Genomic DNA, 57,671 nt, shown 5'->3' on the forward strand with positions numbered 1-57,671 from the left:
CGAACGGAAACTCCTTGAGATTCAACGAGTTAAGTAGGTTTCGAAGGTGCAGGGCTTCAGTTCATCGAGGTCCGGAAGGAGTTGATGGGGCGGTGTTGTAAGGCTCTGTTGACGATTCGATCTTCTCGGTCGAAAGCGGTGAAAAAGAGGTGTTGACAGCAGCGAGTAACGCTGTAGAATTCGCCTCCCGCTAACGAGAGATCGGAAGCGCAAGTGGTTGAAGTTGTTGATGTTTCCCAAGCGAAACTTTAAAAACTTCTGAAAATAACCGCTTGACAGCAACACCAGGCGCTGTAGAATGCGCGCCTCGGTTGAGACGAAAGAATCAACCCGCCGCTCTTTAACAACTGAATCAAGCAATTCGTGTGGGTGCTTGTGGGGTCAGACTGCTAGTCAACAGATTATCAGCATCACAAGTTACTCCGCGAGAAATCAAAGATGTAACCAACGATTGCTGAGCCAAGTTTAGGGTTTTCTCAAAACCCAAAGATGTTTGAACTGAAGAGTTTGATCATGGCTCAGATTGAACGCTGGCGGCAGGCCTAACACATGCAAGTCGAGCGGTAGAGAGGTGCTTGCACCTCTTGAGAGCGGCGGACGGGTGAGTAATGCCTAGGAATCTGCCTGGTAGTGGGGGATAACGCTCGGAAACGGACGCTAATACCGCATACGTCCTACGGGAGAAAGCAGGGGACCTTCGGGCCTTGCGCTATCAGATGAGCCTAGGTCGGATTAGCTAGTTGGTGGGGTAATGGCTCACCAAGGCGACGATCCGTAACTGGTCTGAGAGGATGATCAGTCACACTGGAACTGAGACACGGTCCAGACTCCTACGGGAGGCAGCAGTGGGGAATATTGGACAATGGGCGAAAGCCTGATCCAGCCATGCCGCGTGTGTGAAGAAGGTCTTCGGATTGTAAAGCACTTTAAGTTGGGAGGAAGGGCATTAACCTAATACGTTAGTGTTTTGACGTTACCGACAGAATAAGCACCGGCTAACTCTGTGCCAGCAGCCGCGGTAATACAGAGGGTGCAAGCGTTAATCGGAATTACTGGGCGTAAAGCGCGCGTAGGTGGTTCGTTAAGTTGGATGTGAAATCCCCGGGCTCAACCTGGGAACTGCATTCAAAACTGTCGAGCTAGAGTATGGTAGAGGGTGGTGGAATTTCCTGTGTAGCGGTGAAATGCGTAGATATAGGAAGGAACACCAGTGGCGAAGGCGACCACCTGGACTGATACTGACACTGAGGTGCGAAAGCGTGGGGAGCAAACAGGATTAGATACCCTGGTAGTCCACGCCGTAAACGATGTCAACTAGCCGTTGGGAGCCTTGAGCTCTTAGTGGCGCAGCTAACGCATTAAGTTGACCGCCTGGGGAGTACGGCCGCAAGGTTAAAACTCAAATGAATTGACGGGGGCCCGCACAAGCGGTGGAGCATGTGGTTTAATTCGAAGCAACGCGAAGAACCTTACCAGGCCTTGACATCCAATGAACTTTCCAGAGATGGATGGGTGCCTTCGGGAACATTGAGACAGGTGCTGCATGGCTGTCGTCAGCTCGTGTCGTGAGATGTTGGGTTAAGTCCCGTAACGAGCGCAACCCTTGTCCTTAGTTACCAGCACGTTATGGTGGGCACTCTAAGGAGACTGCCGGTGACAAACCGGAGGAAGGTGGGGATGACGTCAAGTCATCATGGCCCTTACGGCCTGGGCTACACACGTGCTACAATGGTCGGTACAGAGGGTTGCCAAGCCGCGAGGTGGAGCTAATCCCACAAAACCGATCGTAGTCCGGATCGCAGTCTGCAACTCGACTGCGTGAAGTCGGAATCGCTAGTAATCGCGAATCAGAATGTCGCGGTGAATACGTTCCCGGGCCTTGTACACACCGCCCGTCACACCATGGGAGTGGGTTGCACCAGAAGTAGCTAGTCTAACCTTCGGGAGGACGGTTACCACGGTGTGATTCATGACTGGGGTGAAGTCGTAACAAGGTAGCCGTAGGGGAGCCTGCGGCTGGATCACCTCCTTAATCGACGACCGCAGCTGCTTCATGAGCTCCCACACGAATTGCTTGATTCATTGAAGAAGACGATAGAAGCAGCTTTAAGCTCCAAGCTGATAGCTCACGCTAACAGTTACAAGCTCGAAATTGGGTCTGTAGCTCAGTTGGTTAGAGCGCACCCCTGATAAGGGTGAGGTCGGCAGTTCGAATCTGCCCAGACCCACCAATTTTGTTATGGGGCCATAGCTCAGCTGGGAGAGCGCCTGCCTTGCACGCAGGAGGTCAGCGGTTCGATCCCGCTTGGCTCCACCATAAACTGCTTCTGAAAGCTTAGAAATGAGCATTCCATCACGGTGATGATGAATGTTGATTTCTAGTCTTTTGATTAGATCGTTCTTTAAAAATTTGGGTATGTGATAGAAAGATAGACTGGACGTTACTTTCACTGGTAACGGATCAGGCTAAGGTAAAATTTGTGAGTTCTCTTAGTTGAGAAATTCGAATTTTCGGCGAATGTCGTCTTCACAGTATAACCAGATTGCTTGGGGTTATATGGTCAAGTGAAGAAGCGCATACGGTGGATGCCTTGGCAGTCAGAGGCGATGAAAGACGTGGTAGCCTGCGAAAAGCTTCGGGGAGTCGGCAAACAGACTTTGATCCGGAGATGTCTGAATGGGGGAACCCAGCCATCATAAGATGGTTATCTTGTACTGAATACATAGGTGCAAGAGGCGAACCAGGGGAACTGAAACATCTAAGTACCCTGAGGAAAAGAAATCAACCGAGATTCCCTTAGTAGTGGCGAGCGAACGGGGACTAGCCCTTAAGCTTCTTTGATTTTAGCGGAACGCTCTGGAAAGTGCGGCCATAGTGGGTGATAGCCCTGTACGCGAAAGGATCTTAGAAGTGAAATCGAGTAGGACGGAGCACGAGAAACTTTGTCTGAATATGGGGGGACCATCCTCCAAGGCTAAATACTACTGACTGACCGATAGTGAACTAGTACCGTGAGGGAAAGGCGAAAAGAACCCCGGAGAGGGGAGTGAAATAGATCCTGAAACCGTATGCGTACAAGCAGTGGGAGCCCACTTTGTTGGGTGACTGCGTACCTTTTGTATAATGGGTCAGCGACTTATTTTCAGTGGCGAGCTTAACCGAATAGGGGAGGCGTAGCGAAAGCGAGTCTTAATAGGGCGTCTAGTCGCTGGGAATAGACCCGAAACCGGGCGATCTATCCATGGGCAGGTTGAAGGTTGGGTAACACTAACTGGAGGACCGAACCGACTACCGTTGAAAAGTTAGCGGATGACCTGTGGATCGGAGTGAAAGGCTAATCAAGCTCGGAGATAGCTGGTTCTCCTCGAAAGCTATTTAGGTAGCGCCTCATGTATCACTGTAGGGGGTAGAGCACTGTTTCGGCTAGGGGGTCATCCCGACTTACCAAACCGATGCAAACTCCGAATACCTACAAGTGCCGAGCATGGGAGACACACGGCGGGTGCTAACGTCCGTCGTGAAAAGGGAAACAACCCAGACCGTCAGCTAAGGTCCCAAAGTTATGGTTAAGTGGGAAACGATGTGGGAAGGCTTAGACAGCTAGGAGGTTGGCTTAGAAGCAGCCACCCTTTAAAGAAAGCGTAATAGCTCACTAGTCGAGTCGGCCTGCGCGGAAGATGTAACGGGGCTCAAACCATACACCGAAGCTACGGGTATCACTTAGGTGATGCGGTAGAGGAGCGTTCTGTAAGCCTGTGAAGGTGAGTTGAGAAGCTTGCTGGAGGTATCAGAAGTGCGAATGCTGACATGAGTAACGACAATGGGTGTGAAAAACACCCACGCCGAAAGACCAAGGTTTCCTGCGCAACGTTAATCGACGCAGGGTTAGTCGGTCCCTAAGGCGAGGCTGAAAAGCGTAGTCGATGGAAAACAGGTTAATATTCCTGTACTTCTGGTTATTGCGATGGAGGGACGGAGAAGGCTAGGCCAGCTTGGCGTTGGTTGTCCAAGTTTAAGGTGGTAGGCTGGAATCTTAGGTAAATCCGGGATTCCAAGGCCGAGAGCTGATGACGAGTTACCCTTTGGGTGACGAAGTGGTTGATGCCATGCTTCCAAGAAAAGCTTCTAAGCTTCAGGTAACCAGGAACCGTACCCCAAACCGACACAGGTGGTTGGGTAGAGAATACCAAGGCGCTTGAGAGAACTCGGGTGAAGGAACTAGGCAAAATGGCACCGTAACTTCGGGAGAAGGTGCGCCGGTGAGGGTGAAGCACTTGCTGCGTAAGCCCACGCCGGTCGAAGATACCAGGCCGCTGCGACTGTTTATTAAAAACACAGCACTCTGCAAACACGAAAGTGGACGTATAGGGTGTGACGCCTGCCCGGTGCCGGAAGGTTAATTGATGGGGTTAGCTAACGCGAAGCTCTTGATCGAAGCCCCGGTAAACGGCGGCCGTAACTATAACGGTCCTAAGGTAGCGAAATTCCTTGTCGGGTAAGTTCCGACCTGCACGAATGGCGTAACGATGGCGGCGCTGTCTCCACCCGAGACTCAGTGAAATTGAAATCGCTGTGAAGATGCAGTGTATCCGCGGCTAGACGGAAAGACCCCGTGAACCTTTACTATAGCTTTGCACTGGACTTTGAATTTGCTTGTGTAGGATAGGTGGGAGGCTTTGAAGCGTGGACGCCAGTTCGCGTGGAGCCATCCTTGAAATACCACCCTGGCAACTTTGAGGTTCTAACTCAGGTCCGTTATCCGGATCGAGGACAGTGTATGGTGGGTAGTTTGACTGGGGCGGTCTCCTCCTAAAGAGTAACGGAGGAGTACGAAGGTGCGCTCAGACCGGTCGGAAATCGGTCGTAGAGTATAAAGGCAAAAGCGCGCTTGACTGCGAGACAGACACGTCGAGCAGGTACGAAAGTAGGTCTTAGTGATCCGGTGGTTCTGTATGGAAGGGCCATCGCTCAACGGATAAAAGGTACTCCGGGGATAACAGGCTGATACCGCCCAAGAGTTCATATCGACGGCGGTGTTTGGCACCTCGATGTCGGCTCATCACATCCTGGGGCTGAAGCCGGTCCCAAGGGTATGGCTGTTCGCCATTTAAAGTGGTACGCGAGCTGGGTTTAGAACGTCGTGAGACAGTTCGGTCCCTATCTGCCGTGGACGTTTGAGATTTGAGAGGGGCTGCTCCTAGTACGAGAGGACCGGAGTGGACGAACCTCTGGTGTTCCGGTTGTCACGCCAGTGGCATGCGGGTAGCTATGTCGGGAAGATACCGCTGAAAGCATCTAGCGGGAACTGCCTCAAGATGAGATCTCACTGGGACTTGAGTCCCTGAAGGGCGTCGAAGACTACGACGTTGATAGGCAGGGTGTGTAAGCGCTGTGAGGCGTTGAGCTAACTGTACTAATTGCCCGTGAGGCTTGACCATATAACACCCAAGCAATTTGCTTGCTTCGAGCTGAAAAGCGAACGAGCACCAGATTGCGGTGTGTGAAGACGAAACGAACCGAAAGTTCGAACGTCACAAAACACCGAAACCTATCACATACCCATTCGCTGGAACGTGACCGCAAGGCACGCGCTGGCTACCGAATTTCTTGACGACCATAGAGCATTGGAACCACCTGATCCCATCCCGAACTCAGCAGTGAAACGATGCATCGCCGATGGTAGTGTGGGGTTTCCCCATGTGAGAGTAGGTCATCGTCAAGATTAAATTCCAAAACCCCTATCTGCTGACGCAGGTAGGGGTTTTGTTTTGCCCGCAGGAAAGTTCTTACGATAGGTACGGAAAGGTCCCGGCTGTCACAGCCCCCCGACAGTGCTAAGGTTCTGCCCTAGCTTTTGCATTTTCAAGGATGCCCTTCATGCCGGACGCAACGTCCCTTAGCCCAGCTTTCATGGTGGTTCACGGGAATCGCCTTGATGAATTGCGCAGCCTGGTGATCAGCTTGATGCGGCGCTATCCGCTGGCACCTCTTGAGAATGAAATCGCCCTGGTCCAGAGCAACGGTATTGCACAATGGCTCAAGCTAGCCCTTGCTGAAGATCCGGAAGAAGACGATAGCGGCGGCTGCGGTATCGCCGCAGCCATTGACGTGCAGCTACCTGGCAGCTTCATGTGGCAACTCTATCGAACCGTGCTGGGCCGCGACGAAATCCCGGCCAAATCCCTGCTGGATAAAGCCCCGCTGACTTGGCGGCTGATGCGCCTCCTGCCCCAATTGATCGAGCAGCCTCATTTCGAGCCTTTGCGGCGATTTCTCACTCATGACACAGACTTGCGCAAGCGCTATCAATTGTCCGAACGCCTTGCCGATCTGTTCGACCAATACCAAGTGTACCGGGCTGACTGGCTTGAAGACTGGGCTGAAGGTCGACATCAAACACGGAATGTCCGAGGCGAAATAAAACCGCTCGCACCGGCCAATTGCTGGCAAGCGGAACTGTGGCGCGCCTTATTGCTAGATGTGGGGGAGCAAGGCATGGCCCAAAGCCGTGCCGGCGTACACCAACGCTACATCGAACGCATCAACAACCTGGAAGTCGCGCCCAAAGGCCTGCCTGCGCGGGTGATCGTGTTCGGTATTTCTTCGCTGCCCGCCCAAGCGCTCGAGGCGCTCGCCGGTCTGTCCCGGTTCAGCCAGGTTCTGTTGTGCGTCCATAACCCGTGCCGTCACCACTGGGCGGACATCGTGGCCGACAAGGATCTGCTGCGTCACCAATACAAGCGTCAGGCGCGCAAGGCCGGGATGCCTGTCGCGCTCGATCCGCAGACTTTGCATCAGCATGCTCATCCACTTCTGGCCGCCTGGGGCAAGCAGGGGCGCGACTATATCAACCTGCTCGACAGCTACGATGACCCCAACAGCTATCGTTCGGTGTTTCGCGACGGGCGTATCGATCTCTTCAGCGACGCGACTCCCACGTCCATTCTCAGCCAGTTGCAGGATGACATCCTGGAGCTTCGTCCCCTCAACGAAACACGAACGCATTGGCCTGCGGTCGATACCGCGCGAGACGGGTCGATCCGTTTCCATGTTGCTCACAGCGCCCAGCGTGAAGTAGAGATTCTCCATGATCAGTTGCTGGCCCACTTCAGTGCGGATCCGGCGCTGCGCCCTCGGGATATCATCGTCATGGTTCCGGACATCGACAGTTATGCGCCGCATATTCGCGCGGTGTTCGGCCAGCTCGACAGGACTGATCCCCGCTTCATTCCGTTCACACTGACCGACCAGGGCCAGCGCGGACGTGATCCTCTGCTGATTGCCGTCGAGCATTTGCTCAAGCTGCCCGACAGTCGCTTTCCGGTCAGTGAAATCCTCGATCTGCTGGATGTCCCGGCGCTGCGAGAACGGTTCGGCATCGACGAAGCCGACCTGCCCACACTGCATCGTTGGATCGAAGGCGCTGGTATTCGCTGGGGAATGAACGCCGAACATCGTGCTGGTTTGGGTTTACCCGCAGAGCTTGAGCAGAACAGCTGGCGCTTTGGTCTGCGGCGCATGCTGCTGGGGTATGCCGTGGGCAGTTCGCACGCCTACGAAGGCATCGAACCCTATGATGAAATTGGCGGCCTGGATGCGGCCCTGATTGGTCCTCTGGTCGCTTTGCTGGATGCGTTGGAGATTGCCCACCAGGAGCTCACTCGGCCGGCGACACCACAGGACTGGGGCGCGCGTCTGCAGCAACTGATGCAGCTGTTTTTCCAGGCTAGCAACGAGCACGACGACTATCTGCTGGCCCAACTCGAAGATCTGCGTGAGTCCTGGCTGCAGATCTGTGAGTCGGTTGGCCTGCACGATGAACTGCCACTGACGGTGGTGCGTGAGGCCTGGTTGGCTGGGCTGGATCAAGGCCGCCTGTCCCAGCGCTTCCTGGCAGGTGCCGTCAATTTTTGTACTTTGATGCCGATGCGCGCGATCCCTTTCAAGCTGGTGTGCCTGCTGGGTATGAATGACGGAGATTACCCGCGAGCCCAGCCACCTCTGGATTTCGATCTGATGGGCAGCGACTATCGTCCGGGTGATCGGTCCCGGCGTGAAGATGACCGGTATCTGCTGTTGGAAGCGCTGCTGTCAGCCCGGGAAAAGCTTTACATCAGTTGGGTAGGTCGTAGCATTCGCGACAACAGTGACCGGCCGGCCTCGGTATTGATTGGCCAACTGCGCGATCATCTCGCCAGTGGGTGGCGAATGGAGGATGGCGGCAAGGACCTTCTCGAAGCCCTCACCCAAGAACATCCTTTGCAGCCGTTCAGCGCGCGCTATTTTCATCAGGGCGATGACTTGTTCAGCTATGCCAGCGAGTGGCGGATACTCCACGATACTCAGGACCGGCCCCCCAAGGCGCAGGTCCTGGAGCCCTACGTTCAGGAGGAGCCCTTGGGGCTCGGTCAGTTGCAGGATTTCCTGCGCAATCCGGTACGCCACTTTTTCAGCCAGCGACTCAAGATATTCTTTGAGGCAATCGAAGCACCCCTGGCTGACGATGAGCCGTTCGTTCTCGATGCGCTTGAGCGTTACAGCCTGAGCGACAGTCTTCTTGAGGCCGCCCTGGTTCGCCTTGACCAGTCGGACCTCGCCCTGGCCGCCCACGCCAAGCGACTCCAGAACAGTGGCCTGCTACCAATGGCCGGCTTCGGTGAGTGCATGCAACGTGAATTGATCGAGCCCTTGCCGGACCTGCTCCAGCGTTACCAACAGCTCCTGGCGTTATGGCCCACACCGCTGGCCAGCGCCGTGCCTGTCAATTTGCAATTACACGGTGTGAATGTCGAAGGATGGCTCAGCGGCTTACATCGACGCGCTGACGGCGCAGTCCTTGCCGTTACCGCCATCCCCAACAGCATCGGTTCCGCCAAGACCCGTAAATGGCATCGTTTGATACGGCCCTGGGTCAATCACCTGGTGGCCTGCGCCAATGGCCTGTCGATGACCACGGCGCTGGTAGCCAGTGATGACAGCTTGCTGCTGGCTCCTTTTGAACAGTCGGTCGCACAAAGGCTGCTCGGTGATTTGTTGCAAGCCTGGCAGACCGGCATGCGCCAACCGCTGCCGGTAGCGGTGAAGACTGCGTTTGCCTGGCTTGGCCAGCATGATCCGGCCAAAGCCGATGCGGCTGCTCGAAAAGCTTACGAAGGTGACGGGCAGAACACTGAAGGTGAGCGTCGGGAAAGCCCGGCCTTGGCTCGACAGTTTTCCGACTTCGATGCCCTGACGGCCGACGAGACGTTCCCCGACTGGTGCAATGCGCTTTACCGTCCGCTGCTCGAAGCCCCATGGCATTCATCTGTCGGCGAGGAGCCACGCTCATGAGTCGACAGACCCCATTGGCCCTGGCTTTTCCGCTACGTGGCAGTCAACTGATCGAGGCCAGTGCAGGCACCGGCAAGACCTTTACCATCTCGGCGTTGTACCTGCGTCTGGTCCTGGGCCATGGCGGCCCGGCGTCTGGGTTCGGTCGCGAGTTGCTTCCTCCGCAAATCCTGGTGGTGACCTTTACGGACGCTGCCACCAAAGAGTTGCGCGAACGCATTCGCACCCGTCTCGCCGAGGCGGCACGTTTCTTTCGCGATGAGATTCTCGCTCCGGATTCGTTAATTGCAGAGCTGCGCAACGAGTTCGAGGCTGAGCAATGGCCTGGCTGTGCGAACCGGTTGGATATAGCCGCGCAGTGGATGGACGAAGCTGCCGTGTCGACCATTCACAGTTGGTGCCAGCGCATGTTGCGCGAACACGCGTTCGACAGCGGTAGCCTGTTTACCCAGACCCTGGAAACCGATCACAGCGAGTTGCTCGGCGAGGTGCTGCGTGATTACTGGCGGTTGTTTTGCTACTCGATGCAGGGCGAGGCTCTGAACTGGGTACGTACCCATTGGGGAGGCCCCGCTGCGCTGTTGCCCCGGGTGAGAGGATTATTTTCCAGTGAGCGCGATGACGGTGACGGGCTTGAGCCCGCTGAACTCATCGCGGCATCCCTGCAGGAGCGCAGTGCCGCGCTGCTCGATCTCAAGGCACCGTGGCGGCAATGGGCCGTGGAGTTGCTGGAGATTTGCCAGCAAGGCGTGGCGAACAAGTCTGTCGACGGGCGCAAGATGCAGGCTCGCTACTTCGAACCGTGGTTTCAGAAAATCACCGCATGGGTGGAAGACGAAAGCCTCGAGTTGTTGGACATCGGCACCGGCTTCACTCGCCTGACTCCCGATGGCATGGCTGAAGCCTGGAAAGGCGAAGTGCCCAGCCATCCAGGCCTGGACGCCATGTCCGGTCTCAAGGCCAGCCTGGACGCGCTGCCCACGCCTGATGCCGCAGTGCTGCAACATGCCGCGCAATGGGTTGGCGCACGATTCGAGGCGGAAAAGCGTCGTCGGGCGGAAATGGGCTTCGATGACATGCTCCTGCGCCTGGACGCGGCTTTGCAGGCCGAGGGGGGAGAGCGCCTGGCGAGCCTGATCCGCGAACAGTTTCCAGTGGCGCTGATCGATGAGTTCCAGGACACCGATCCGGTTCAATACCGGATTTTCGAAAGCATCTACCGTATCGAAGAGAACAACCCGGACACCGGATTATTCCTGATCGGCGATCCGAAGCAGGCGATCTACGCGTTCCGCGGCGCCGACATCTATACCTATCTGCGCGCTCGTGAAGCCACTGAAGGCCGCTTGCACACCCTGGGCACGAACTTCCGTTCCAGCGATGCCATGGTCGGCGCGGTCAATCATATTTTCCAGAACGCCGAGTCTCGCCCGCAGGGGCGCGGGGCCTTTCTGTTCCGTGAACCGTCGGGTGAAAATCCGGTGCCGTTTTTGCCCGTTGAGTCCCAGGGACGCAAGGAGTCCTTGCAGGTTGCAGGACAGGCGGTTGCGGCATTGAACCTTTGGCACTTGTCATCCGATCAACCGCTTTCCGGTGCGGTGTATCGGCAAAACCTGGCGGCTGCCTGCGCCAGCGAGATCACGGCGTTACTCAATGGCGGCCAGTCGGGTCGCGACGGCTTCATCAGCGACGCACAGGCACTGCGCGGATTGCGCCCGGCGGACATCGCCGTCCTGGTACGCGACGGTAAAGAGGCGCAGGCCGTGCGAGACGAGATGTCCGCACGGGGAGTGCGCAGTGTCTATCTATCCGATAAAGACTCGGTCTTTGCTTCGCAGGAAGCGCGTGACTTGCTGACGTGGTTACGGGCTTGCGCGGAGCCGGATGTTGAACGGCCGCTGCGAGCCGCGCTGGCCAGCATCACGTTGAACCTGCCACTGACGGAGCTGGAGCGTCTCAATCAGGATGAGCTGGCCTGGGAAGCCCGGGTCATGCAGTTTCGTCGTTATCGCACCGTCTGGCGCACCCAGGGGGTGCTGCCCATGTTGCGGCGCCTGCTGCATGATTTCGAATTGCCCCAGGCTTTAATGGCGCGCAGCGATGGCGAGCGGGTGCTGACCAACTTGCTGCATCTTTGCGAACTGTTGCAGCAGGCTGCCGGGGAGCTGGATGGCGAACAAGCCTTGATCCGGCATTTGTCCGAGCATCTGGCCCTTTCGGGGCAAGCGGGAGAAGAGCAGATCCTGCGACTGGAAAGCGATGAACAACTGGTCAAGGTAGTCACGATCCACAAGTCCAAGGGGCTTGAATATCCGTTGGTCTTCCTGCCCTTCATCTGTTCGTCGAAGCCGGTGGATGGCAGTCGATTGCCTTTGCATTATCACGATGAAGCCGGCAGGGCACAGATTAGCCTGAAGCCCACCGCCGAGCTGATTGCCAAGGCCGACGCCGAGCGCCTGGCCGAGGACCTGCGGCTGCTCTACGTGGCGCTGACCCGTGCACAGCATGCTTGCTGGCTGGGTGTGGCTGATCTCAAGCGGGGCAGCAACAGCAGTTCGATCCTGCACCTGTCCGCGTTGGGGTATCTGTTGGGCGGCGGTGCGCCGTTGACCGAATCGACCGAGCTGAGGCGCTGGCTGGAAGACTTGCAGCAGGGCTGTGCCGCGGTGAGTTGCCAGGAAATGCCTGAAGCCACCGATGAGCGTTACCACCCTCCACGTAACGACGCGGTATTGCTCGAGCCCCGAGTGCCCGTGCGAAAGGCCAGTGAAAACTGGTGGATTGCGTCCTATAGCGCTTTGCGCATCGGGGAGAGCCTGAGCGAAGGCAGCGACGCCGCGCCAGAAAATCCGCAGGCCCAGAAACTGTTCGACGACGAGCGGCTCGATCCGGATGCGCCTAGGGAGCTCATGGCTGTCGGCGGCGACATCCATCGTTTTCCACGCGGTCCCAATCCCGGGACGTTCCTTCATGGCCTGCTGGAGTGGGCCGCCGGTGAAGGCTTCGCAGCTGCGCCGTCGGAGATTGAGGATGCCATTGCCCGACGCTGCAATCGCAGGGGATGGCAAGGTTGGATCCCTACGTTAAGCGACTGGCTGCAACACCTGGTCAAGACGCCCTTGCACATCGGCACCGACCAGGCGCCGGTGGTATTCGAGCAGTTGACTCAGTTCCAGATCGAAATGGAGTTCTGGTTCGCCAGCCACAAGGTTGATGTGCTCAAGCTCGATCAACTGGTATGCCGGTTCACCCATGGTGGTGTCGCCCGCGTCGCCGCCGAACCGGTGTTGCTCAACGGCATGTTCAAAGGGTTTATCGACTTGACGTTCGAACACGACGGCCGCTATTACGTCGCCGATTACAAATCCAACTGGTTGGGTGTCGATGACCTGGCGTACACCGCACAAGCCATGGAAAAGTCGATCCTGGACAATCGCTACGACCTGCAATACGTGTTGTACCTGCTGGCCCTGCATCGCCAGCTCAAGGCACGGCTTCCCGACTACGACTACGATCGGCATGTTGGCGGCGCGTTGTACCTGTTTCTCCGCGGTACTCGCTCAGCCAGCCAAGGCGTGTATTTCACCAAGCCGCCACGGGCGTTGATCGAACAACTGGACCGTTTGTTCCAGGGGGCGCCCGAGCCCAAGGCTGAGCCGGCGTGGGTCCAGGGAGAATTGCTATGAGCCGTTCGTTTGCCGATCTGCTGCCCAAATCTTCCGACGATGAGAGCCTGGTCGCCCTCGCGCCCTTGAGCCGTGCAGATGACCTGCTGCTGTTGCTGACGCGTTGGGTCGAGCGCGGCTGGCTGCGTGCCCTGGACAAGGCATTCGTCGCGTTCCTCCATGAGTTGGCGCCTGACGATGATCCGTTGGTCCTGCTTGCCGCTGCGCTCACCAGCCATCAGTTGGGCCATGGGCATGTCTGCCTGGACTTGTTCGAAACCCTCAAGGAACCGGACTTCGCCCTGTCGCTGCCGCCCGAAGGTGACCTGTTGCACGGTGCGATGCTGCTGCCATCGCAAATACTTCGCACGCTGGACGGTGGCCATTGGTGCAAGATCCTGGCTTCCAGCCCGCTGGTGGGCCTGGCTGTCGATGAAAGCGAAGAAGCGCAGCAGCGTCCGCTGGTGCTGTCCGGCAAGCGTCTTTACCTGCGTCGTTACTGGAGCTATGAACGGCGGATCGATGAAGCGCTGCGTCAACGGCTTGCTGAAGATGAAACCGCGCCCGGCGACCTGCGCGAGCGACTGGACGGGTTGTTCGGGCCCGCCCGTGCCGAAGGTCCTGTGGACTGGCAGAAACTGGCCTGCGCCCTGGCGACCCGGAGGGCTTTCAGCATCGTCACCGGCGGCCCGGGCACCGGCAAGACCACCACAGTGGTGCGCTTGCTGGCCTTGCTGCAGGCACCGGCCGTCGAAGCCGGCCAACCGTTGCGAATTCGCCTGGCTGCCCCCACCGGCAAGGCGGCGGCGCGCTTGACCGAGTCCATCAGCCAACAGGTCAGGAGCTTGGACGTGGACGACGCGGTGCGTGAACGCATCCCTTGCGATGTGACCACAGTCCATCGCTTGCTCGGCAGTCGACCCGGCACCCGGCATTTTCGCCACCACCGGGGCAATCGATTGCCGCTGGATGTGCTGGTGGTCGATGAAGCGTCCATGATCGATCTGGAGATGATGGCCAATCTGCTGGATGCGCTGCCGGCGCATGCGCGACTGGTGTTGCTGGGAGACAAGGATCAGTTGGCGTCGGTGGAGGCCGGTGCGGTGCTGGGGGATTTGTGCCGAGACGCAGAAGACGGCTGGTACAACGCCCAGACTCGCGCCTGGCTTGAATCGGTCAGTGGCGAAAACCTGGCGGCCAACGATCTGCAGCAAGATCTCGACGGGACCCATCCTTTGGCACAGCAAGTGGTCATGCTCAGGCATTCACGGCGTTTCGGCGAAGGCAGCGGTATTGGTCAGTTGGCCCGCTGGGTCAATCAACAACAACCGGAGCGCGCTCGCCAATTGCTGAAGGGCGGTCAACATGCCGATTTGTTTTCCCTGGCGCTAAAGGGTGAACAAGACGGGAACCTGGAGCGTTTGCTGCTGGAAGGCAAGCCAGAGGGACCACAGGGGTATCGGCACTACTTGAGTGTTCTGCGAGAGCATCGCCCGGACATTGCACGTCCGTTGCAAGACAACTGTTGGGCCGATTGGGCTCGGAAGGTCTTGTCGGCATTCGATGAATTCCAGTTGCTCTGCGCGGTGCGCAAAGGCCCGTGGGGTGTCGAAGGGCTGAACCAACGAATCACCGCCGCGCTGCTCAAGGCTCGTCTGATCGATAGCGATCACCAGTGGTACGAAGGGCGTCCGGTGCTGATGACTCGCAACGACTACGGGTTGGGGTTGATGAACGGCGATATCGGCATTGCCCTCAAGTTACCCGAGCGTGACGGGCCGGATGCCGGCAAGCAGGTCCTGCGGGTTGCCTTTCCTCGTAATGACGGCCAGGGCGGTGTGCGCTTTGTCCTGCCCAGCCGCCTGAACGATGTGGAAACCGTGTATGCCATGACGGTGCATAAATCCCAAGGTTCGGAATTCACCCACACGGCGTTGATTCTCCCGGATGCGTTGAATCCTGTATTGACCAAGGAGCTGGTCTACACCGCCATCACCCGGGGCAAGCAGTGGTTCAGCCTGATCGAGCCACGAGCGGGTGTCTTTGAAGAGGCAGTGCGGCGCAAGGTCAAACGCTTGAGCGGGCTGATGCTCGAGCTTGAGCTGGCGGACTCCATCCCTCGGGTTCGGTGATGGACGGCCCTGGTGGCAACTTTGTCTGTATCGCCCGCAAGTCTATGTAACACGCTGTCTCGCTGGCTTTTTGGCACTGTGCTATCGTTCCGGCACTTATCGCATCGACCAAGAGATTTCCATGGCAGTGGCTGTACGGGAGGCAGTGCGCAGCAAGGGCTGGGAGCAGTTTCTGCTTGCCGGCTTCCTGTGTCTCCTGTCGTCCGTCGGCATCGCCCAGGGAGAAGGCTCCACGACCCAGGCGGAGCAGCGCGCCGAAGCCGTGACCCAAGTGGTATTGGGCATCCTCAGCTACGCCCGTTGGCCTGTCGAGCCAACACAACTGCAACTGTGCATCGTTGGCCCGACCCAGTACACCGACGATCTGGTCAAGGGCACGACTCAGCCCACCGGGCGGCCGGTGAACGTGCAACGGTTGCTGGCTGACCACCCCGACCTCGCCACTGAGTGCAACGCGGTTTATATCGGCAGGCTGACCAGCGACGAACGTACCCGCCTGTTTGCGTCCCTGATCGGCAAGCCGGTGCTGAGCATCAGCGAAGGCGGTGACCAGTGCACAGTGGGTAGCTTGTTCTGCCTGCGGGTCGGCGATGAACAGGTGTCATTCGAGGTCAACCTCGACTCGGTGGCGCGCAGTGGCGTGCGCATCCACCCGAGCGTCTTGCAACTCTCCCGCCGCAGGCCGGCAGCACCATGAGCCTGGGAAAATCTCGGGTCCGTCCCACCCTGGGTTCGGTCATCGGTCGCGGTCATCTGATCGTCGCCCTGGTGGCCATCACCATGGCCAGCGTTTCCCTGACTTTGCTCGGCGTCCTGGCGCTGCGCGTCTACGCCGACCACAACCTGCACTTGATTGCCCGCTCGATCAATTACACGGTAGAGGCGGCCGTGGTGTTCGACGATTCCGCAGCGGCCACCGAAGCACTGGCCCTGATTGCCTCTACCGAAGAAGTCGCCGATGCCCAGGTGTTCAACGAGCACGGTCGGCTGCTGGCGCGCTGGCAGCGGCCGGATACCGGTTTGCTGTCGGAACTGGAAATGCACATCGCCAAGGCGTTCCTGGAAAAGCCCATCAGCCTGCCGATCGTTCACCAAGGGCAGAACATCGGCCGTATACAGTTGGCGGGGCATGGCGGCAGCTTGTTGCGCTTTTTGTTGAGCGGCCTGGCGGGCATTATTTTATGCACGGCAGTGAGCGCCTGGGTGGCGCTTTACCTGGCGCGCCGTCAGCTGCGAGCCATCACCGGGCCGCTGCGCAGCCTGGCCGAAGTGGCGCACGCGGCACGCAGCGAACGAGCCTTGGACCGGCGCGTGCCACCGGCGGCCATTGCCGAACTGGACAACCTGGCCAATGACTTCAACGCCTTGCTCGATGAGCTGGAGTCCTGGCAAACCCACCTGCAAAGCGAAAACGAAACCCTGGCGCACCAGGCCAGCCACGACAGCCTGACCGGCTTGCCGAACCGGGCGTTTTTCGAAGGGCGGTTGATCCGCGCCTTGCGCAACGCCAGCAAGCTCGATGAGCAAGTGGCGGTGTTGTACCTGGACAGCGATCGCTTCAAGGGCATCAATGATAATTTCGGCCACGCCGCCGGGGACGCGGTACTGACCGCCGTGGCGACACGGGTCCGTGCCCAGTTGCGTGAAGATGATTTAGTGGCGCGCCTGGGCGGTGATGAGTTCGCCGTACTGCTCTCGCCCCTGCATAAGGCTGAGGATGCTGAGCGGATCGCCGAAAAAATCATCGCCAGCATGGAAATGCCGATTCAATTGCCCGGCAATGCCTCGGTACTGACCTCCCTCAGTGTCGGCATTGCCATTTACCCCGAGCATGGCGCCACTCCGGGCGCCTTGCTCAATGCCGCCGATGCGGCGATGTACCAGGCCAAGCGTCTCGCCCGAGGCGGCCAGCATACGGCGGGGTCGGATGACCCTGTCGCTGATCTTCAATCAAGGAGTTGATCCGTGCGTTTATCCCCTCAACGTTCCCTGCGCTGGGTCGCGGGTTTTTTGTTTGTCGCTATCCTGGCCCTGACGGGTTGCCAGACTGCACCGCAAAAAGGACTGACCCCAGCCCAAGTAGCGGTGCTCAAGCAGCAAGGATTTCAACTGACTGACGAAGGCTGGGCCTTCGGTCTGTCGGGCAAGGTCCTGTTCGGCAGCGACGTGGAAAACCTCAACCCGCCCAGCACCGAAATTGTCGAGCGGATCGGCAAAGCGTTGCTGGGGGCGGGAATCGAGCGGGTACGCGTCGATGGTCATACTGACGCATCAGGTTCCCCGGCCTATAACGAAAAGCTGTCGATACGCCGGGCCAACAGCGTGGGCAAGGTACTGACGAGCATTGGCATGCATGAAGAGAACGTCCAACTGCGCGGCCTGGGCAGCGCCAACCCTGTCGCCTCCAACGACACCGCCAGCGGCCGCACCGAAAACCGCCGCGTCGCCATCGTGGTCATCGCCGATTAATCGGCGAACACGATTTCGCGGCTTTCCCCCATCAGCAGTGGCTGGTTCTGTTCAGTCACCTCCCTGATGTAATCCCACAACAAAGTAATCCGCTTGAGCTTCCTCAAATCCTCACGGCAGTACATCCAGAACTGCCGGGTGATGGTGATTTCCTCCGGCAACACCGGCAGCAGGCGTGGGTCTTGAGCGGCGAGGAAGCACGGCAGGATTGCCAGCGAGCGCCCTTGCTGGGCGGCGACGAACTGGGCGATGACGCTGGTGCTGCGCAAGTGGGCATGGGCGCCCGGCAGGACGTTGGCCAGGTAGAGCAACTCGGAACTGAACGCCAGGTCATCCACGTAGCTGATGAATGAGTGCTTGCTCAAGTCGGCCGACCGCTGGATAGGCGGGTGGTTGTCCAGGTATTGCTGGGTGGCGTAGAGCTGCAGTCGGTAATCACACAGTTTGCAGCACACATAGGGCCCATGTTCGGGGCGCTCGAGGGCGATGACGATGTCGGCCTCGCGCTTGGAGAGGCTGATGAAGTGCGGCAGGGGCAGGATGTCCACCGAGATGGCGGGGTAGGCTTCGACGAAGTGGCTCAGTTGGGGAGTGATGAAAAAACTGCCAAAGCCTTCGGTGCAGCCCATGCGCACGTGACCGGACAGTGCGACGCCGGAGCCGGACACCTGTTCGCAGGCCATGTGCAGGGTGCTTTCGATGGATTCGGCATAGCCCATCAGCCGCTGGCCTTCAGCCGTCAGGATAAAGCCGTTGGTCCGGGATTTTTCGAACAGCAGCGTGCCCAAGGACGTTTCCAGCGAGCTTATACGTCGCGACACCGTGGTGTAGTCGACTGCCAGGCGCTTGGCTGCCGTGCTGGCCTTGCGGGTACGGGCCACTTCGAGGAAAAACTTGAGGTCGTCCCAATTCAGCGACCCCAGGGAGGTAATGTTTTTTTGCATGATGGACCGGCTTTTATGTGCGTTCTTATTAGATGTTTGCACATCTATACTCCAAAAATCGTCCTATCACCAAGGTGTCTATTACCTTGGCCAGTGCTGAAACAGCGCTCTCTTATAAGAACAAGCCCGGAGGCCAGCATGAACATTTCCCTTACGCCCAGCGATACAGCCCTGCAAACCGTCAAACTGTTGATCAATGGCGAGTGGGTTGAATCCCAGTCCAGTGAATGGCACGACATCGTCAACCCGGCCACTCAGCAAGTATTGGCGAGGGTTCCGTTTGCCACGGCTTCTGAAGTCAATGCCGCCATTGCCGCGGCCCAGCGGGCTTTCCAGACTTGGAAGTTGACGCCCATCGGCGCGCGGATGCGCATCATGCTCAAGCTCCAGGCCTTGATTCGCGAACACTCCAAGCGTATTGCCGCGGTGCTCAGCGCCGAGCAGGGCAAAACCATCGCGGACGCCGAGGGCGATATTTTCCGCGGCCTGGAAGTGGTCGAGCACGCCTGCTCCATCGGCACCCTGCAAATGGGCGAGTTTGCCGAGAACGTTGCCGGTGGCGTGGACACCTACACCCTGCGCCAGCCGATTGGTGTGTGCGCGGGCATTACTCCGTTCAACTTCCCAGCGATGATTCCGCTGTGGATGTTCCCGATGGCGATCGCCTGCGGCAACACTTTCGTGCTCAAGCCGTCGGAACAGGATCCGCTGTCGACCATGCTGTTGGTGGAGCTGGCCGTCGAGGCGGGCGTGCCGGCGGGCGTGCTCAACGTGGTGCATGGCGGCAAGGATGTGGTGGATGCGCTCTGCACCCACAAGGACATCAAGGCAGTTTCCTTCGTCGGTTCGACGGCAGTCGGCACCCACGTGTATGACTTGGCGGGCCGTCATGGCAAGCGCGTGCAGTCAATGATGGGCGCCAAGAACCACGCGGTGGTGTTGCCCGATGCCAATCGCGAGCAGACCCTCAACGCCTTGGTCGGTGCCGGTTTCGGCGCGGCGGGCCAGCGCTGCATGGCCACCTCGGTGGTGGTGATGGTCGGCGCGGCCAAGCAGTGGTTGCCGGAACTGAAGGCCTTGGCACAAAAGCTCAAGGTCAACGCCGGCAGCGAGTCGGGCACGGACGTCGGCCCGGTGATCTCCAAGCGGGCCAAGGCGCGAATCCTGGAATTGATCGAAAGTGGCGTGAAGGAAGGCGCGAAGCTGGAGCTTGATGGCCGTGGCATCAGCGTGCCGGGTTTCGAGCAGGGCAACTTTGTCGGCCCGACTTTGTTTTCCGGTGTGACCACCGACATGCGTATCTACACCGAAGAAATCTTCGGCCCGGTGCTGGTGGTGTTGGAAGTCGACACGCTCGACCAGGCAATTGCCCTGGTCAACGCCAACCCGTTTGGCAATGGCACCGGCCTGTTCACCCAGAGCGGCGCGGCGGCGCGTAAATTCCAGAGCGAAATCGACGTCGGCCAGGTGGGCATCAACATCCCGATCCCAGTGCCGGTACCGTTCTTCAGCTTCACCGGTTCCCGCGGTTCGAAACTCGGCGACCTCGGTCCCTACGGCAAACAAGTGGTGCAGTTCTACACTCAAACCAAGACCGTTACCACGCGCTGGTTCGATGATGACAGCGTCAATGACGGTGTGAACACCACCATCAATTTGCGTTAAGGAGCCGGACATGAAGATCGCATTTATCGGCCTGGGCAACATGGGCGCTCCCATGGCGCGCAATCTGCTCAAGGCCGGCCATTCGTTGAATCTGTTCGACCTGAACCAGACGGTACTGGCCGAACTGGCAACGCTGGGCGGCACGATCAGCGCTTCGCCGCGTGATGCAGCCCAGGATGCAGCTCTGGTGATTACCATGCTGCCGGCCGCTGCTCATGTACGTAGCGTCTGGTTGGGCGAGGACGGTGTGCTGGCCGGCATTGCCGCTGGCACGCCTGCCGTGGATTGCAGCACCATCGATCCCCAGACCGCCCGTGATGTCGCCGCTGCTGCGGCCAAGCAAGGCGTGGTGATGGCGGATGCCCCGGTCTCCGGCGGCACCGGCGGTGCGGCGGCCGGCACGCTGACCTTCATGGTTGGCGCGACCGCTGAGTTGTTTGCCACCTTGCAGCCAGTGTTGGCGCAGATGGGCCGTAACATCGTGCATTGCGGTGAAGTCGGCACCGGACAGATCGCCAAGATCTGCAACAACCTGCTGCTGGGGATTTCCATGGTCGGCGTCAGCGAGGCGATGGCTTTGGGCGATGCCTTGGGGATCGACACCCAGGTGCTGGCCGGCATTATCAACAGCTCGACGGGCCGTTGCTGGAGTTCGGATACCTACAACCCATGGCCGGGCGTGATTGAAACGGCGCCAGCATCCCGCGGATATACGGGCGGCTTTGGCGCTGACTTGATGCTCAAGGACCTGGGGCTGGCAACCGAAGCCGCGCGGCAGGCCCGCCAACCGGTGGTGATGGGGGCGGTGGCGCAGCAGTTGTATCAGGCGATGAGCCAGCGGGGCGAGGGCGGCAAGGATTTCTCAGCGATTGTTAACAGCTATCGCAAGCCGCAATAGGGCTTTGTTGTTCCCAGGCCGTTGTGGTGAGGGGATTTATCCCCGAGGTCCGGCAACCTGAAAGTTGTTTTCCGAGAGACCATGTCGGGTGGTCTCTCGGTTTTTGTTTCAGGCAAAGACGAAATATTTGCGCACGGTTTCGACCACTTCCCACGTGCCCTTCATTCCCGGCTCGACGACAAAGATATCACCGGCACGCAGATGGATCGGCGCCATGCCATCCGGGGTTATGACGCAGTAGCCTTCCTGGAAATGGCAGTATTCCCACTTCACATAATCCACACGCCATTTGCCAGGCGTGCAAATCCAGGTGCCCATGATCTTGCTACCGTCTTCGCTGGTGTAGGCGTTGAGGTTGACGGTGTGCGGGTCGCCTTCGAGTTTCTCCCATTTGCAGGCGTCGAGGACAGGCAGTGGATGGGTGTCGCGCAGGACAGTGATGGGGGCGGTCATGTGAGCTCCGGAAGAGTCAAAAGAGAACCGGCACCCTAGCGCGGCGCAGCGAAGGATAGATGCCTGTGCTCGACACTGGGCTATCCAGAAGCGCGCATCACTCGGCCAGATGCCGGGCCAGGGCCTTGGCGTAGGCGGGCAAACCTTCGAAGTTGCGCGCACATAGCAGCAGTGCCCGGTGCGCCCAAGATTCTTGCAGCGGGACGTACCGATAGGAGGCCTGGGCCGGGCGACGCAGGACTGCAGCTTGCGGCACGACGGCGATGCCTGCGCCTTGGGCGACCATGCGAATGACTCCGTCGAAACTGTCGGCGCGAATACGGATCTGCATGCGCATCCCGGTATGCAGCGCCTGTTCCTCGAGATAGATGGCCAAGGCGCTGGAGGCGTTCAGGCCTACATAGTGGTGGCTCAAGGTCTCGCCGAAGCTTGGGGTTCGGCCGTCAGCCAATGGATGTCCAGAGGGTAGGATCAGTACCAGTGGGTCGTCGCGAAAGGGCCAGGTCTGAAGGCTGTCGGTGTCCACCGCGTCGGAAACGATCCCAAGGTCCGCCGCGCCCTCGCGCAGCGCATGGGTGATTCGTGAGCTGGGCAATTCCTGCTGATCGATGTCCAGGTTGGGGTGGGCCTTCAAGAAACCGGCCAGTAGTTCGGGCAGGTATTCGGTCAGGGCGCTGGTGTTGCACAACAACCTTACCCGGCCTTTGACGCCCTGGGCGTATTCGGCCAGGTCCTGTTGCATATGCTCGACATGTTGCAGCAGGACCCGGGCATGCTGCGCCAGGGCCTTGCCGGCCGGCGTCGGGATTACCCCGCGTCGGCCGCGTTCGAGCAGCGCCGTTCCCAGGGACGATTCCATGGCTCGGACTCGTGCACTGGCCGCCGCCAGGGATAAATGGCTGCGGGCGGCACCGGCGGTGATATTGCCGGTGTCGAGGATGTGCAAGTAGAGGCGCAGGTCGGTGAGGTCGAAGTGCATGGCTAAGGGATCCTGTGCCGTGTTCAGTGGTGGCTGATCTGCCGCCATCGCGAGCTGGCTCGCCTCCACAGGGGGCTGCATTTCAATGTGGGAGCGAGCCTGCTCGCGATGGCGTCGGTAGCATCAACAAAATCATCAGCCTCTCGCTGTGCAAGAGGCACCATCAGTATATGGCAGATTTTCAAGCCAAGGCCGCGGGCGCACGATAGCCCCATGAACACACTCATCGATTTTTATCAGAACCTCGGTCTGATGCTGACATTGCTGGTGATTGGTACCTTTGTGCTGGCCGGTACCATCAAGGGCGTGATAGGCCTCGGCCTGCCGACTGTCTCCATGGGCTTGCTCGGTCTGGCTATGGCGCCGGCGCAGGCTGCGGCGCTGCTGATCATTCCAGCGACCCTGACCAACCTCTGGCAGCTGGCCTTCGGCGGTCACCTGCAAGCACTGGTTCGGCGCTTGTGGGCGCTGCTGCTGGCGATTTTCCTTGGCACCGGACTCGGCACGCTGTGGATCGGCATGACGGGCGGGACCTGGGTGGTACGAGGCTTGGGTGGCGCGTTGTTGCTGTACGCGCTGAGTGGGTTGTTTCTGCCTACGTTACGGGTCAGTGCCCACGCAGAGCCTTGGCTTGCCCCGCTCTGCGGGTTGCTCACCGGCATCATCACTTCCGCCACCGGGGTGTTCGTCATTCCGGCGGTGCCCTATCTGCAGGCATTGGGCTTGAGCAAGGATGAACTGGTGCAAGCCCTGGGTCTGTCATTCACTGTTTCCACCCTGGCATTGGCCGCCGGCCTGCTGTGGCGCGGCGCCTTGGGTGGTGGCGAACTGGGTGCTTCGATGCTGGCGCTGGTCCCGGCGCTGCTGGGGATGTGGCTGGGGCAGTGGCTACGCCAGCGAATCAGCGCCGTGCTGTTCAAACGGGTATTTTTCATCGGCCTCGGTGTGCTCGGCGGCCACTTGCTGATCAGCGGCTAGCCGAGGACGGGCTGAGCATGTCGACCCGGCGGATGTCGAAATCGCGTTCCAGGTAATCCATGCGCTGCTCGAAAAACTGCTTCATGTGCGGCAGGTTCGAATGTATATCCAGGTGCGCCTGGGAGGCCCAGATTTCATAGAAGATGAACAGTGTAGGGTCTTGCTGGTCCCGTAGCATGTGATATTCGATGCAGCCGGGCTCGGCACGACTTGGCTCGACGTAGGCACGGAAAAGCGCTTCGAAGGCTTCGGATTTTTCCGGACGGGTTTTGGCGTGAAGGATAAAACCGTGCAATTGGCTCATCGGAGAATCTCGATAATTGGAAGTCCGCGAAATTCTAAGGCAACAATAAGCCGTTGATTCGTGCGTATGGGTCAAAACAGTTTTGCACTTGTGGCGCTTATTCCGCCCGAGTCTCATCGGTACTCTGCCGCCATCGTTTTCAATCCTTCCATTCGGCGCCATGTATTTGGTCCATGCCGAGGAAACCCGATGAGGCCCACATGAAAAAAGTCCTGTTGCTCAATGGTGGCAAACAATTCGCTCATTCCGACGGTCGTTATAACGCGACCCTTCACGACACGGCGGCCAGCGTGCTGGACCGCGGTGGTTTCGACATCAAGACCACCTTTATCGACGGTGGCTACGACATCAAGGAAGAAGTGGCGAAATTCCTTTGGGCCGACGTGATCATTTACCAGATGCCGGGCTGGTGGATGGGCGCGCCGTGGACCGTAAAGAAGTACATCGACGAAGTGTTCACCGAAGGCCACGGCAGCCTCTATGCCAGCGACGGCCGGACCCGCTCCGATGCCTCGCAGAAGTACGGCAGCGGTGGCCTGGTGCAGGGCAAACAGTACATGTTGTCGCTGACTTGGAACGCCCCGCAGCAAGCCTTCGACGACCCGACCGATTTCTTCGAAGCCAAGGGCGTGGACGCGGTGTACTTCCCGTTTCACAAGGCCAACCAGTTCCTGGGCATGACCGGCCTGCCGACCTTCCTCTGCGTGGACGTGATGAAGCGGCCGGACATCGCGACCGATGTGGCGCGGTATGAGCAGCATCTGATCGAGGTGTTCGGTCTTTCTCGGTAATCCGGCTACCATCGGGGCCTGCCTGAGTTGCATTTCCAGAGAGGACGCCCGTGAAAGCCAGATCCGACGAACTACAGATTTTCGTCTGCGTGATCGAGTGCGGATCCATCTCCGCCGCCGCCGAACAAGTCGGGCAGACACCGTCGGCGGTCAGTCGCACGTTGTCGCGCCTGGAGGCCAAGCTCGACACCACGCTGATCAACCGCACCACGCGGCGCATGGACCTGACCGAGGAGGGCAAGTACTTTTTCGAACAGGCCAAGGGTATCCTCGACCAGATGGATGAGCTGGAGGAGCGCCTGTCGTCCCGCCAGAAAAATCCCGCCGGACGTTTGCGCATCAACGCGGCCTCGCCGTTCATGCTGCACGCCATCGTCCCGCACATCGAAGAATTCCGCAGGCTCTACCCGGACATCCAGCTCGAGCTGAACAGCAACGATTTGATCATCGACCTGCTGGAGCAAAGTACGGACGTTGCCATCCGCATTGGAACACTCACCGACTCGACGCTCCACGCCCGCTCCCTGGGCTGCAGCCCGTTGCACATCCTGGCCAGCCCGGCCTACCTGAAGCAGCACGGCACACCGTCAAGCGTCGCCGAGCTGGCGGACCATGCGCTGCTGGGGTTCGCCCAGAATGATGGGCTCAATCAATGGCCGCTGCGTCATCTCCACGGCGATCGCTGGCCGATCCAACCCGCCATCAGCGCGTCCAGCGGCGAGACCGTGCGCCACCTGGCATTGCAAGCGCAGGGCATTGCCTGCCTGTCGGACTTCATGACCCGTGAAGACATCCGAGTCGGTCGACTCAAGGTGCTGCTGGCCGATGCCAATAGCGGCTATCGTCAGCCGATCAATGCGGTGTACTACCGAAACTCCCAACTGGCGCTGCGAATCCAGTGCTTCCTGGACTTTATCCAGGGCAAGCTCGCCGAATACGCTTCGCGGGAATTCGCCGCCGAGCCCACTGCAGAACCCTGTGGGAGCGAGCCTGCTCGCGAAGGCGATATGTCAGTCGATTAAAATGTTGCCTGACACGCCGCATTCGCGAGCAAGCTCGCTCCCACAGGTTTTGTACCGGCGGCATCTTTAGTCGTGCTGCACGCCCGCGCGCTTGAGCATTTGTTTGCAGCGTTCGGACAGGTGAAATACCCGCAGGTGTTTGCCGGCCTTGCTGTAGCGCTCGCGCAGGGTTTTGAGGGCGGCGATCGCCGAGTAGTCGACGAAGCGCAAGTGCCGGCAATCCAGGGTCACTTGGGCCGGGTCGTTGGCCGGGTCGAACAGGTTGAGGAACGGCGTCGTCGAGGCGAAGAACAGCGTGCCGTGCAGGCGATAGAGTTTGCTGCCGTCGGCTTCCAGTTGCGCGTCGGCATACAGTTCCCGGGCCTGTTGCCAGGCGAAGTTGAGCGCCGCGATGACGATGCCGCAGAGCACGGCGATGGCCAGGTCGGTGAACACCGTGATGACCGTCACCGCGATGATCACCAGCACGTCGTTTCTCGGGACTTTGTTGATCACCCGCAGCGAGGCCCAGGCAAACGTCTGTTGCGATACCACGAACATCACCCCCACCAGCGCGGCGAGCGGGATGCGCTCGATCAGTGGCGACAGGAACAACACGAACAGCAACACCATGACCCCAGCCACCACGCCCGACAGCCGTCCACGTCCGCCCGAACTGAGGTTGATCATCGTCTGGCCGATCATGGCGCAACCACCCATGCCGCCGAACAGGCCGGAGGCCACGTTGGCCGCACCCAACGCCACGCACTCGCGATCCGGATAACCACGGCTCTGGGTGATTTCATCGGTGAGGTTCAAGGTCAGCAGGGTTTCCAGCAGGCCGACCATGGCCATGATCACCGCATAGGGCGCGACGATCAGCAAGGTCTCCAGGTTCCACGCAATATCCGGCCACGCAAAGGCTGGCAAGCCGCCGGCGATGTGCGCCATGTCCCCCAGCGTTCGGGTTGGCAGGCCGAGCAGGTAGACCGCCAGGCCGACGCCGAGGATTGCCACCAACGCCGGCGGCACGCTGCGGGTCAGGCGCGGCAACAGGTAGACGATGGCCATGGTCAGCGCCACCAGGCCGGCCATCAGGTACAGCGGAGCGCCGCTGAGCCAGGCCTCGCCATTCTTGAAGTGTTCCAGTTGAGCCAGTGCAATCACAATCGCCAGGCCGTTGACGAAGCCGAGCATCACCGGATGCGGCACCATGCGCACCAGCTTGCCCAGGCGCAACAGCCCGAACGCCATCATGATCAGCCCGCCCAGCAGCACGGTGGCCAACAAGTACTGCACGCCGTGCTGCACCACCAGCGCGACGATCACTACCGCCATCGACCCCGCCGCTCCCGACACCATGCCCGGACGTCCGCCGAACAGGGCCGTCAGCGTACAGATGATAAACGCGCCGTAGAGTCCCATCAGCGGGTTGAGATGGGCCACCAGGGCGAAGGCGATGCACTCGGGAAGCAAGGCGAAGGACGTGGTGAGGCCGGCGAGGACGTCGGCGCGAAGGCGTGCTGGTTTCATGGGATACCTGACTGGGGCACCGGCTGAGTATCGATTGCCGGGCATGATGCAAAAACAGGTGCGGATGGTACGGAATTGAGGGCGGAGCGGCCAGCCGTTGGTCGATTTGTATTGATGGGAATCTGGGCCACTGCGTGCCCCAGCGGGAGCAAGCTCCCTCGCCACGGAGGGCAATGAAAATCCTCTGGTGGATTTTCATCAGCACCGTTTCTCGATGTCCGTCAGCGACATTTCTTGTCTGTGTACGAAAGTTACTTTCAATGGGTTTGAAGATTGCTCGTCGAAATGATTTATGAGTTTCACAACACATCGACGTCACCCCATTCGAGGAGTCACGCATGGCACCTGCTTTCGGTTATTGGCTGTTGGTCTACGCCGCCATCGCCATCATTGCGCTGATCGTTCTGATCGCCCGTTACCGGCTCAATCCGTTCATCGTGATTACGCTGGTGTCCATCGGCCTGGCGTTGCTGGCCGGCATGCCGCCCTCCGGTGTGGTGGGCGCATACGAGGCGGGTGTCGGCAAGACGCTGGGGCACATCGCGCTGGTGGTGGCGCTGGGGACGATGCTCGGCAAGATGATGGCCGAGTCCGGCGGGGCGGAGCGCATGGCGCAGACGCTGATCGAGCGCTTCGGCGAGCGCAACGCCCATTGGGCAATGGTGTGCATCGCCTTCCTGGTCGGGCTGCCGTTGTTTTTCGAAGTCGGTTTCGTGCTGCTGGTGCCCATCGCATTCACCATCGCCCGGCGCGTGGGCGTGTCGATCCTGATGGTGGGGCTGCCGATGGTCGCCGGGTTATCGGTGGTCCATGCGCTGGTGCCGCCACACCCGGCGGCGATGCTGGCGGTGCAGGCGTTCCAGGCCTCGGTGGGGCAGACCCTGCTGTACGCGATCCTGATCGGCATTCCGACCGCGATCATCGCCGGTCCCCTGTACGCCAAATTCATCGTGCCGCGTATCCAGTTGCCGGCCGAAAACCCGCTGGAGCGGCAATTTCTCGACCGCGAGCCGCGCGCCAGGCTGCCGGGTTTCGGCGTGACCCTGGGGACCATCCTGCTGCCGGTCATCCTGATGCTGATCGGCGGCTGGGCCAACCTGATCTCCACGCCGGGCAGCGGTTTCAACCAATTCCTGCTGTTCATTGGCAACTCGGTGATCGCCTTGCTGCTGGCGACCATCCTCAGCTTCTGGACCCTGGGCCTGGCCCAGGGCTTCAATCGCGAGTCGATTCTCAAGTTCACCAACGAATGCCTGGCCCCGACGGCCAGCATCACCCTGCTGGTGGGCGCCGGGGGCGGTTTGAATCGAATCCTGGTGGACGCCGGCGTCACGCAGCAGATTGTTGGCCTGGCCCAGGAATTCCAATTGTCACCGCTGGTCATGGGCTGGTTGTTCGCCGCCCTGATGCGCGTGGCCACGGGCTCGGCCACGGTGGCGATGACCACCGCCTCGGGTATCGTCGCGCCCGTGGCGATCGGCCTGGGTTATCCCCATCCCGAACTACTGGTGCTGGCCACCGGGGCCGGGTCGGTTATCTTTTCCCACGTCAACGACGGCGGCTTCTGGCTGATCAAGGAATACTTCAATATGACCGTCACGCAAACCTTCAAGACCTGGACCGTGCTCGAGACGCTGATTTCCGTGGTCGCGTTCGGCCTGACCCTCGGGCTTGCACAGTTGCTTTGACGCAGCACAACCCACAGGAGCCGTCATGGACATCCTTTACCAGATCCGCTCCCGCCAGGACTCCTTCAGCGCCGGCGAAGGACGCATCGCCCGGCTGATGCTCGACGACGTAGGATTTGCCGCCTCCGCCAGCCTCGATGAACTGGCCCAGCGAGCGGAAGTCAGCAGCGCCACGCTGTCGCGTTTCGCCCGCACCGTCGGCTGCCGTGATCTTCGTGACTTGCGCCTGCAACTGGCCCAGGCCAGTGGTGTCGGCAGCCGGTTTCTCGACCCGGCCGGCGCGCCCGAGCAGTCGGCGTTTTATGGGCAGATTGTCGGCGATATCGAATCGACCCTGCGCCAACACCTGTCGGGGTTCGAAGAGTCGCGATTCGACGATGCCGTGCGAATGATCGGCAAGGCGCGGATGATCCATGCGTTCGGGCTCGGTGGCTGGTCGGCGTTGTGCAGCGAAGAATTGCAGGTGCGGCTGGTGCGTTTTGGCTACCCGATCGCCGCGTGCCGTGACCCGGTGATGATGCGCATCACCGCCACATCGTTGAGCGAGGCGCATCTGGTCATTGCGTGTTCGCTGACAGGCATCACGCCGGAGCTGCTCGGAGCGGTTGAGCTGGCCCGTGGCTACGGCGCGCCGATTCTCGCCATCACCCGCGCCGGTTCACCGCTCGCCCAACTGGCCGATGTGGTGCTACCGCTGCAAGGCGCCGAAACCTCATTCATCTATAAACCCACGGCGGCGCGCTACGGCATGCTGCTGGCCATCGACGTGCTCGCCACCGAGCTGGCGCTGGCCCATCCCGAAGACAATCAAGAGCGGCTGCGGCGGGTCAAACTCGCCCTGGACGATTACCGCGGCGGCGACGATCACCTGCCGCTGGGAGACTGAGATGTTGTACGACACGCTAATCCGCAATGCGCTGGTCATCGACGGCAGCGACACACCCGGCTACAGCGCTGATGTAGCGGTTCGCGCCGGTCGCATCGAGCGCATCGGCAGCCTGGGCGATGCCCGGGCGGTGGAAGAAGTCGACGCCGCTGGCCGCGTGCTGGCGCCGGGCTTCATCGATGTGCACACCCACGACGACACCGTGGTGATCCGCCAACCGCAGATGTTACCCAAACTCAGCCAGGGCGTGACCACGGTCATCGTCGGTAACTGCGGCATCAGCGCTTCACCGGTCAGCCTGCGTGGCGATCCGCCGGACCCGATGAACCTGCTCGGCACCGCCCAAGCGTTCGCTTACCCTCGCTTCGCTGATTATCGGCAGGCGGTGGCGGCGGCCATGCCTGCCGTCAACGTCGCGGCGCTGGTGGGGCATACGGCGTTGCGCAGCAACCATATGGATGATTTGTTGCGCACGGCTACCGGGGACGAAATCGCCGCCATGCGCCAGCAACTGCGCGAAAGCCTGGAGGCCGGCGCCCTTGGCCTGTCCACTGGCCTGGCCTACGCCAGCGCGTTTTCAGCCTCCACTGACGAGGTGATGCAACTGGCCGAGGAGTTGAGCGCCTTCGGCGCGATCTACGCCACTCACCTGCGCAGCGAATTCGAACCGGTGCTCGAAGCCATGGATGAGGCGTTCCAGATCGGCCGTCACGCCCGCAGTCCCGTGATCATTTCCCACCTCAAATGTGCCGGGGCCGGTAATTGGGGACGCAGCCCACAGGTGCTCGCAGCGCTGGAAAACGCCGCGCAAGGTCATCCCGTCGGCTGCGACTGTTACCCCTACGCGGCAAGTTCCTCGACCCTGGATCTCAAGCAAGTGACCGATGCCCATCGCATCACCATCACCTGGTCGACAGCGCATCCGCAGGTCGGTGGCCGCGACCTTGCCGACATCGCCGGCGAGTGGAATGTGTCGCTGCTGGAGGCGGCGCGTCGCCTGCAACCGGCCGGTGCGGTGTACTACGGCATGGACGAAGGTGACGTCAGACGGATCCTCGCCCACCCACTGTCCATGGTGGGCTCCGACGGTCTGCCTGAGGACCCGTTTCCCCATCCGCGCCTCTGGGGCGCTTTCCCACGGGTGCTGGGACATTTCAGTCGTGACGTCGGGCTTTTTCCCCTACACACCGCTGTGCACAAGATGACCGGCCTTTCCGCGGCGCGATTCGGCTTGAAGGAACGGGGTGAAATCCGGGAAGGCCATTGGGCAGACCTGGTGTTGTTCAATCCGCAGACCATTCGCGACGTTGCCGACTTCAACGAGCCGCAACGGGCCGCCGAAGGCATCGATGGGGTATGGGTCAACGGTGCCTTGAGTTATGGCGGGGGCCAGGCGAATGGGCGCAGGGAAGGGCACTTTCTGCCGCGCGACGGCGACTTGCGCCCAGGATTCAGGGTTTGACGGTTATAAGCGGCTGAATTTACTCTAATTGACGCCACAATAATGGCACTGCGACACTAAAGAAGCCGGGGCCAAGGCCGAAGTATTAAGGTCACCCGTCTAAACTGGGTATTTTCAGCCAGGGAGCAACCCATGAGCTTCGGTAAAACCACTCCGATCCTGAGGATCTTCGATGAAGCCAAAGCGTTGGCGTTCTATGTCGATTTCCTGGGCTTTACCGTCGACTGGCAGCATCGCTTCGGTGACAATTTTCCGCTGTATTTGCAAGTCTCCCGTGGCGACTGTGTGTTGCACCTGAGCGAGCATCATGGCGATTGCACACCCGGCTCGGCGCTGCGGATCGAGACCGATGAGCTGGAAGCGTTCCAGGCGCAGCTGCTTGCCAAGGATTACCGCTATGCTCACCCGCAGATCCAGGCCATGCCCTGGGGCAGCCAGGACATGACCATCAGTGATCCGTTTGGCAATCGCCTGGTGTTCACCAACGCAATCAGCGTTTGAGCCGCGTCATCTTCTGTTCCGACTACCTCCTGGGCGAACACGTGAAGCCTCGTTCAGTTCCTGGACGCGAGCGTTGTACCCGGCGTAGTCGACGACGGTGCGTCCGGTGGGCACGGTGATTTGTGAAGGAAGGATCCCACTGCAATTGATGCACGCAGGGAATGGCTCGGGGGCGTCCCCCCTGGATATCCTGTCAGTCAGTATCGTGGTGTCCGAAAGCATTCTTTCCGCTCTGTCCGGGTAGAGCGCTACGATGGAATTCGCCAGCCGCACTTCCGCATGGGCTCCGGGCCCGCCAGCAAGCATCGGCATGATCCCGTCCATTTTCTCGATATGGGTTTCGATCCAATCCCGGGTGGGTTGTTGCAGTTGGTGGACCTGATCGGTCAACCGGCTCAGCGTCGGAGCGTCTTTCAGGACGTCTTCCTCTATTTCCACATTATGGAACATGTCGTTTTTTGCGGCGGCGTAGCGGCTGGATAAATCAGTCAGGTAGTCGGCGGTATTACCGATCCGATAAGTGCCGAAATTCAAATAGTATTCCTGAGGCGTGGCGGTCCTGGCCCTGCCGTCATAATCGCGGTCCACGCCTTTGTAGCCCCTCATGCTGCCTTGCGGTTTTGGAAGATTGAAAAAGTCGCTGAGCCCAACTCCTTCGGTCTTGATGTAGCCATAGGAGTGCGCGAGAAACTCGCGGCCCACTAACTCACCACTGAGAAACTGATCGGACGTTTTATCGTAGGAGTCCGGCATCAAACGATAGGAATAGTCACCCTGGGCAGAATCCATGATTTCCTGGGAACGGGCCCGGCCCCAGCTTTCGAATTCCTTGAGTTCTTCATCCCTCATCAGGCCTGAAGGGTCGATGAATCTCATCGGGTTGTTCCCCACCATGCAATACAGGTTCAACCCATCCACCGCCCCCGCCGGATCGGGGCTGATCCAACGTTGCAGCCACGGCGCGTAATACCTTTGCCCGTAGTAGTACAGGCCGCTGGCATCACGCTCCTTGCCGGAATAGCGAATGGTCCGGTAGTCGGCTTCCACGGCCGAGCGGGACGCTGCCCAAGCGGTTCCGCCATAGGGCAGGTAGCTTTCCTGGCTGATCAGCCAGCCTTCATCGTCGAGCTCCAACGAGCTGGAACCCAGGTGATCGTCGAGGCAGTAGCGCAGTTGGTTTGACGCGATGCCGGCCGGACGGCCTTGCGTCCAATGCAAATATCTCACGCTGCAACGACCGGCCTGCAGGGTGATGACCTCCAGGCGTTCGTTCTGACGGGTATGGATTTCCAGGCCCGGCAGGTAACGGACCTCCCTGGTGTGCGTCACCGTCGACGCATGGGTGACCTGTATTTTGCGCACCCGTTGACCCGCGCTGTCGTAGCTATAGCGTTCAAGGTCATGCTGGCCGTCTGCGCGCTGTACCAATGTCACGCTGGCGAGTTGATTGCGCGTCGTCCATTCCAGCGCCCGGCCTGGATGCAGGACCTGTGAGTTGCCGTTGGCATCGAAGTGTGCGGCTTTGTTCCAGGACAGCAGGCGATTGCTGTTGGCGGCGATGTGCAGTGTCCGGGTGTAGTTGTTACGGTCGCGAACATGGCGCAGTTGGATCAGGTTGCCACCGGCGTCGTACTCGTAGTGCTCGGTAAACTGGAACAGTTGCTGGGCGTCGAACGGTACCCTGCCGAAGGCCGGAAGGCTCGGGTTGCCGGTCAGCCCCGCCGCTTCACGGCCCGTGGCACGGGTCAATTGATAGAGGCTGTCGTAGGCGAACTTGTAAGTGGCGTCGACCCGCTGGTTGCTGCCGAACCGCGCCGGTTGGGCCCGGTCCTCGATCTGGGTCACGTTACCCACTGCGTCATAGCTGTAGTGCAGGTCCTGCAAGATGCTGGCTGACACCGATGCGCTGAGTGAGGTCAATCGACCGCTGGCCGGATCGAACACCGCACGACTGACCACGCCATTACCGGCGACCTGGGATTCGACTTGGCCGGACGCGTTGTAGACCAGGTCTTTCACGATGCTTTTGTACGTCGTCGCCCCCGTTACTTTCAGGCTCACCGACTTGAGTTGGCCCGCCACATCAAACGCGTAGCGTTGTTGGTGCAAGGCCGCATCTGACTGCAGGATGGGTTGCGCCAATGCGTCGTAGCGCCATTGCGTTGTGTAGCCGTCGCCCTTTTCCAACAGCACGTCGCGTTCCGCCTCAGCGGACGGCCAGTGCGCTTGTGTGGCATCGAGGAGGAAGTGCCGGGTTTGGCTAAGCGGCTTGGCGCAGAGCGCGTATTCGCTGATGAACAAGCTGCCCGCGCTGTCATCGTGGCGGGTGAGGGCGCCGCATAGATTGCGTGCCGCAGATGCTGGCGAGCTGTCGCCGTAGCGCAGGCATTCGACCTGGCGTGGATCCTGGCCTGGCGCATATTCACGGATGGCGATCGTCCTCAACTGATCATCGTAGGTCGTGTGCCAGTGGTTTCCCCGTTGGTCCCAGCGGCGCAGGATCTGCCCGGCGACGCCAGGCAGGCTCAAGCGCCAGCCGGCATCGACACTGTTCACCAACAGCGGTCTGCCGCCAAGGCTGTAGAGGGTCGTCAGGTTGGCTTCGGGCGCTGCGCCGAACAGCCGGGGATCCCACTGCGCAGCCAGGCGTCCAGCCGTGTCGTGGTGCTGGCGGGTGACACGCGTCAGAGACTGTTCTTCTGCGTTGCGCCGACAGTAGGCGACCTGCCGCACGGGCAGGCCTCGGCTGTCGACAGCGTTGATGGTCGGTGTCTTGCGGTGAAGGCGCGGGTTCATGCCTCACCTCCGTTTGCCTGGACGTGTTCGGCCATGACTTTTTCCAGAGTGTCGTTCTCATCCTCGTCCAGGGCATACCAGGCGTAGCGGGTTTGGCGCCGCATCAGGGAAAGGCCATTTTGCTGGGCAAGACGGGTGCGGGTAGGGCGGCCCAACGCGTCGTAGAACTGCTGGTCAAAATGGCCGAACCGGCGTAATGACGCGTCGTTGATGTAGCGATGCTGATTAGCAAAGTAGGGACGATAGAGGCGGATCGGCAAACCTTTATGGTTGTATTCCACGCGTTCACTGACACGCCAGCGTGTTGGCGCGGTTTGCTCCACAGGGGTTGCGTCCTTGAGTGTCAGCGCTCCATTGGCATCGATGATGTAGGCCATGCCCGACTCGACCCGTTGTTTGCTTTGCAGTGTTCGACCGAAGCCGTCGAAGCAGGTGATGGCGATGCGAATCTGCTGCTGGTCGTCAGTGGGATAACGGTCAGCCGTCAGCACGGCGATGTGTACCGGTTCACGGATGGCGGCATCTATTTCTTGTTTCAGTTTCAGTTCGTCGACCGAGAGTATGCGCAGGTCCGCCAGTCGCGCCCGCGCCGATGCGCAGATGTGCCCGCCGGGCAGCAGATCGTGATTGAGCACGCAACGCGCCAGCCACTCGCTGTCGACCAGAGCGCCCTTCGATACGCAACCCATCCAACTGAACGGGGCGTAATAGAGCGCGGTGGCGGCGTTCTGTAACGCCTCCGAGCTCTGTTCGATCGCCTCATTCGGCGTATTGAAGCTTGGTCGCTCGAACTGCGCGATGGGCAGGAAACCCACGGGTGTGTTGTTTTCTTTGCCGTAGAAAGTCGTGGCCAAAATCTGGCCGAAGGCATCAACGCGGCCCTCCTGTGTGTTGCCGTTGGGATCGGTAATGCGCCATGGCACAAGCGTGCGGTAATCGTAGAGCGCCCTTGTGACGCGGCCATCGGGCACTTTGAACGCGGTGATGCAACAGTGATAGGCGTCGTAGCTGAACGTGGTCAACCCATGGCTTTCACTGGCCTGCTGGGTCTGGATTTTGTAGAAGCCTTGCAATGGGGCATAGGTTGCAAAGCCGCTCTTGACTGACCAGAGCCTGCCCTGCGGCGATGTCGCGGGAAGAAAGGCATCCATGTGGTGGTAACCGATGCTTTCCAGCAACTCATGCTGGGGGCGCGAGGCTTGTGGCAACACGTGGAAAGCTTGCAAGGCTGTGTCGTCCAGCTCGGCGGTTTCCAGGTGATCGCTTAGGGCTTCGAAGTGTGCGACGCCGTCCGGCAGGGTTTTTGCGGTTCTGGCGTCCTTGTAGCGGTGCACGGACAGGCTCGTCAGAACGCTTTGGGTTGCCCAGGTCGTTTCCTCGGTCAGTTCGATGAGCTTTTCATACGACATGCCCCGTGTGCTAAGCCCTCCGGCCTGCGGTGCCTTGGGTCTTTTGTGCGCATTGGTCCGCTGGCGATACGGTAGGCCCAGGCGCCAACCTTGGGGTGCGGGGAGATGTATATATACGGCGCGGGTTTCGCTCAGGTAATGGAACTGTTGCACCGGATCGTGAGCATCGCGCCACCAGCGTTGCTGGTCGATGTCACTGAACGGCGGAGGATCGTCGACGGTTTTTCGTCGGGCGTAGTGGGCGGTGATGCTGTGGGCCAGAGCGCCATAGGCGTCATGGTGCAGGTTGAAGGTGTGCTGGCATTGCGGATCGTCGGTGATGCCCTCGTACTGGTAGCGGATGGATTCGAGCAGCAGCGGCAATGAACTGGCGTAGGGCAAATGACCGGTGGATGCCTGGAGCAAGCGTATTCGATAGCGGTTTTCCTGGACCGAATACAACGTCCTCCCGTTCAACTGTGGATCGACACCGAAGACCTCGCTGCGGAGCAGACGACCATTCAGCGCGCGCGACATCTCAACGACGATGGTGGACGTTGGCGAGGCAATGAGCGTGTCGCCCCCGCTTTCAGGCTGGTATTGGCACAGGACCGTCGGGCCCAACGCGGCGGCTTGCGTGTCGGCGCGGCTATAGCCGAGGCGGGGCAGGTCCAGCGCTTGTCCGGTGTGGAACCAGGTTTTTGTCAGGCTCGGCGCTGTGAAATCCGGCGAGTCGGCGTTGCCGGGGCGGGTCTCCTGATCGGTTTTCAGCAGCAGGCCGAAGCCGCAAAACTCCCGTTCGATACCGTCGTAATAACCTTGGCGGTAAGCGAAGGTCTGGCACAGTCGGTTGCCGGTGATCTCATCCATCTGGGTCTGGCTCGACACCACTTGCAGGATCAAGGGCACATGACAATCCAGGGAGCTGTCGGCCTGGGTTCTTTCGGCTTTCTCATCCAGCCATTCCTGCGCTGAGCTGCGGTAGGCGATGCGGTGGGCCGCACCGGTATTGTTGTGGGTACCGGTCAGCAGATAGGGTTTCTCCCGGACGAAGTCGCAGCGCCAATGTTGGTCCCCTCTGTGGGGCAGGCTGAGGATCAGGCTGGAACAACCGAGCCCCTGAACGTCAGCGATGCTTACCTGGCATAACGAGTCGTAGTGGATCCCCGGCGGCCAGGGCAGCGCAACGGGAGGGCTGAAGCCATTGCCGCCGCGGTTCATGAAGATCAACGCCTGATTCGCTTGTAGATAGATCAGGTCGGTCGCGCCGGAACCGTCCAGGTCCGCCAGGCGGATACGCGAGGGATCGAAGCTTTCGTCGGCAAGGTCCGGCGAGCCGAGCACGATGCCGTTGCCAAAACGTCCATGGCCCAGGTTCGGCCAGCACTTCACTTCGTTGTGACGGATGCGCACCAGGTGCTGTTGGCCGCTGCCGAGGATGTCGCTAAAGGCCACCAACTCGCGCAGCGAAGGGCCGATGACCGGGAGGGCATCGGCCTCTTCGTCGCGAGTCGCTTCGCGGGCGGCGGCGAACCCCTTGTGGCGCTGGTTGGCGTACAGCCGGACGCTGCGCGGACCGATCATTGCCAGGTCGCTGAGGCCAGCGCCCATCAGGTCGGCCAGTTGCCCGTGCCGATGGCAGAACTCTGCAGGAAACGCCCCGAACGTGGCGAAATCCGACCAGTCCCGATTGGTACCGAGGGCGAAGAAACCGCTCCACCCGGGCTGGGCAATGACCCAGTCCAGTCGACCATCCCCCGTGAGATCCCTCAATGACTGGAGCATGGGTTTTGTTGTGTCAGCCACGGGAATGCGCGGCAATGCCTGCCATTGGCCGTAGGTCACTTCGTCGGTGTTGGCCTTGGCCCGCGTCGGCTCGCGGTAATACCAACCGCCATCGCCTTGGTAGAGCACGCCGGGCAGGCCTTCGCCGTAAAGGTCCACCCATTGGCAGCCCAGACTTCCGGTGAGCTCTGACATATTCGGCCAAGGCTGCCAGCCCGGAACCTTATCCAAGAGCTTGAACTCGCTGTAGCTGAACTCAATGGGAGGGCGGCTTTCGGGCGTCTGCGACTCGCCAAATGCCTGGTCGTGTACGGCGATCAGGTGCTGATAACCCTGCTCCGTCTGGCGATAGTCGAGCAGCAGGCGTCGCACCAGCACGGGGTCTGCGCCGCATTCATCGGCAAAACGGTGGAACATCAACACCTGACGGCACAGCCGTTCGGTACGCAATTCGAAGCCGTAGGCGAAGCTGGAAAATACATCGTCACGGGCCAGCCATTGCTGGCCTTCATAGTGCGGTTTCTCCTGGTATTGCGTGCTTCGTTCGCCGTAGTCGAACAACAATTCGAAGTGCCATTGCACAGCCTTCAGCCGATCCGTTTTCCACAGGTAGAGGTCCGCGTCGGCCTGGAAATTGCCGTAACTTACCCGACTCAAATAGCGCTGGCCCGTGACGTCGACTTTGTATTGGTAAAGGATGTGCTCGCCATGGGCGTTCAGGCTTTCTTCCAGCAGCCATTCGCCTACGCGCCTCGCATCCCGAGGATCTGCACGGCGTGCCGAGTGATTTTTTCCGTACACGTGAAGGCTGCCGTCGGCACCGTGTACGAGCCAGAAGCCCGGTTCGCCAGGGGCCGGCGACCAGTACTCGATCCGCTCGAAGCTGCTTTCGATTCTCGGAAAATGGCGAGTCACCGTGTAGGTTCTCTCCAGCTCCAGACTGTTGTAGCGGTCGACGCGGGTCGAGCGGATGTTTCCTTGCGTGTCGCGTTCGGGCAGCCACAGTTCACCGCCGGTGCCGATGATCGGGTCATCCTCGGTATAGGCCGGTACACCCTGGCTGGTGCGTCGCGCCACGCAGGGCAGCGACAGCCCCCAGCCGAGGCCGAACACGCCGTTGCCGCAGGAACTGGCGTAACCCAATGACAAGGACGGTGCAAAACCGCGCCCCGGCGAAATCGGCAGGGCGATGTCATAGGACGCCGTGCCGTGGGCGCCGATCGCATTCCAGCCTTTGCCGATGCTCTGGATGGCGCCGCCGCCCTTGGGCAATGACGGCGCGGTTACAGGTAATTCGCTGTGTTCGCTCATTGCGAGCCTCCGCCAACCCTGGCTGTGTAGCTCACCTGCACGATGATGTCGGTGAGCGATTCCAGCATGTCCTTTTGCGCTTCGGGGTTCGGGAAGGTCAGGCACCATGTGGAAACCGCGCCGGTGTATTCAAAAGGCAGGTAGCGTTCATCGTTGAAATTGAGGGTGAACAGGCCGTTGTCATCGAGCCCCGTGGACAGGGCAATCTGCTGGTTGGCATAACGGCTTTCCACGGACCAGCCACCTGGAGACATGAACACTTTGCTGGCGGTCTGGGTCAGCGTGGCCCGAATGTTTTCGTAAGGGCCGACGAGGGCCGGCAAGGAGACGCTGACGGTCTTGATGCGTCGCAGGTAATGTTGCTGGCCTTTGTAGTCGTCTTCGAACAGCTCGTGGGTCAGCTCGAATTCGCACTGGCCTTGCAGCAGGTCAGCGTGGATTTGCGCCCATTCCTTGTTGAGGGTGCTGGTTGCGGTTTTGCTCTTGAGTTGGCGCAACGAAACTGTTTTGCGAATTTCCAGCTCCCGCTCGTTACGTCGCAGGTATTCGGCGTGCATGTTCAACAGACTCAGCTTCAGTTGCTCACCCAATCCCAGGCCGCGATAGGTTGCATTCCAGGTGTAGGGTTGGATGAAGCGCTTGTTTGTATCTGCGATTTCGTACTGCCAGCAGGCTTCAGCATCCAGGCACAGCGCCAATGTTGCGTCATAGGCCTGGCGGTAAAGCGCGCAGAACTGGCTGTTCAGCCATTGGTACAGTTGCGCCTTGCTAAAACGCTTGCGGAAAAAGTCGTAGTTGGCCTTGGCTTGGCCGAGGCTCGATTCCGCCAGGCGAAGTTGCAGGCGCGTGGCCGTTTCCTGCTCGGCAAAGTGCGCCAGTTGTGCGTCGACCTGGGTCAGTTCGAGCCGGGCCTGGTCATGGGCCTGGGTCCATTCCTCCCGACGGCGATGGAATTGAGCGGTCCGTTCCAGGTGGGTCGCTGCCGTGCGAGCGCCGATGGCGGTCCCTTGGGCGATGGCGGCGGCAGCGTGCATCACGCCTTCCCAACGACTGCCACCGTTGCTCAGCCCGAAAACGTTAGGCGTCAGCATCAGCCCGCCCGCCAAAGCCTGGGCGTCGGATGCCTCCAGTTCGGACGCGCCGCTTTTCAAATACAACCGACAGGCTTTCTTCTCGGTTTCGCTGACGCCTTTGTCCAGCAGATGCCGGTAGTAATTGACCCGCCCCTCGACGATGGATCGACTGGCCAGCAGCGCCTGGCGGTTATGGCGGTCGATCTTCAGTGCCTGACGTTGCAGGTCGACAGAGATTTTCGCCAGATCCCAGGCTTGCTGTTGTTGCAGTTCCTGCAATTGCGCCTGTTCTTTGCGCTCGATCAGCGACAGCAGCGTGGCGCCGAACTGGCTGAGGCTTTCGACGGCGCCCTGGGCCTGGCTGTGCAGGGTCACGAAGCGATAATTGGGCAGGTATGGGAGCGATAGGCTTGGTGGCGCGCTGTCGGTGATGTTCAGGGCGTTGGCGCCGGGCAGGGCACGAGGATCCAGCGGCGCGGCAAATACCGGCAAATGCAGCGGCTTGCCGATGATATCGAGGTTATGCCGCAGGTTGTACAGGCGACTTTCGATCATGTCCCAACGCTTGAGCAGCTCCGGGTTGAACGGTACGCGTAAATGGGCGGTGTCGATGGCGGGTAGGGATGACTGCGAAGGGTTTTCACGAAGGCGCAGCGAGTGGTTGGCGTTCGAGCCGGTCAGGGATTGTTCGAAATCGCGCAGCTTGTCGTTGGTGGTTTCGCTCAGCGCTTGCAGGCTGATCTTCGCCCATTGATCGGGTGGTTGAACGTCTGCCCGCGGTCCCAACAACTCCAGTGCCCGCACATACCAAAGCTTGGCCTCGCTGAGACTGTCGGGCGTCAGCGCGCGGTACGCGGCATCGCCTCGGTTGATCAGGATGTCGAGGTACAGAAAGTACAGCGCTTTGCGAAAGTGCACCGGATGACTGAGGGCGATCTGGTGAGGATCATGGGGCGCCTGGTCGTGATAGGCGGTTGTGTTGCTGTCGACCAAAGGGACGCTTCGCCAACACTCTTGATCCCCTAGACCTGGTTCGAAGACATGACGGAGCCAGCGTTCGGCCTCCTCGTATCGCTGCTCGGTGTTCAACCGATGGGCGATCAGCCATGGCACGTAGAGGAACAGCTCGGTGAAATAACGACCGTAAGGGCCGTGGAAATCCATCTTGTTATGAGGGCTGCCTGATAAAGCGGGTTCCGGCAGGTGTTGCGTCTGCCAATCGAACAATTCATTCAGGCTGTTTTCGGTGCGGCGGATCAGTTCCGGGGCGAATGCGGTGGTGAGCCTGATGGGTTGGCGTGGGGTGTCCAGGGCATCGTTGTCGCTGAGCGCTGAGTTGGCGAAATCGAGAAACTGAGTGTTCCCCTGGCTGGACTTCACGCTGGTAATCTCGGGAGGAAGAGTTTCAGGCCTCAGCTTCTGACCAAGAAAAACGCCTGTTATCGGCGGCTCGCCTTCCGTTTGGAGAGGCACCTTCAGTTGAATGCGATGGATGTTTGAGTGCGGAAGATACTGTTCTGCCGGCGTTTGTTTTGAGGTGTCTGAACCTGCGGGTTCGACGCCGAGATTTTTATCGAGGTAAGTGGTTTTCTTGAATATGAAGGTGTTGGACGAGTTTGCTTGGGGCGCTCTGACGCACAACGCGAGATAAAGTAAGTCGTGCGAGTCTTGTTGGTGATGTACAGCAACAGTGCCGACCAATGCCTTGATCGCATCCAGACCCTTGCTGCGAAGCGCAGTGTCCTCGCAATAACCTTGCAGGCAAACCCGCGGAGTGCTCCAGCTTCCATCCGGTTTTTTGAAACACAGGCTCAAGCGCAATAGAGGCGGGTGAGTACCCGTTGGTGACGCTGAAGAAGCGTCGCGGGTGGCCGACGGCTCTTGATGGATGTATTCGGCCCATACAACGAACAGGCGATTGTTGAACCACACCGGTCGTATCGAGTGTTCGATCGCGCTGTCGGAAATCGGCACGTTGGCTTTTTCCCAGTCTGACCAGGCCTGGGGATCCGGCTGGTCAAGTTTGGGCGGGATGGCTGGCGGGAGCGGTGGCGGGCCGTCGAGCGGGCGTTGGGCCATGTTCAGCGAGCGCCAGAAATAGCTGTTCTCCGAGCGGGATTTGGCAATGAAGTAGTAAGTGTCGTTGGCAAGGTCCGCGCCGTCGATGTAGCCATTGAGAATGTTCAGGTTGGCGATTTCTTCGAAGCGGGTCAGGTACGCCATGACCGCCGACTGGACCGCATCCGGTTGAATCTGGTTCTGGTTGAGGTCGTTTTCCAGTTGTCTGAAGTTGTCGCTCTTGTTGCTCCTGAGCTGTGGGTCCAGATAAGCCCCGGGGAAATAGAGCAACTTCTGATGGGCGGCCCAAATCGGGTACTGATGCATCTCGTTGCGCCAGGTCTTCAGGTGCTCGACGCTCAGGCTGGCCGAGTCGTAACCGGGTTCCAGGTTCATCAGGATGCGATGGATGTATTGCTGCAGGCTGGCGATGGCACACGCCACGGGCGTGGTGGGCACATCCTGGCTGACCAGCACATCGAGCAGCCAATGTTCGTAAAGCGCCTCGGCCGTCTTGAGCTTCAGGTTTTTTGTGGTGGGGTTGTTGGGCGCGACCTTGTACAGATAGAGCGCTAACTGTGCATCGCGCAGACTTTCATCAAGCTGCTTTTTCATGGCAACGGTCATATTCAATCCTTGAATGTTGAAGCAAGAGGGAGCATGTCAGTGGCGGGCCGCGACCAACGCTTCACCGACGGTCCTCCAGTCCGATGTCTGGCTGTCGCTGTTCAATGCGCTTGCCTGGAGCAGCAGGCTGGCCGACAACCCGGTGCGCTGGCAGCACGCCTGGCAGCGCATGACCCAATCCACGGCTTCCATTGACCGAGCCCGTTTGTGTTGCAGTTGTGCGGTCAGGCAACTTACTTCGTCGGCGCTCCAGTCCAGCAGGCTGGCTAACAACTTGTTGGCTTCTTCCGCAGCGCCTTGCGTCGAGTCTTGATTAGCAAGTTGCAAGTAGTGCAGCAGGTGTTCTTCTGACCGGGCCTGATGCTGTGCGCAGTGGCTGAAGCGATCGAGCAGGTACAGGGTTTGAGGTGTCAGCGTCCCCGGGTGATTGGCGGCCAGCCAACTTGGGTTGTTCAGCAACTGCCGCAGCGTGCTGCTGTTCAGGTAGATTGCCTTGCACGCTTGGGCAGTGCGCAATACGGTCGCCAGCAGGGCGGGCATTGTTCCAGGGGACTTCTCGATGGCCGCGACAATCGTCGTGGCATGGGTGTCGGCCAATTGCATCACGCAGGAAGCATAGTCTGCGGACAAGTCGACAAAGTCGTGCAGCAGGGTTTCCACCACGTGCCGGTCGCCGCTAGGGAGGCGGTCCTCTGCCAGCAGTATCGATAGTCGTCGCTCCATATTCTTGTTCATTGGCAAGTCACCTTCGATGGCGTCGAACAGGCGACACCATGGCGCGACTTCCCGGTTGCCTTCCTTGAGCCAGTCGACGGCCCAATCCAGTGCCATCAGAACATCGAGGATGTCTGGCTGCGGGGCGTGGGACGGGCTCAATGCACCGGTCACCAATGCTTTGCAAAACTCTTCGCCGCCCAATAGATGGGCCAATGCCGTGCATTCGACGGGCGTGAGCCCGAACATCCCGGCGATCCGGGCCTGGCGGTAGAGGGACGAGAGTGTGGATAAATCGTATTTAAACGAAGGCAGGTATTTCTCGGTCTGCTTGATCAGCCACAACAGCGAATCTTGTGTAACAGCAAGACCGAGGCCCGCGCTGAGATAGCTGAGGGTTTTCGGGTCCGTCGTGACAAGGTCTTGCACTGGTGGATGTTCGAGCAATCGGGTTCGATTGAAGACTTGATCAAACAATGACGCTTGCTGCCCGCAGGCTGAAATCGGCATGTCATGCAGCAGCGACGCGAACTCTTGCGGCGCGATGCCGTGGCGTTGGTTCAGGTACCGATAGACCCCCAGCGTGCGCAAGGTATTGGTGTTGAGGGTCATCGTCGTGCTGCTTTCCGAACGCAGGGCGTTGACGAGCAGCGTATCCAGGTCCGCGACGGGAATGCCGGTCCAGCGGTGCAGTCGGATCATTCGTTGCAAGCGTGCGAAACGTTCTCGCGAGCCGTAGGCAAAGGCATTCGATGCTCTGGAAATAGCCAGGGCGGGTTCCGATTCGGACCCATTGATGTAACCGGCGCCATGGCTGGGAAAAGTCGAGGGCGGGCTGTTGGTCGAAACCCGTGGGCTGTATGGGCCTTGCGCCAGCAACTGCTCGACCTGTTCGGTGGTGAGCCCGGTGCGCTCCTTGAAGAACGAAAGATCGTGCAGGCGATTGATGTCTTCAGTGCCGTAGCTTTTCTTCAGGACGCCAAGGTCCAGGTCGGAACTGGCGGGCGCAAGAAGCAGTTTCTGTTGTTCGGGACTTAGTCCGGACAGCAGTTTTTGCGCCTCCACATGAGATTGCGATACGCGCCCATAAGGTGAGTCGCCGGGGGAGAATGGCAGTTGCAGGCTGACCCGGTAATTCAGCTCGCCCAGCGCGGGTCTGCCTGCGTCGAGCCCAAGCAGGCATTGGTGATGATGCAGGTCATAAGGCAGTGAGAAAGGGTAATGTTCGCTGGCCAGAACCTGGTGGACGGTCCTGCCGGTCGTTGCTAGATGGGCTTCGATTGCGCTGCGCAAGGTGTCGTTGACGATCTCCAGCATCGGTCGCGCAACGAAGGCACTCTGCTGATCGAGCATCAGCGCCGTGAGGTCCGGGCGCCGTTGCTTCAGGGTGATTTTGTCGCTTGATGGGGAAGCGTTTTCCAACTGGCCGGCAAACAGATACAGCGCCCGCAGATAGGCCACCGGCGAGTCGATGGCAGCGATGTCGCCTTCCTTGCAGAACTGATCCCAGCGCTCGTTGAACAGCGCTTGATAGCTGACGGACGTCGAGGTTGAACCCGAAGCCAGGCTGCGCCGGGTACGTTGCCGGGCATTGCCGGGCGCTATCAAGTGTTCCTGAAACAGGCGGCTGACCTGCTGGGCAAAGCTCGCGGCATTTTCGTAGGCCTGCCCGCCATCCACATCGGTGTGCTTGCCCAGTTCAAGAATGAACTTCGCCTTGCCCATGCGCATGACATCGAAGACCGACGCCAATCCCATGCGCTGCATGGCTGTGCCGAAATCGGCCCGGGCGTTGTCCTCGCTAACTGGCGCGTTGATGAGCCGATGCAACAGTGAATCGTTGCTTGCGTCCATGTGTTGTCCATCTCCTTTCCGAACGGAATGTGCGTGTCCAGGAGAAACCGTACAGCAGCGTGCGACAAAAGGCGGTAGGACGAGAGGGGGTGGGTTTTGTACGAAAGGGCGATGCGTTGCATGGAGATTGAACAGGCGGAATACAGTCGATATGGAGGATTTTGTCGACAGGATCCTGCCCTTTGATGCCCACGCAGCTGTCGAGTACGCGGCCCTGGTTGCGTCATGCGAGGCTGAGGGGCGGGCGGCGAGTATGGCCGATGCGCAAATCGCAGCCATTTGCCGAACGCACGGCGCTCTGATTGCAACCCGTAACACCAAGGACTTCAAATTCCCAGGAATTGAAGTCATCAATCCCTGGAACCCTTGAGTAATACCTTCACACCAAACGCCCATTTCCAGCTGGAAACGGGCGTTTGTCGTGATCAAACCCTGAAGTGGCTCACCATCATCTGCAACTGATTACCCAACCGCGCCAGTTCAACGCTGGAAGCTGCGGTTTCTTCGCTGGCGGCTGCGGTCTGTTCGGAGACGTCGCGCACGTTGATGATGCTGCGGCTGATTTCCTCGGCCACGGCGCTCTGCTGTTCGGCGGCAGCGGCGATCTGCTGGTTCATCGACTGGATATTCGACACCGTGCGGGTGATGTTTTCCAGTGACACGCCGGCCTTGCGGGTCAGGGCCACGCTGCTGTCGGTGAGGTTGCGGCTGTTATTCATCACGGCCGCCACTTGCTGGGTACCGTTCTGCAGGCCGGCCACCAGGCCTTCGATTTCCTCGGTGGATTTCTGCGTGCGCTGGGCCAGGCCACGGACTTCGTCAGCCACTACGGCAAAACCACGACCGGCCTCACCGGCGCGGGCCGCTTCGATGGCCGCGTTGAGGGCCAGCAGGTTGGTTTGCTCGGCCACGGCCTTGATCACGTCCATGACGCTGCCGATCTTGTCGCTTTCCTGTTGCAGCACGGTCATGGCGTCGGTGGAACGCACCACTTCGCTGGCCAGGCGCTCGATCTGAGCGATGGCTTCGTTGACCACCTTGTCGCCGGCACGGGCTTCGCCGTCTGCGGCGGCGGCTGCCTGGGAGGCTTCTTCGGCATTGCGGGCCACTTCCTGCACCGTGGCGGTCATTTCGTGCATGGCGGTCGCGACCTGATCGGTCTCGACTTTCTGGCTATTGACCCCGGCGCTGGTCTGCTCGGTCACGGCGGACAATTCTTCAGCCGCGCTGGCGATTTGCGTCACGCCATCGCGGATGCCGCTGATCAGGTCGCGCAGGGTCACGCCCATGCGCGCAATGCCTTGTTGCAGCACGCCCAGTTCATCACGACGGGTGACGATGACGTTGTGCGACAGGTCGCCACTGGCGATGCGTTCGACCACGGCCAGGGTGTCGCGCAGCGGGCCGGTGATCTGGCGAGTGATGATGACGGCGGCAATGATGCCGACCAGCAACGCCAGCAAGGTGCTGACCAGTTGCAGGGTGCGCGCCTGGGCGCTTTCGGTGTCACGGCGGTCGAGCTGGATCTGGTACAGCTGCTCGCTCAAGGTCACGATGGTCGTGCCTTGGTCGGTCATTTCCTTGCGCGCCTGCACCACATCGGCGGTGGCCAGCTTGAAGGCCTGTAGGGCGCTGCGGTATTGAGTCAGGGCGTTTTCCAGCTGGCGCAGTTCATTCTGTCGGGTGCTGGAGAAGTGCTCGTTCAACGGCTTGAGCGAAGCGATGGCGTCGTCCAGTTGGGTGACGGCCTTGCGTTCGGTGTCGGCGTTGCTGTTGGCGGTGTAGCCGCGCACTTCATAGCGGGCCAGCATGAAGGCCTGTTTGGCCTGGGTGATGGCCTGGAACTGCGCGAAGCGCTCGTCGCTGAGGGCCATTTGCCGTACGTCGGAATCGATAGTCTCGATCAGCTTGTAGGCAATCTCGGCGTTTGCCCCCATCGCATCGCGGGCAGTGTTGCCGGTGCGGTAGGCGCTGCGCATCTTGTTCAGGGACACCTGGTAAGCGCTGATGATCGCGCTCTGCTCCTTGAGCAGCTTGACGTTTTCCGGGCTCTTGAAGCTGCTGAGCAGTGCGTTCTGTTGCGCCACGAACCCATCGAGGGTGGTCTGCACATTTTGAGCGGCGGTTTCGTCGCCGTTGGCCAGCATGTATTGCAGGCGAACGACCCGAAGTTTGGTCAGGCCGGCATTGAGCTGGGTGATGTCGCTCATCCAGTTGCTGCGCTGGATCAGGCCGCCCAGGCTGGTCCAACTGGTCAGGGCCAGCAGGCAGGTCAGGACCAGCACCAGGCCGAAACCCAGGCCCAATTTCATGTTGACGCTAATGTTGCCAAACCAGCTATTCATCAAATTCCTCCAGGAACGTTGTGCTGCTTGATCATCGATTGGCTGGAAGATTGTTGTTGTTAAGAGCCAGCAAGAACATGTAACAGGGCTGTATCGGCCGCCGCCGTGGAATCTGAAAGATTTTTTCCTGGCCTTGGGATTTCGCGGGATATTTCGTCGGGTATTCCAAGCTTTTTTTCACATCGGTTTCACCGTGTGCCTACGTCGTGCCCACTACTGTCGCGCCATCGAATGATTGGATGGATGCCGTCGAGGCGGCTTGATGTGGAACTGAGACTGAGCCTTTTCGGCCTGACGCGCTCGATCGATACACGCCGGTTTGCCCGTCACCAAAACGCCCTAGTGGTGCTGGCTTCGGCATTGCTGGTGATCCCATTGGTCTTCTGGCTGCTGCGCCCGGCGGCGGTGCCGGACCTGGCCCATGGCAACGTCGCCGGTGCCCGGGCCTTGGCCGATGGCTGGGCCAAGGGCGACATGATCGTGCTGGTACGCCATGTCGAACGGTGTGACCACTCCAAGGCTGCTTGCCTGAATGACCCCTCTGGCATCACTGATCGGGCTCGTGCGGTTGCGGTAGGCCTGGGTGCCCGATTCGAGCAGTTGGGGCTGGACAACGCCGACATCTATAACAGCCCGCTGATCCGTGCCGCGCAGACGGCGGGATACATGTTCAACAAGGTCGGCGCCGGAGACGATTGGCTGGCCAATTGTCGGCACGACCTGCTGCGTAATGCCCTGGCCCACAAGGTGCCCGGGCGCAATCTGATCCTGGTCACCCACAGCGAATGCATGCAAGCCATGGAAACCACGCTCCACCGCCCGACGTCGGTGTTTGGCTATGGCGCTTCGTTGTTCGTGTCCACCGCCCAGCCGGCGCCACGGTTGCTCGGGTTTATCGAAGCGTCTGACTGGCGCTCGGTGATGTTTCAGTAATTTTTCCCACGATTAGGATCGCTCATGCTGATGTCTGCTCGCGCCCGTTTCTACGGGTTCAACCTCGGAATCCCCCTGCTCTGTGCGGCGGTGGTGTTCTTGCTGTTCGACATGACCCGCATCGACATCGCCATCAGCGATTTTTTCTATGACCCGGTGCGCCAGGTATTCCCTTTGGAGCACGTGCGGTTGTTCGAGCAAATCACCCACAAGTGGGCGCGGATCATTCCGAACTGGACCGGCGAGGCGGCCATCATCGGTGCGCTGTTGTCGTTTTTCTGGCCGGTATTCAAGCCGGAAAAACGTGCAGGCCTGTTGCGCGTGCTGGATAAGCTCAGGCTGACCAAGCCGCTGCGTTTTGCCCACGAGCACCGTCGCGATTTCCTTTATGTGGTCTTTGCGTTTGCCTTGAGCACCGGGGTCATTCATTACCTCAAGGGCCATACCAGCGTGTACTGCCCGGTGGAAACCACCCAATACGCCGGCAAGATCGAACACAAGGAGTGGTATCAGAATTTCGATTTGCTGAAAGTCGCCGGCGACGGTCGCTGCTGGCCTGGCGGTCACGCGTCCGGCGGCTTCACGATGCTGGCGCTGTATTTCGTCGCCCGGCGCTACCGCTGGCGCCATGCCAAAGCCTTGATGTATGGCGCCCTGACCCTGGGGTTCATCTATGGCACGACGCGGGTCTTTCAGGGCTGGCACTACATGTCTCACACCTTCTGGGCGGGCATTTTCGTCTGGTTGAGTTGTGGGTCGATGGCGTTGCTGTTCTATGGCCGGGCCGCGTTGGAGCAGCCGCTGCTGAAGCAGGGGCCAGTGACGACATCCGTCCAGTCGGCGTTGGGCGAGGCCCAGACCTCAGCCTGAACGCGAGGCAAAAAAAAGCCCGCGGGAGAGCGGGCTAAAACCTTAGTTTCTTGAATGAGCGAGGGGACTTTACCGAATCCTGCGGGCGTCCGGGGTGAAGAAAAGTTCATGCGGCGCCGTCCTCTGCAGCGGCCCATCCGGGCGATCACAGAGGTGGTTTTAGACGCGTCCTGTGAGATACGTCTCTTTTTTGATCAGAGAAATTCCGCTCTCTTGAACCGAAAGCGATAAGCAGGGTCTGGTGGTGCGCGTAGTTTTTGCGCGTCAGCAGCGTGGGTGTGTTTCGGGGTGTGCGTCCCCGCTCACGAGCTTGCTGTCACTTCCGTATCGAGGGATCGAACATGTTCCTACCCGCCCATTGGGCGAGGTTATGCCTGGCTTTGCTGTGCCTTTCTCCGTTAACGCTCGCTTACGCCGCACCCACGCCCGGTGACACGGACCTGATCCGTGAACGTCAGGATCGCCTGCTCGAAGAACAGCGCCGGCGTCTTGAAGAACTCAAGGACCTGCCAGGCAAGTCGGCCGCGCCCCAGGCCCCTGCCGCGCCGACCGACAGCCGTTGTTTCCCGATCAAGACCATCGAGCTCAAGGGCGCCGATGCCTTGTCCGAAGTGGAGCGCCAGCGCCTGCTCAAGCCTTTCCTCAACCAGTGCCTGGGCGTGCCGCAGCTTAACCAGTTGCTCAAGGTCATCACCAATTACTACCTGGAAAAAGGCCTGGTCACCAGTCGCGCCTATTTGCCGCAACAGGACTTGTCCGGCGGCCACCTGCAAGTGCTGGTCGTCGAGGGGCGCCTGGAAGGCCTGAAGGGGGCCGAGGGCAGTGGGGTGTCCGAGCGGGAACTGGCGATGGCGTTTCCCGGCAAGCCGGGGGAACTGCTCAACCTGCGGGATATCGAGCAGATGGTCGATCAGCTCAATCGCCTGCCATCGAATCAGGCACAGATGGAATTGACGCCCGGCCAGAACATCGGTGGCAGCCAGGTACTGGTCAAGAACGCCCCGCAGAAGCCTTGGCGCGTCGGCCTGTCGCGGCATAACGATGGGCAGAAAAGCACCGGCGAGCAGCAATGGGGCACCTCCCTGGACTGGGACAGCCCCTTGGGCCTGGCTGATCAACTGGCCCTGCGCGGCGGCCACGATGCCGTCAGCGACCACCAGAAAACCTCGCGCAATGCCATGCTCTATTACAACCTGCCGTTTGGCTGGTGGAACCTCAGCTACACCTACAGCCAGAGCGAGTACCGCGCACTGGGCCAGGCCAATGGTTTCAATTTCAAGCAGAGCGGCGACAGCCAGAACCACCAAGTGCGCCTGGAGCGGGTGATTCATCGCGATGCCCTGAGCAAGACCTCACTCAACACCGGCCTTGCGTACCTGCGCACCAACAATTTCATCGAAGACAGCAAGCTCAACGAGAGCAGCAATCGCATCAGCGAGGCGCAGTTCGGTATCAACCATGGCCGGCGAGTCGGCAATGCCTTCGTCAACCTTGACCTGGGCATGCAGCAAGGCATCGGCGCCCTTGATGCCCAGGGCGATCACGAGCCGGGACCTGGGGTGCCGGATGCCCGCTATCGCAAATACACCGCCACTCTCAGTTACCTGCAGCCGTTCGTGCTGGGCGGCGAATCCTTCAGCTTCAGCAGCCTGATGACCGGCCAACGCAGCGAGGACGCGCTGTTCAGCTCGCAGCGCATGAGCCTGGGCGGCCAGTCGTCGATTCGCGGTTACAAAGACCAGACATTGTCCGGCGACAGCGGCGGCTACTGGCGCAACGACCTGCGCTGGAGCCGCCCGGTGACCTTGGAATGGCTGCGCCCGGTATTCGCCGAATACGGCACTGGCCTGGGCTATGACCAAGGCGTGATTCGCGGCAATCCCTACAACGGCGATGAGCACGGGCGCGTGTCGAGCAATTCGGTGGAGCTGTTTGCCCGAGGTGAACACCTGAACGCCAGCGTCACTTTCGCTCATTCCCTGGAACGCCCAGACGCGCTGACTGAGCGCGAAGCGCCGATCTACTTTCGCCTGGATGCGTTTTTTTAAGCACGGTTTCTTTAATTTCTGCTGCAACGAGACTTGATCATGGACGACCGCCAATACGCTTTCCTGGCCCGCCAGCCTTCCGCTGCCCTGAAAACCCGCGACGTATTCTGGGGCATGCCCAAGCGCGCCCTGGCGTTCCTGTTGGCCAACGTCATGTTCTGGCAACCGCTGTGGGCCCAGGCGGACGGCATCGTGGTCAGCGCGCCGGGCACTACGCTCGGTCAGGCAGGCAACGGCGTGCCTGTGGTCAATATCGCCAAGCCCAACGGCAGCGGTCTGTCCCACAACCAGTTCAAGGACTACAACGTCGGCAGCAACGGCGTGATCCTCAACAACGCGACCAACCCCGCCCAGTCCACACAACTGGGCGGGATTATCCTCGGCAACCCGAACCTCAACGGCACCGCCGCCAAGACCATCCTCAACGAAGTCAACGGCGGCAACCCTAGCCAACTGCGCGGCTACACCGAAGTGGCGGGGCAGTCGGCCCACGTCATCGTCGCCAACCCCTACGGCATCAGCTGCAACGGCTGCGGTTTTATCAACACGCCCAAAGCGACCCTGACCACGGGTAAACCGATTATCGAGAACGGCCAATTGAGCCGTTATCAGGTGGACCAGGGCAGCGTCGCCATCGAAGGCGCGGGCCTGAACGCGAACAACGTCGACCGTTTCGAAATCATCACCCGCAGCGCCAAGATCAACGCCGAGATTCAGGCGAAAAACCTGACCATCGTGGCCGGGCGCAATGACCTCAACGCCAATACCCTGAACGCCACCGCCCGTGCCGATGATGGCAGTGCGAAACCGGAGCTGGCTATCGACTCTTCGGCGTTGGGTGGTATGTACGCAGGCGCCATCAAGCTGGTGGGCACCGAGGCCGGGGTTGGGGTGAAGCTGGACGGCAAGATGGTTGCCAGCGGGGGGGATATCCAGCTCGATGCCAATGGGCATTTGAGTCTGGCGCAGACGGCGGCTGCCGGTGCCGTCGACATCGACGCCAAAAGCTTGGAAGCCCGCGGCCAGGTGTACGCCGGTAGCCGACTGAGGGTGAAGACCCAGGGCGACCTGACCAGCCAGAACAACCTGGTGGCGCGCGACAGCATTCACCTGGACAGCGGCGGCACGCTGAGCAACAAGGGGATTATCGAAGCCGGGGTCAATGCCGATAACAGCCGCAATACCACAGGTGATGTCACCCTCTCAGCCAATCAACTGAACAACAGCGGCAAAACCATCATTGCCAGCCGCGACCTGAAAGTCACGACCACCGCGGCGCTGAATAATCAGGGCGGTACGCTCAGTGGACGGGGCAAGACCACCGTCACGGCCAATGTTGTGGATAACCGCAATAAAGGCCGGATCCTGGGCAACTCCGAACTGCACCTGAATGCCGATCAAGTCCTCAACAGCCAGGGCGGCCTGATCAATAGCCAGGGCCTGCTGACGGCCAACGTGGGCCATCTGGAAAACAATGCCGGTGAACTGTCGAGCCTGGACAGCGCGACGCTGATCCTCGGCAACCTGGATAACCTGACCGGCCTGGTAATGGCCGGCAAGAACCTCGACATCACTAACACCGGCGCGATCAATAACCGGGGCGGCGAACTGTCCAGCCAAGGCATCGTGACTGTGCGCACCGCCAGCCTGGACAACAGCAACAAAGGCACCGTCGCCGCCAATGGCAAGCTGCTGGTCAGCGCCACCGGCGCGGTCAACAACGCCGATAAAGGCCTGCTCGCCAGCCGTGCTGCCGAGGTCGAGTTCGATGCTGCCAGTCTGAATAACGCCAAGGGCACGCTGCAAGGCGAAGGCCTGGTCACCGTGGATGTATCGGGCAACATCGATAACCAGGGCGGCAGCATCATCGCCAAGGACGCCAAGCTGAGTGTCTTCGCCACCAACCTGGACAACCGTGGCGGCGTGCTGTCCAGCGTCAAGGCCGCGCTGGAGGCACGCACCACCGGCGTGCTGAAAAACGGCTATGACGTGAACCGTCAGGGCGGCACGATCCAGGCTCAAGGACTCAGCATCCGAGCCTTGGCTGGGCTGTTCAACGACGGCGGGCGCATCGCTGCACAAGCTGGTGATGTCGTAGTCACCAACGCGGCGGCGGATATCAACAATCGCAACGGCGGGATGTATGCCACTGGCAAGGTCTGGGTCACTGGCCGGAATCTGGAAAACAGCGGCGGTGGGCAGGTCAGCGCCAGTCGTATCGACTTTGACCTTTCGGGTGCGCTGAACAACAACGCCGGCATCATCGAAAGCCAGGACAGCCTGGATATCCTTGCCGCCAGCCTGAGCAACCAGAAAGGCCAACTGCGTACCCTGGGCAATAACAGCACCACAGCGTTCAACATCGGTGGTCTGTTCGATAACAGCGACGGCACCCTCGAAACCGCCAGTAAGGATGTGGACTTCGACACCGGCAGCGTCCAGAACGTGGGTGGCAAGCTGCTGCACACCGGCCTGGGACTGTTTGGCATCAGCCAGGCCAACCTGGGCCAGGCGGGTGGGCAACTGATGACCTACGGCAACCTGACGGTGAAGGCTGACCGCTGGACCAACAGCACCGCGATCCAGGCCGGGCACCTGGTGGTTCATGTCGACCAGTTGACCCAGACGGCCACCGGCCAGTTGCTCAGCGCCAACAGCATGGAGGGCCGTGGCAGCAACTGGCGCGTCGACGGCCTGATCGGCAGCGATGGGGCCATCGACCTGCAACTGACCGGTGCCTATACAGGCAACGGCCGCTTGAGCAGTCTCGGCACCTTGGGCCTCAAGGCGGCGCTGATCAACCTGGAGCAAAACGGCAGTATCGCCGGCGGCGGCAGCACAACCGTCGTGGTCGATGGTGTCCTCAACAGCTACGGTCGCCTGACCTCGGCGGCGGACATGAACGTCACTGCCGCCACGATCAACAACTACGGCACCCTCGGCAGTGCCGGCGTGCTCGGCGTATCGACCGGCGATCTGCTCAACGAGCACGGATTGATTTTCAGCGGCGGCAATACCAGCCTGCGTGTCAACAGCCTGACCAACCGCTATGCCGATATCTACAGCCTCGGTGATCTGAACATCGATCGCGACGGCCTCGGCACGCGTGCCAGCCGCATCCTCAACAGCTCCGGCACGCTGCAAAGCGACGGCAACATGCGCCTGGCGGCCAGCATGATCGACAACGTCCGCGAGGTCTTGACCACCCACGATGCAGGCATCTACACCGCCTCGATCAGGGAAGTGGCCTGTATCGAAGGGGTCAACGCCGGCGACTGCAGCGGTGGCAAGGAAAACCACGTCTGGCAGATCATCCAGCGCGACAAGTTCGAAGTCACCGCGGCCAGCGCCGCCTCCAGCATCACCACTGGCGGCAACCTGGATATCCAGGGCGACACCCTGACCAACCGGAGCAGCAGCATCGGCGTTGGCGGTGCATTGAGCGCCAACCTCGTCAGCCTGAACAACATCGGCATCGAGACTGGCGAGACCGAAACCTCGCGCACCTTCATGTCCGAGCGCACGCGCAGCCCAGGCGGCTGGCGCGCCGCCGCCAATGACTTCACCAACAAATACTGGGTGCAGAGCCCAGGCTACAACGCCAATGACCTGGGTGGCCTCGAGGCAGCGATGAGCCGCTTCATCGGCATGACCGAACGTGAGCTCCCGCAGTTCCGCACCCAGACAAGTACTACCGATACCCAGACCTACGCCGCGATTATCCAGGCCGGCGGTGCGGTCAGCGTCCGCACCCAGGGCAACGCCGACAACAGCGTCGTGCGTGGCGGCTACAACTATGTCGGTGCCGGCCCGCGCACCGATACCCAGGCTGACAACGTTTTCTCCACCCGCGTCAGCGTCAATCGGCAACTGCCCCCGAACCTGACCCAGCAACAGGTCGATCCGCTGGCCTTGCCGGGCTTTGACTTGCCGACCGGGCAAAACGGCCTGTTCCGCATGAGCGGCGACGCCTCGACCACGCCGACTCAAGGCTCAGGCCTGACCCAAGTGCGCGGCCTGCCGGACAGCTCGTTCCAGACCAACCCGCAAAAGTACCTGATCGAAACCAACCCGGCGCTGACCGACATGCGCCGCTTCATGAGCTCGGACTACCTGCTGACGAACCTGGGCTACGACCCCGACATCGCCGCCAAGCGCCTGGGTGATGGCTTCTACGAACAGCGCCTGATCCAACAAGCCGTGATCGCCCGCACCGGTCAACGTTTCCTCGACGGCCAGACCTCCGACGACGGCATGTTCAAGTACCTAATGAACAACGCCATCGCCAGCAAGGACGCGCTGAACCTGTCCCTGGGCGTCAGCCTGACGGCCGAACAAGTCGCGGCCCTGACCCACGACATCGTCTGGATGGAAACCCGGACGGTGAACAACGAGCAGGTGCTGGTGCCGGTGCTCTACCTGGCCCAGGCCAACAATCGTCTGGCGGCCAATGGCGCGTTGATCCAGGGCTCAGATGTCAGCCTGATTGCGGGTAAGAATCTGAACAATGCGGGCACCTTGCGTGCGTCCAGCAACCTGAGGGCCTCGGCTGGCGACAGCTTGGTCAACAGTGGGTTGATGGAGGCGGGTGGTCGGCTGGATGCGTTGGCGAGTAATAACCTGACTAACAGGGCGGGTGGGGTTATTGCTGGGCGGGATGTCAGTGTTGTGGCCGTGGCCGGTGACTTGACCAACGAACGAACCATCACCACGCATGCCAGCAGCACCGGCTCCAAGACCGAACAACGTGGTTTTGTCGACAGTGCGGCGCGGATTGAGGCGAGTCATGATCTGAGCGCGGGCGCTGGGCGGGATATCGCCAATGTTGGTGGTGTGCTCAAGAGTGGTAACGACACCACATTGCGCGCTGCCCGAAATATGAACATCACCGCCGCCGAGCAGGTGGACAGCCATACGCAGGGCAGCAAACACCGGGATCAGACCATTATCCAGAATGGTTCTAGCGTTACGGCTGACCGCGAGCTGAAGGTAACGGCCGGGCAGGACCTGAGGGTCGTTGCGAGCAACGTTATCGCCCAGAGCACCCTGGCGCTGACGGCCGGGCGCGATATCGCCATCGAGTCCGAGGCCAACGAAAGCCATCGTTCGTCCCAGAGCAAAAAAGTCAAAAGCAGCAGCGACCTGGTGCGCCAGCAGGCTTCGGTTATCCAGTCGGGAGGCGACCTCAGCGCCAAGGCGGGGCAAGACCTGAGCCTCATAGCCAGCCAGATGAAAGGCGCCAAGGATGTTGCCCTCGACGCCACGCGCGATATCAATCTGTTGTCCGCAACGGACGAAGCTGCTGAGTTTTACTCGAAGAAAAGCAAAGGCTCTTTCGGGCGCAGCAAAAGCGAACAGCGGGAAAGTTACCACAGCACCAACGTCGCATCCGTGGTGGAGGCGGGGCAGGACCTGACGGTCAATACCAGCCAAGCCGCCGGTGGCGGTGTCACGCTGGATGGCGGTCGTAATGTCACCGTGATCGGCAGTCAGTTGAAAGCCGGCAATGACCTGGTCGTCGGTGCCACCGGTGATGTAGCAGTGCTCTCGGGTGTCGAGGAGCACGGTTCCTACAGCAAGAAAACAAAATCGGGTTTCCTCGGCTTGTCCAAGAGCGGCAAGAGCGAGTTGAAGACCACGGCCTCCCAGGTAGCCAGTGAGCTAGAGGCCGGCAACGACGTGGTTATCGCGGCGGGCAACGACTTGCGCGTGCGGGCCAGTGAGACCACTGCTGGCAATGATGTGGAACTGCGTGCGGGTCTGGTTAAGGACAGTGGCGACATTAACCTGGTCTCGGCCAACGATACGGCTTATAGCCGGAGTGAGGAGTACAAGAAGAAAAACGGGTTATCGGTGTCGGGTGGTTTCCTGTCCTTCGCATCAGCCAAGAAGGCCGGACGCGAAGCCCAAAGCAGCACTAGCGTGGGCAGCCAAGTGAAGGCCGAACGCGACGCCGCTTTGCAGGCCGAGCGCGACATCAACGTCGTTGGTAGCAGTGTTAAGGCCGGCGGCAACGTCAGCCTGGACGCCGGACGCGATGTGAATGTCCTGGCCGCGCAGAACAGCCGTTCCGAGCGGGACTGGGAAAAGAACAAACAAGCCGGGATCGGTGTGTCTTCGGACGCCAACGGCATCAATTTCTTCGCCGGTGCGGACCGTACCAAAGAGAAAAACCGGCTGGAGCAGCAA

Annotated in this window: 29 protein-coding genes, 2 tRNA genes, 3 rRNA genes and 2 pseudogenes (1 of these 36 only partly in view); 25 read left to right on the forward strand and 11 right to left on the reverse strand. The window is 60.1% G+C overall.

The genetic code is table 11. From position 1 onward, the window contains the following. The first annotated feature begins 495 nt into the window (after positions 1-495). The 11 genes from PFLQ2_RS24355 (at position 496) to PFLQ2_RS24305 (ending at position 17,597) form a co-directional block, all read left to right on the forward strand. Positions 496-2,032: ribosomal RNA gene (locus PFLQ2_RS24355) — 16S ribosomal RNA — on the forward strand. Positions 2,033-2,154: 122 nt separating this feature from the next. Continuing rightward, positions 2,155-2,231, forward strand: a tRNA-Ile gene (locus PFLQ2_RS24350). 10 nt (positions 2,232-2,241) lie between these two features. Next, positions 2,242-2,317: transfer RNA gene (locus PFLQ2_RS24345), tRNA-Ala, on the forward strand. A gap of 242 nt (positions 2,318-2,559) precedes the next feature. Further along, positions 2,560-5,439: ribosomal RNA gene (locus PFLQ2_RS24340) — 23S ribosomal RNA — on the forward strand. A 168-nt stretch (positions 5,440-5,607) separates the two neighbouring features. Then, positions 5,608-5,723 (forward strand): 5S ribosomal RNA (gene rrf, locus PFLQ2_RS24335). The 16S, 23S and 5S rRNA genes sit together here with 2 tRNA genes alongside, the layout of an rRNA operon. Before the next feature lie 155 nt (positions 5,724-5,878). Beyond that, positions 5,879-9,331 (forward strand): exodeoxyribonuclease V subunit gamma, encoded by a 3,453-nt coding sequence (gene recC, locus PFLQ2_RS24330; RefSeq protein WP_003177732.1) that lies wholly within the window; start codon positions 5,879-5,881, stop codon positions 9,329-9,331. Continuing rightward, the gene (recB, locus tag PFLQ2_RS24325) at positions 9,328-13,017 is read left to right on the forward strand and encodes an exodeoxyribonuclease V subunit beta (protein WP_003177733.1); all 3,690 of its coding nucleotides are present in this window, start codon (positions 9,328-9,330) and stop codon (positions 13,015-13,017) included. The genes recC and recB overlap by 4 nt, the downstream gene beginning before the upstream one ends. Further along, positions 13,014-15,128, forward strand: a complete 2,115-nt coding sequence (gene recD / locus PFLQ2_RS24320; RefSeq protein ID WP_003177735.1) for an exodeoxyribonuclease V subunit alpha — start codon at positions 13,014-13,016, stop codon at positions 15,126-15,128. Before recB ends, recD begins: the two co-directional genes overlap by 4 nt. A gap of 121 nt (positions 15,129-15,249) precedes the next feature. After that, positions 15,250-15,825, forward strand: coding sequence for a YfiR family protein (locus PFLQ2_RS24315; protein ID WP_033045900.1), 576 nt, complete (start codon positions 15,250-15,252; stop codon positions 15,823-15,825). After that, a complete protein-coding gene (locus PFLQ2_RS24310) occupies positions 15,822-17,090 on the forward strand; it encodes a diguanylate cyclase domain-containing protein (RefSeq protein WP_003177738.1) in 1,269 nt (422 codons plus the stop codon). Before PFLQ2_RS24315 ends, PFLQ2_RS24310 begins: the two co-directional genes overlap by 4 nt. Before the next feature lie 3 nt (positions 17,091-17,093). Then, positions 17,094-17,597 (forward strand): OmpA family protein, encoded by a 504-nt coding sequence (locus tag PFLQ2_RS24305; protein ID WP_003177740.1) that lies wholly within the window; start codon positions 17,094-17,096, stop codon positions 17,595-17,597. Here PFLQ2_RS24305 and PFLQ2_RS24300 read toward each other — a convergent pair. Further along, entirely contained in the window at positions 17,594-18,541 is a 948-nt protein-coding gene (locus tag PFLQ2_RS24300; protein ID WP_003177742.1) for a LysR family transcriptional regulator, read from the reverse strand. The genes PFLQ2_RS24305 and PFLQ2_RS24300 overlap by 4 nt on opposite strands. 138 nt (positions 18,542-18,679) lie before the next feature. On the opposite strand from PFLQ2_RS24300, the gene PFLQ2_RS24295 reads away from it, so the two are divergent. Together PFLQ2_RS24295 and mmsB are read left to right on the forward strand one after the other, a co-directional pair. Then, entirely contained in the window at positions 18,680-20,206 is a 1,527-nt protein-coding gene (locus tag PFLQ2_RS24295) for a CoA-acylating methylmalonate-semialdehyde dehydrogenase (protein ID WP_003177743.1), read from the forward strand. A gap of 10 nt (positions 20,207-20,216) precedes the next feature. Continuing rightward, positions 20,217-21,104: a 3-hydroxyisobutyrate dehydrogenase gene (gene mmsB, locus PFLQ2_RS24290; protein WP_003177745.1), complete on the forward strand. Its 888-nt coding sequence runs from the start codon at positions 20,217-20,219 to the stop codon at positions 21,102-21,104. Positions 21,105-21,212: 108 nt separating this feature from the next. Here mmsB and PFLQ2_RS24285 read toward each other — a convergent pair whose 3' ends face one another. Then, a complete protein-coding gene (locus tag PFLQ2_RS24285; RefSeq protein WP_003177747.1) occupies positions 21,213-21,557 on the reverse strand; it encodes a cupin domain-containing protein in 345 nt (114 codons plus the stop codon). 97 nt (positions 21,558-21,654) lie between these two features. After that, entirely contained in the window at positions 21,655-22,536 is an 882-nt protein-coding gene (locus PFLQ2_RS24280; protein WP_003177749.1) for a LysR family transcriptional regulator, read from the reverse strand. 213 nt (positions 22,537-22,749) lie between these two features. On the opposite strand from PFLQ2_RS24280, the gene PFLQ2_RS24275 reads away from it, so the two are divergent. Beyond that, on the forward strand, positions 22,750-23,514 hold the full coding sequence (locus PFLQ2_RS24275; RefSeq protein WP_003177751.1) for a sulfite exporter TauE/SafE family protein: 765 nt from the start codon (positions 22,750-22,752) through the stop codon (positions 23,512-23,514). On the opposite strand, the gene PFLQ2_RS24270 is transcribed toward PFLQ2_RS24275, so the two are convergent. Further along, positions 23,504-23,818 carry a putative quinol monooxygenase gene (locus PFLQ2_RS24270; protein ID WP_003177752.1) on the reverse strand — a complete coding sequence of 105 codons (315 nt, stop codon included), beginning with the start codon at positions 23,816-23,818 and terminating at the stop codon, positions 23,504-23,506. The genes PFLQ2_RS24275 and PFLQ2_RS24270 overlap by 11 nt on opposite strands. Before the next feature lie 200 nt (positions 23,819-24,018). Between PFLQ2_RS24270 and PFLQ2_RS24265 the strand changes: the two genes are divergently transcribed. Next, positions 24,019-24,609, forward strand: a complete 591-nt coding sequence (locus PFLQ2_RS24265) for an NAD(P)H-dependent oxidoreductase (protein ID WP_003177754.1) — start codon at positions 24,019-24,021, stop codon at positions 24,607-24,609. 50 nt (positions 24,610-24,659) lie between these two features. Next, entirely contained in the window at positions 24,660-25,631 is a 972-nt protein-coding gene (locus tag PFLQ2_RS24260; RefSeq protein WP_003177756.1) for a LysR family transcriptional regulator, read from the forward strand. 66 nt (positions 25,632-25,697) lie between these two features. Here PFLQ2_RS24260 and PFLQ2_RS24255 read toward each other — a convergent pair whose 3' ends face one another. Continuing rightward, the gene (locus PFLQ2_RS24255; RefSeq protein ID WP_003177758.1) at positions 25,698-27,143 is read right to left on the reverse strand and encodes a SulP family inorganic anion transporter; all 1,446 of its coding nucleotides are present in this window, start codon (positions 27,141-27,143) and stop codon (positions 25,698-25,700) included. A 338-nt stretch (positions 27,144-27,481) separates the two neighbouring features. Between PFLQ2_RS24255 and PFLQ2_RS24250 the strand changes: the two genes are divergently transcribed. The 4 genes from PFLQ2_RS24250 to PFLQ2_RS24235 all read left to right on the forward strand — a co-directional run bounded on the left by PFLQ2_RS24250 (position 27,482) and on the right by PFLQ2_RS24235 (position 31,680). Next, positions 27,482-28,831 (forward strand): gluconate:H+ symporter, encoded by a 1,350-nt coding sequence (locus PFLQ2_RS24250; protein WP_003177760.1) that lies wholly within the window; start codon positions 27,482-27,484, stop codon positions 28,829-28,831. A gap of 25 nt (positions 28,832-28,856) precedes the next feature. Continuing rightward, on the forward strand, positions 28,857-29,717 hold the full coding sequence (locus PFLQ2_RS24245; protein WP_003177762.1) for a MurR/RpiR family transcriptional regulator: 861 nt from the start codon (positions 28,857-28,859) through the stop codon (positions 29,715-29,717). A 1-nt stretch (position 29,718) separates the two neighbouring features. Then, a complete protein-coding gene (locus PFLQ2_RS24240; RefSeq protein WP_003177764.1) occupies positions 29,719-31,179 on the forward strand; it encodes an N-acyl-D-amino-acid deacylase family protein in 1,461 nt (486 codons plus the stop codon). A 132-nt stretch (positions 31,180-31,311) separates the two neighbouring features. Continuing rightward, a complete protein-coding gene (locus PFLQ2_RS24235; protein ID WP_003177766.1) occupies positions 31,312-31,680 on the forward strand; it encodes a glyoxalase superfamily protein in 369 nt (122 codons plus the stop codon). 6 nt (positions 31,681-31,686) lie between these two features. On the opposite strand, the gene PFLQ2_RS24230 is transcribed toward PFLQ2_RS24235, so the two are convergent. The 4 genes from PFLQ2_RS24230 to PFLQ2_RS24215 are packed head-to-tail and all read right to left on the reverse strand — an operon-like array spanning position 31,687 to position 45,286. Continuing rightward, positions 31,687-34,476, reverse strand: a complete 2,790-nt coding sequence (locus PFLQ2_RS24230; RefSeq protein ID WP_003177768.1) for an RHS repeat-associated core domain-containing protein — start codon at positions 34,474-34,476, stop codon at positions 31,687-31,689. Further along, positions 34,473-38,960: a SpvB/TcaC N-terminal domain-containing protein gene (locus tag PFLQ2_RS24225; RefSeq protein WP_003177770.1), complete on the reverse strand. Its 4,488-nt coding sequence runs from the start codon at positions 38,958-38,960 to the stop codon at positions 34,473-34,475. The genes PFLQ2_RS24230 and PFLQ2_RS24225 overlap by 4 nt, the downstream gene beginning before the upstream one ends. After that, positions 38,957-42,718 (reverse strand): neuraminidase-like domain-containing protein, encoded by a 3,762-nt coding sequence (locus tag PFLQ2_RS24220; protein ID WP_003177772.1) that lies wholly within the window; start codon positions 42,716-42,718, stop codon positions 38,957-38,959. Before PFLQ2_RS24220 ends, PFLQ2_RS24225 begins: the two co-directional genes overlap by 4 nt. A gap of 36 nt (positions 42,719-42,754) precedes the next feature. Further along, positions 42,755-45,286 carry a Tc toxin subunit A gene (locus PFLQ2_RS24215; protein WP_003177774.1) on the reverse strand — a complete coding sequence of 844 codons (2,532 nt, stop codon included), beginning with the start codon at positions 45,284-45,286 and terminating at the stop codon, positions 42,755-42,757. Between the two features lie 154 nt (positions 45,287-45,440). Between PFLQ2_RS24215 and PFLQ2_RS30570 the strand changes: the two are divergent. Continuing rightward, positions 45,441-45,656, forward strand: a pseudogene (locus tag PFLQ2_RS30570) (VapC toxin family PIN domain ribonuclease); the annotation flags it as partial. A gap of 55 nt (positions 45,657-45,711) precedes the next feature. Here the strand turns inward: PFLQ2_RS30570 and PFLQ2_RS30935 are convergent. Together PFLQ2_RS30935 and PFLQ2_RS30940 are read right to left on the reverse strand one after the other, a co-directional pair. Next, positions 45,712-46,575, reverse strand: a complete 864-nt coding sequence (locus PFLQ2_RS30935; RefSeq protein ID WP_430452942.1) for a methyl-accepting chemotaxis protein — start codon at positions 46,573-46,575, stop codon at positions 45,712-45,714. Between the two features lie 42 nt (positions 46,576-46,617). Then, positions 46,618-47,631, reverse strand: a pseudogene (locus PFLQ2_RS30940) (methyl-accepting chemotaxis protein); the annotation flags it as partial. A gap of 264 nt (positions 47,632-47,895) precedes the next feature. Here PFLQ2_RS30940 and PFLQ2_RS24205 point away from each other — a divergent pair. From PFLQ2_RS24205 to PFLQ2_RS24190, 4 genes are all read left to right on the forward strand, one after another. After that, entirely contained in the window at positions 47,896-48,564 is a 669-nt protein-coding gene (locus PFLQ2_RS24205) for a histidine phosphatase family protein (RefSeq protein ID WP_003177778.1), read from the forward strand. A 24-nt stretch (positions 48,565-48,588) separates the two neighbouring features. Then, entirely contained in the window at positions 48,589-49,434 is an 846-nt protein-coding gene (locus PFLQ2_RS24200; RefSeq protein ID WP_003177779.1) for a phosphatase PAP2 family protein, read from the forward strand. Between the two features lie 341 nt (positions 49,435-49,775). After that, complete coding sequence (locus PFLQ2_RS24195) at positions 49,776-51,482, forward strand: ShlB/FhaC/HecB family hemolysin secretion/activation protein (protein ID WP_003177780.1); 1,707 nt, start codon at positions 49,776-49,778, stop codon at positions 51,480-51,482. A gap of 39 nt (positions 51,483-51,521) precedes the next feature. Further along, positions 51,522-57,671 carry the 5' portion of a hemagglutinin repeat-containing protein gene (locus PFLQ2_RS24190; RefSeq protein WP_003177782.1) on the forward strand. Its footprint extends 2,835 nt past the window's final position, so only the first 6,150 of its 8,985 coding nucleotides appear in the window; the start codon lies at positions 51,522-51,524; the stop codon falls past the right edge of the window.

This window comes from Pseudomonas fluorescens Q2-87 (assembly GCF_000281895.1).
In the GTDB taxonomy this organism is placed as follows: domain Bacteria; phylum Pseudomonadota; class Gammaproteobacteria; order Pseudomonadales; family Pseudomonadaceae; genus Aquipseudomonas; species Aquipseudomonas fluorescens_S.

Excerpts from the sequence above, each read along its gene's own strand:
- PFLQ2_RS24280 (WP_003177749.1), bottom strand. The coding sequence starts at position 22,536 with ATGCACTTCGACCTCACCGACCTGCGCCTCTACTTGCACATCCTCGAC.
- PFLQ2_RS24195 (WP_003177780.1), top strand. The coding sequence starts at position 49,776 with ATGTTCCTACCCGCCCATTGGGCGAGGTTATGCCTGGCTTTGCTGTGC.
- PFLQ2_RS24270 (WP_003177752.1), bottom strand. The coding sequence starts at position 23,818 with ATGAGCCAATTGCACGGTTTTATCCTTCACGCCAAAACCCGTCCGGAA.
- PFLQ2_RS24240 (WP_003177764.1), top strand. The coding sequence starts at position 29,719 with ATGTTGTACGACACGCTAATCCGCAATGCGCTGGTCATCGACGGCAGC.
- PFLQ2_RS24220 (WP_003177772.1), bottom strand. The coding sequence starts at position 42,718 with ATGACCGTTGCCATGAAAAAGCAGCTTGATGAAAGTCTGCGCGATGCA.
- PFLQ2_RS24315 (WP_033045900.1), top strand. The coding sequence starts at position 15,250 with ATGGCAGTGGCTGTACGGGAGGCAGTGCGCAGCAAGGGCTGGGAGCAG.
- PFLQ2_RS24295 (WP_003177743.1), top strand. The coding sequence starts at position 18,680 with ATGAACATTTCCCTTACGCCCAGCGATACAGCCCTGCAAACCGTCAAA.
- PFLQ2_RS24275 (WP_003177751.1), top strand. The coding sequence starts at position 22,750 with ATGAACACACTCATCGATTTTTATCAGAACCTCGGTCTGATGCTGACA.
- PFLQ2_RS24215 (WP_003177774.1), bottom strand. The coding sequence starts at position 45,286 with ATGGACGCAAGCAACGATTCACTGTTGCATCGGCTCATCAACGCGCCA.
- PFLQ2_RS24230 (WP_003177768.1), bottom strand. The coding sequence starts at position 34,476 with ATGAACCCGCGCCTTCACCGCAAGACACCGACCATCAACGCTGTCGAC.
- PFLQ2_RS24255 (WP_003177758.1), bottom strand. The coding sequence starts at position 27,143 with ATGAAACCAGCACGCCTTCGCGCCGACGTCCTCGCCGGCCTCACCACG.
- PFLQ2_RS24310 (WP_003177738.1), top strand. The coding sequence starts at position 15,822 with ATGAGCCTGGGAAAATCTCGGGTCCGTCCCACCCTGGGTTCGGTCATC.
- PFLQ2_RS24300 (WP_003177742.1), bottom strand. The coding sequence starts at position 18,541 with ATGCAAAAAAACATTACCTCCCTGGGGTCGCTGAATTGGGACGACCTC.
- PFLQ2_RS24250 (WP_003177760.1), top strand. The coding sequence starts at position 27,482 with ATGGCACCTGCTTTCGGTTATTGGCTGTTGGTCTACGCCGCCATCGCC.
- PFLQ2_RS24265 (WP_003177754.1), top strand. The coding sequence starts at position 24,019 with ATGAAAAAAGTCCTGTTGCTCAATGGTGGCAAACAATTCGCTCATTCC.
- PFLQ2_RS24225 (WP_003177770.1), bottom strand. The coding sequence starts at position 38,960 with ATGAGCGAACACAGCGAATTACCTGTAACCGCGCCGTCATTGCCCAAG.
- PFLQ2_RS24285 (WP_003177747.1), bottom strand. The coding sequence starts at position 21,557 with ATGACCGCCCCCATCACTGTCCTGCGCGACACCCATCCACTGCCTGTC.
- recB (WP_003177733.1), top strand. The coding sequence starts at position 9,328 with ATGAGTCGACAGACCCCATTGGCCCTGGCTTTTCCGCTACGTGGCAGT.
- PFLQ2_RS24200 (WP_003177779.1), top strand. The coding sequence starts at position 48,589 with ATGCTGATGTCTGCTCGCGCCCGTTTCTACGGGTTCAACCTCGGAATC.
- mmsB (WP_003177745.1), top strand. The coding sequence starts at position 20,217 with ATGAAGATCGCATTTATCGGCCTGGGCAACATGGGCGCTCCCATGGCG.
- PFLQ2_RS24235 (WP_003177766.1), top strand. The coding sequence starts at position 31,312 with ATGAGCTTCGGTAAAACCACTCCGATCCTGAGGATCTTCGATGAAGCC.
- PFLQ2_RS30935 (WP_430452942.1), bottom strand. The coding sequence starts at position 46,575 with ATGGGCGTGACCCTGCGCGACCTGATCAGCGGCATCCGCGATGGCGTG.
- recC (WP_003177732.1), top strand. The coding sequence starts at position 5,879 with ATGCCGGACGCAACGTCCCTTAGCCCAGCTTTCATGGTGGTTCACGGG.
- recD (WP_003177735.1), top strand. The coding sequence starts at position 13,014 with ATGAGCCGTTCGTTTGCCGATCTGCTGCCCAAATCTTCCGACGATGAG.
- PFLQ2_RS24245 (WP_003177762.1), top strand. The coding sequence starts at position 28,857 with ATGGACATCCTTTACCAGATCCGCTCCCGCCAGGACTCCTTCAGCGCC.